Origin of the sequence: Marinitoga hydrogenitolerans DSM 16785 (genome assembly GCF_900129175.1) — a bacterium.
Lineage (GTDB): Bacteria > Thermotogota > Thermotogae > Petrotogales > Petrotogaceae > Marinitoga > Marinitoga hydrogenitolerans.
On sequence record NZ_FQUI01000001.1, the window covers coordinates 115,343 to 173,013 of the forward strand.

A 57,671-nucleotide genomic window follows, 5' to 3' on the forward strand; every position below is an offset into this window, starting at 1 on the left:
TTCTTGCATTTCTAACCATAAATCATTACCTTCTCTTGTTCTCTCTCCAACACCTGCAAATAATGATAACCCTTTATGTTCAATTGCTATATTTCTTATAAGTTCCATAACAAGAACCGTTTTACCAACACCAGCTCCTCCAAAAAATCCAATTTTACCGCCTTTTGGAAAAGGAGCTAATAAATCTATAACTTTAATTCCTGTTTCTAATATTTCAATATCTGTTGATTGGTCCTTAATTGATGGGGGTTCTCTATGTATTGGCCAATAATCCTTAGCCTCAACATCCCCTCTCTCATCAATTGGTTCACCTAATAGATTAAACATTCTTCCTAATGTTATTTCCCCTACAGGTACTTTTATTGGTGCACCTGTGTCCACAACTTCAAGTCCTCTTTTCAATCCATCAGTTGAATCAAGAGCAACACATCTCACTGTATTGTCACCAATTAATTGTTCAACTTCTAATACAAGCTTTTTATCTGTATATGGATTTATTACTTCAAGAGCATTATAAACCTCTGGTAACTTGCCTGTCTCAAATTTAACATCCACAACGGGGCCTATTATACTTATTAATTTTCCAACATTTTTTTCCACTTATTACACCCCCAATATTATTCTTCCTGCAATGCTTGAGCACCATTCACTATTTCTATTAATTCCTGTGTAATTGATGCCTGCCTTGCTTTATTATATGCCAAAGTCAGTTTTTCTATCAATGTTTTTGCATTATCTGTAGCATTACGCATCGCATTTTTTCTTGCGTATAATTCACTGATTTTATTTTCATATATCATTAAATACATCTTTGATAATAAATACAAATATGCAGCTTCTTCAAATAATTCTTTTGAATTTGGTTCATACTCATATCTTGGATCTGCTGATTCTTCAAATTTTATAGGTAGTAAATCTATTACTTCTGCTTTTTGAATTAATACATTTTTAAACGCTCCATAAACAACTTTTACTTTTCCAATATTTTTACTTTCCACTATGTCAATAATATCATCCAAAATATATTCTGCATCTTCTTGTTTTGGAACATCATAAAGTTTTGTTCTTGATAATAATAGATCATTGGTTTGTTTTAATTCAATTTCACCTTTGACTCCTATATTATAAAAGCCTATAAAATCTTCTGTTTGTTTTGATAATTTAATTGCAGTTTTTGATAATTCCATAGGAAATGCTCCACATAAACCCATATCCGGGGTAACAACAACAATTAAAGTACCTTTTTTGTTCGAAGTATATATACTATTCTCAACTGGTGCTATTTTTTTTATTATTCTCTCTGCATAATGTGCATAATCTTTTAAGGCTGTAATCTCCTTAACGATTTTATTCGCTTTTGCTGCTGCAACCATTTCCATAGCTTTTGTGATTTTCATTGTTGACTGGGTGGATACCCGACGTTGTTTTAAAACTCTCAATTTTCCACGACTCATTTAAATGTCACCACCTTAAGCTTGAAAAGCCGCTTTAAAATCTTCAATAGCTTTCCTAAGCTCCTTATCTAAATCATCATCAATTTTTTTCTTTGTCTTTATTGTTTCTAAAATTGATGGCTTATTAGATTTTAAGTATTGTAAGAATTCTTTTTCAAACTTGTTTATACTTGCTGTTGGTATATCATCAAGATAACCATTTACTCCAGCAAACACAACAGCTACTTGATCTTCAACTTCCATAGGAACGTACTGTCCTTGTTTTAATAATTCAGAAAGTTTTTCACCTCTAATTAATTGCTTTCTCGTTGACTCATCTAATTCTGTTGCAAATTGCGCAAATGCTTCTAATTCTCTATATTGAGCCAAGTCAAGTCTCAAACTTCCAGCTACCTGTTTCATAGCTTTTATTTGAGCTGCTCCTCCAACCCTCGAAACAGATAAACCAACGTTAACTGCCGGTCTTTGACCTGCATAGAATAATGAAGGTTCAAGATATATCTGTCCATCTGTTATAGATATAACATTTGTTGGAATATATGCAGAAACGTCATTTGCTTGAGTTTCAATAATAGGTAAAGCAGTTAGAGAACCACCACCATAATTCTCATTAAGTCTTGCAGCTCTTTCTAATAATCTTGAATGTAAATAGAACACATCACCTGGATAGGCTTCACGCCCTGGCGGCCTTCTTAAAAGAAGGGATATTTCCCTATAAGCTGCCGCATGTTTTGATAAATCATCATATATGACTAATGCATCCTTACCATTAAACATAAAATATTCACCCATTGCACAACCTGCATATGGAGCAAGATATAATAATGATGCCGGATCACTTGCACTTGCAACAACAACTGTTGTATATTCCATAGCACCATATTCTTCTAATTTCGCTACTGTTCTAGCAACAGATGATGATTTTTGCCCAATTGCGACATATATACAATGAACACCTTTTCCTTTTTGATTGATTATTGTATCTATTGCAATTGCAGTTTTACCTGTTTGCCTATCACCAATGATCAATTCTCTTTGTCCTCTTCCAATTGGAATCATTGTATCTATAGCTTTTAATCCTGTTTGTAAAGGTGTATCAACAGGCTTTCTTAAAACTACACCTGGAGCTTTAAATTCTATAGGTCTTGTATGTTTTGCATTAATTGGTCCTTTACCATCTAAAGGCTCGCCTAATGGATTAACAACTCTTCCAAATAGTTCTTCACCAGCAGGCACTTCAGCAATCTTTCCTGTTCTAACAACCTTATTTCCTTCTTTTATAAGTCTATAATTCCCTAAGATAATTATACCAACATTATCTTCTTCAAGATTTAATGCCATACCGCTTATTATTTCACCTGTATCTGCATGTATTTCAACTAATTCACTTGCCATAGCATCTTTTAATCCATACGCTCTGGCTATACCATCACCAACTTGGATTATCCATCCAACTTCTTTTATTTCACCTGATTCATAAGCTTTTATACGCTCTTCAATAACTTTTTCAAGTTCATCAGGATTTATTCTCAAAACAAATCACCCCCGCTTGGAAGCGTAATCGCGTCCGATTTTTTCCAATATTGCCTTTATTGAATAATCAAATATTTTATCTTCTAATTGTAATTGTAATCCTCCTATTAATTCTTCATCTATTTCAGAATCTAATATAGCCTTTCTTCCTGTTTTTTTAAGTACTATTTCTTTTAATTCTTCTATGGTTTTTTCTTGAAGTTTATATGGTGTTATCATTTTTACATTTACAATTTTCTTTAATTCTTCATTTTTCTTTTCCAATAACATATATATTATTGGAAGCATTAATTGTCTTTTTTTATAAATCAATACCTCAATAAATTTATTAAAATCTGCATCATCTATTTCAGATACTTTCACTATTTGCATAACAATATAATCCTTTGGTAACAAAGGATTTCCTATTAAATTATAAAACATTTCATCTGATTCAATTTTATCAACTACTCTTTTTATAGCTTCAACATATGATTCTAGCTTATCAAGTTTATTGGATTCTGATAAATATTCATAAAACGCTGCCACATATCTTGAAGCTAAAGAGATTGAGTATTTCATAAGTTTTCACCCTTATTCAATGACTCAAAAGCTTTTTTTACTATCTCTTCATTTACTTTTTCATCAATATTTTTCTTTAATATCATTGAAGCAATTGAAATTGAAAGTGAAACAACTTTACTTTGAATATCTTTATATGCTTCTTCTTTTATTTCTTTTGCTTCTTTTTCTGCTGCTGCAATTATTCTACTTTTTTCCATATTAGCATCTTCTTTTGCATTTGAAATAATGCTTTTTGCTAATTCTTCTGCTTCTTTAATAATATTTTCTTTTTTCATTTTTATTTCATCTAATTCTTTATTAGCTTTTTGTAACTTTTCTTCAGCCTCTTTCCTTAATTTTTCTGATTGATTTAATTCGCTTTCTACAATTTGCCTTCTCTTATCTATTATTTCAAAAAAAGGTTTATATAGCATCACCCATAAAGAATAGGCTAACACTATAAAACCTACTAAATTAACAATTGATGTAAAATTAAAATCTAACACTTTTCACACCCCCTTTAATGGGGATTTTACCCCGAATTTACAAATTATGGTAATACTATTAACATCAATAATGCTATAACCAATGAATACAACCCTGTAGATTCTGTAACTGCCATAGCAAGTAACATTCGTGTTGTTAATGATCCTGCCATCTCTGGTTGTCTTGCCATAGCATCCATAGCATGAGCACCAACCTGACCTTCACCAACACCAGGACCTATAGCACCTATACCCATTGCCAACCCTGCACCAATAAATTTACCTAAATAATATAAACCTGTTCCTAATGCAGCTTCACTCCCTGAACTTACTATTTCTTGTGCAACTTGTTCAACAGCCATTCTAATCTACCTCCTTATAATTTTAATATTTTTTATTCTTCAAGTAATGCTCCCATATATGCTATTGCTAGAAGCGAAAATACAAATGCCTGTATTAACCCAACAAAAATACCAAAGAATCCCCATAAAAATATAGGAAGAACAAAATATTTCAACATATAACTTATTATTAATACCAAAATTCCTCCACCAAAAATATTACCAAAAAGCCTTAAAGAATGCGATACTGGTTTTGCTAATTCGCCGATTAAATTTAATGGCAATAACAATGGTGTAGGTTCAATAAACATTTTTAACCATTTTCCTACCCCCTTTGCCCTCGCTGCAAACACATGACTTATAATAAGAACCATAATTGCAAACGTTGCATTGGTATTTAAATCAGAAGTTGGGGTATACCATGTGTCTGTAAACAATCCTATTTTTAATCCTTCATCTACAGGTGAAACATTAATACCCGGCATACCAGAAATTAAATTTGCAACTAAAACAAATAAGAATAAGGTTGTTGAAATAACATATACGGACTTTCTATATTTTTGATTGGGCACAGCATCTTCAACTAATTCCCAAAAATATTCTAATAATGATTCAACTAACGCTTGTTTTTTATTTGGTATTAGTTCAAATTTTACTCCTGCTGCAAATATAATCAAAATAAATATAATTGTAAAAGACATAATAACTGTCATTGGATTTATAGTATTCCAAAAAGATGCCGTTTCTCCAAATGAATAAGTCCATCTTAATCCGACACCTTCCAAATCAGCAGATGGAAAAACAATGAAATTTATTAAACCCAACACGGCATAAATCGAAAAAAGGATTAATAGAGTTTTTTTCTGTTTTTGATTCATACATATTCCTCCCCATTATTTTGGTGAAATAAATGCTGCAAACTTCATATTCATAAGTCCTAAAAAAGATACAAACAATCCTTCATTAGAAATCAAACCTGCAACCAATAAGATTATACCAAAAAAAGCGTATCGTATAAGATAACCTTTTGAAAATTTATATTTTGTTTTGGTTAACAATATATTAATTTCATCGGCTATCATTAAAATCCCAACAATTGCTCCTAAACTCCCCCAAAAAACAAAAAGAGCTTTTAGTTTTAAAAAAAATACTAAAATTAAAAATTCAATTATCGAAAGAATTATTATCTTTATTATTATCTCTTTTACTTTCTTTTTTAGTTCTAAATTCATTATCTTGTTTCTTAGCCTCCTTTAATAACTCTATTATACCATTATACAAACCTGATATAACTCCTAAAAACAAAAAAATTATCTTCCATATTTCAAAGTGTGTTAAGGAAGACAATAAAGTTCCAATTAAATACCCAATAAAAATGTTTGCTAAAACCGTTAATGCGAAAAAAAGAATCAAATTTAAATTTGCAAAAATTTTAATATCTAATCTATTTTTTTTCATATCGCACTTTTTAATACCACAAAAAATTCTTCGGAAAATTTATTATCAATATTCATTGGAAATCTTAAAGAAATTCCATCTTTTATAAAAATAATATTATTTCCATGCATTATTGAAGGAGGAGTAATATTTATCTTATATCCTAATTTTTCTAAACTTACAGCAATAGCTCCTGAAATCATATTTCCTAATTCTCCTAATGCGCTTAAACTCATTTCATCTAATTTTTCCACAGGCATTCCCATCATCATTTGTGAAACGATTGTTTTTGCGGATTCTACAGATAACCCCATATGAATATTTCCATTTAAATCCCCTATAAATCCAATAGTAACAACCACCTCATATGATCTGTTTTCTCCCTTATCAACAACAGGCTTTTGAATGACAATATCCATATTATTTGTTGCCATTTTGAAAGTCTTTGAAAAAGCATCTAATATAGAATTAATAACTTTTACATTCATGAAAAATCCTCCTTTTTATATTTCATAATTATTATACTATAATTTTAATTAAATTACAACATTATAATAATTTTACTAAAAAATTTTTTTCTGGTATAATGATATTAAAAGAGTACAAGAGCTTTTAATGGGAGGGGTTAGAATGCGTGTTGGTATATTAACTGGAGGGGGAGACTGTCCTGGTTTAAATGCTGTTATTAGAGGTATTGTTCATGCTGCTAATGAAAGATTTGAAACATACGGAATATTAAATGGTTGGAAAGGTATGCTAACAAAAGATATAATGAAATTAACAATGGATGATGTAGAAGGAATACATATTTTAGGTGGAACTATATTAGGAACATCCAGAGTTAACCCATTTAAAGATGAAGAGAGTAAAGAATTACTTGAAAAAAATTATAAAGATATGAATTTAGATGCATTAATCGCTATTGGGGGAGATGATACATTATCTGTAGCTGCTAAACTATCCAGTTTAGGATATCCTGTTGTTGGTGTTCCAAAAACAATAGACAATGACGTTTCTAACACAGATTATACTTTTGGATTTCATACAGCTGTAAATGTTGGAGCAGATGCTATAGACAGACTACATTCAACTGCAAAATCTCATCAAAGAGTTATGATTGTTGAATTAATGGGAAGAGAAGCTGGCTGGATAACAATTGAGGCTGGAATGGCTGCTGGAGCACATTTAATATTAATACCAGAATTTCCAATGACAATAAACGAAATTGTAAACTACGTGAACAAAAGAATGAAAGATAAAAGATATATGATAATTGCTGTAGCAGAAGGATTTAAACCAACTGAATTAGAACAGGTTGTTGCAGATAAATCTTCAATTGATGCTTTTGGTCATATTAAACTTGGTGGAATAGCTCATTATTTGGCTGAAATCATTGAACAAAAAACAGGATTTGAAACAAGATCTGTTGTATTGGGGCATTTGTTAAGAGGTGGAACTCCTACAGCTTTCGATAGAATTTTAGGAACAAGATATGGTGTAGAAGCAATGCGTCTTATAAAAAATAAAGATTTTGGAAGGATGGTTGCTTTAAAAGGAAATAAAATAATTTCTATTCCATTAGAATATGGTGTCGCTACAAAAAAACTTGTTCCTTTTGAATACTACAAATTAGCTCAATTATTTTTTGATTGATAAATTAGCGCTAAAGATTTACGGATTTCAATAAAATAATATAATTAACCATTTAATATTAAATAGAGGTGAGGCAATGAATTATGCTGTAACTATTGGTACTTTTGATGGTGTTCACAAAGGGCATCAGGTTATTATCAAAAAGACACTTGAAATTGCAAAAAGTAACAATTTAATCCCAAAAGCTTATATCATGAAATATCCCGCTTCAAAATATTTTGGAAATTTTAGCGGAGTTATTATTCCATCTTATAAAAGAGAAGAAATATTAATGAATTATGGATTTGAAACAGAAGTTTTTGAGCTTCCTAAGGTTATACATATTTCCCATGAAGAATATTTGAAATTCCTTTTGAAAAATGGTATGAAAGCTATTATATGTGGTGAAGATTTTACTTTTGGAAAAGACAGAAAAGGGGATATTTCTTACCTTTTGGCAAAACAACATAAAAATAATTTTTTCGTCGAAGTACTCAAAGACATTAAAACTTCAGAAACAAGAATTAGTTCAACATTTATTAGAAGAGCTTTACTTGCAGGAAATATAGATGAAGCTAATAATTTATTGGGTAGAATTTGGACAATTGAAGGGCCTGTTTATGAAGATCGGCATGTTGGTTTTAGTTTGGGATTTCCTACTGCTAATATAGATATAAGATATAAAGAAGAGGTTATTTATCCAAAATATGGTGTGTACCTGGTAAAAGGCGGTGTAAAAAATAATCCTCATAAATACTATGGACTTATGAGTGTTGGATTAAGACCTACTTTTAATGAAAATATAAAAGAACCTAAAGTTGAAATTTATTTTTTAGATTATTTTGGTGATTTATATAATAAAATAATAGAAGTTGAGGTATTAAAGTTTCTTAGAGATGAAATAAAATTTAATTCTAAAAAAGACCTTATTAATCAAATGATAAAAGATGAAGATAATGCCAGGAAAATAATAAATAACTGGAGATAGATATCCTATCTCCAGTTATTTATATTTTATTTATTTAGCAAATGCACTCATTATCCATGACCCTTGTGCTTGCATTTGAGAAACAGATTGTTCCATTGCTGAAAACTTTTGCCAATAATAAGCTTCTTTTCTTTGGAGTTGATCTATTAAAGACGTCATCCTTTTGGCTATATCTCTCATTTCAAGCCCTATTGTTCCTGTAGTTCCAGAAATTTGGTCTATTGTTCCTCCAAATTTTGTTGTTTCCCATATATAATCTTTAAATTGTATTGCAATACCTTTATTATTAGAATCTTCATAAGCAAATAATTTCCAGACTTCTTCTGCATTATTTTGAATTGCTTGTTTTAATTTGTCTTCATTAATTTGCAAAACACCTTTCATAGTGTTTTCATAAGTACCTCCGGCATCACCTGAATTTATGCCAATTTCATATAAAGATCTATAAGCCATGTCTACATCAGAAGACCACGATATTACTCCATAAGCCATGTCTCTTAACGAATTAAAAATATCTTCTAAATTATCATCACCTTTTAAAACACCTTTAATTTTATCCTCTTCAGATAACGTTTCACCTTTCTCTGGTTTCACTGCATCTTCATTTAATTTGTCATATATATATCCTATAATCTCATTATATTTGTCAACAAATTCGCTTATCTTATCATATGTTGCATCCACATCTTGAGTTACTTGAACATCTACCCATCCAGTAGATATTGATTTTAAATTTAGTGTGACATTATTATATTCTACAGTATTACCCCATGTTGTTTTGGTTAAATCTGCTGTTCCATCACCATCTAAGTCTATTTCAACATTTGCCGCACTACCAGGAATAATAGTTCCTAAATAATTTCCACCACTATCAACCCACGACAAATCATCAAGAACATTTGTCAAATTATTTCCATTAGAATCCCCATCTTCAATAGTTATTGATTGAGGACCACCCTCTTTATTTCTTATCATGAGTTTGTCTTCATTCTCATCATACCATACTATTACATTAGCATTTGATGCGTTTATTCTTGCAATTAAATCTCCAACTGTATCTGTTGAACTAACTGTTATCTCAGTCCCATTAATTCTTATTATACCAGAAGTGACATCTGGGCTTATATCTGATAACAATTTAGATGTATTTATTGCACCTACATGTACTGTACTCTCTATATAACCAGCTGTTGCTCCACCAGGCACATAATCTGATCCTTCAAGATTAAAAACTTCTACAAAATTACTGGTATCTGATGAATCTCCTAATAATATATTCGCAACAGTTCCTTCCTGCCCAACTTTTTCTTCAATTCTTAATTTCCCATTATTTAAAGATGCTGTAAAATATGTTGAATTTGTATCAATTTGATTTATTATATCTCCTATTGTATCAGTTCCTGAAAAATTAATATTTAAAGTCTCCAATACATTACCAGAAGAATCAAGGGCTTTTAATGTAAATGTCCCAGCCACAGGTGTTGTTCTTCCATTTAATTGATAATATTGTGTTGTTAAGTCCGGAATATTTCCTAATGTATTATTAGGAGTTAAAGATGTTGACGAAGATAAAGAATTAACTTTAACCTTAAAATTTGTATTAGTTGCCGATGTTGACGCTGTTGCTGACAAAACATTTTCATCACTTACTTGAACGGTTTTTGGTATTAAATTACTTTTTAATTTAAAAGTAGCAAGGAAATCCCAGAAGTCACTGAGTTTTGAATCAACTTCTTCCCACGCTTTTTGTTTTAATTGTAATGTTTCAAAATCATTTTGTAACCTTTCCAAAGGTTTCCTTTCTACTGACATTAACTGATCTATAATAGATGATGTATCTAATCCACTTGCTATTCCACCAAATTGAAAAGTTCCAAGATAACTATTTTCACTCATTTTTAATCACCTCTATTTACGCACGTTCATCGAGAAAAATACCTTCTAATTTATCCAGCATTTCTGCCATTTTTACAGCTGTTTCAGGTGGAATTTGCCTAATTACTTTTTTTGAATCTTTATCAATGATTTTAACTATTATCATATTAACATCATCATTCACTTCAAATTTTACTTCACCTTTAAAAATCTCTTTTAATTTATTTAATTTTTCCTCTATAACTCTTGAAAGTTTTTTTGTATCTAAGTTAATTGTATTATTACTTTTAGTATTCTTTTCCAATTCAGAAGGTATTCTTTTATTAGCTATTTTTCTTGAAAAACTTATATCTTTTGTAAGCGAATCTATAAAACTTGAAAAATCTCCATTTATCCTGTTCATTTCACCCATAATTACACCCCCATTAGGACTCCTTTCCTGATTATACTTTCCTAATTATATTATCGGATATAACAGAAAAAAGATTAGCTTTTTTTATAATAATTTGTAACAAAATAGTTAATAGTATCCTGTATAACAAAATTTTCCACATAAACACCTAATGAAACATATGGCTTATTGGAACCATGAAAATCACTTCCCGCTGTCACCAACAATCCATTTTTTCTAGTTAAATCTATAAGAAAATTTGTATAATGCGGATCACTTGAATAATGGAAACATTCAACTCCATCAAGTCCGTAATCTTTTAACTCGTTTATAAGCAATTCTAATTGAATGTTAGATAATCTTAATTTCTTAGGATGGGCTAAAACAGCAATTCCTCCAGCTTTTTTTATTGCTTGAATTGTTTTTTTCGGTGAAAATTTAAATCTCTCTATATAACACTTTTTACCTCTTGTTAAATATGTTTCTATAATTTGACTCACAGATGTACCATAACCCTTTTTTAGTAATATTCTTGCTATATGGGGCCTTCCTATTGTATTCAAGGAAACACCTTCAAGATCCTCTATATCAATTTTAAATCCTTCTTTTTTTAACAAATTTATCATCAATTTATTTCTTTCAATTCGTTTATTATATATTATTTCGAGAATTGTTCTTAAATAATCATTATTTATATCAATATTGTATCCCAGTACATCCATTAAAGTTGGAAATTCAGCATTAATTTCTACTCCTGCTATATATTTCAAGCCTATTTTATTTGCAAATTTAATAGCTTCATCTTGACCATTTATTGTATCATGATCTGTAATTGAAAACATTTTTATACCTAAATTTTTTGCTTTTTTTACAAGTTGTTTAGGAGATAATGTTCCATCAGAAAAAGTGCTGTGGCAATGCAAATCCAATAACATATATTAATCTCCTCTCATATAACTTCAACTTGGTTTTTTCCATTATTTTTTGCTCTATAAAGTGCTTTATCTGCATTTTCTATTAATAATTTAAGTCTTGGTTCTTTAATGATTTCCGAAATCGAAGAAACCCCTATACTACATGTAATATTTAATTTTGTTTTTTCTAACAAATCTTTATTTATATCTTTGAGTAATCTTTTAGCTATTTTTTCTGCATCTTCCAAACTGGTATTTGGCAAAATTAATAAAAATTCTTCTCCACCATACCTACAAACCATATCAAAATCTCTTAAATGCTTTTTTAAAGACTTTACTAATTCAACTAAAACCTCATCTCCTTTTTGATGACCATATTTATCGTTTACCTTTTTAAAATCATCTAAATCTATTAACATTATTGAAAAATCAAATTTATACCTTTCATATAATCCATGTAGCTCTTTTAGTTTATTTTCCATATATCTTCTTGTATATGCATTTGTCAAAGGATCTAAAATGCTATGTTCATAATGTGTTATTTTATCTAAAATAGAATATAATACATCCTCAATTATTATTATATTATCTAAAATATCAACCGCATCTTTTTGACTCAGTTCAATATTAGAATTTGATAAATATATATAGTATTTATAATCTTTATAGTCTGAAATATATGATAATTTTAATGGTTTTATAAAAAACTGATCGTTTTTTAAATCCTTTTCATTTTTAAAATTAAAATTATATTCCACCTCATAATCTTTGGTAATTATTCTTATTAATATTTCATTTATAGGATATTTATCCCTTAAAAATTCCCCTATTTTTTCAACTAAATACTTTGGAGAATCTGATTTCAATAATTCAATAATTAAATTATTTATTTTTTCATATGATTTTATTTTGGATATTAAATTATTATAATTATATTTTTCTATGTTGTATTCCATTGAATAAATTTCTTCGTATATAAACATGGGAAGCCTAAATTCTTTCATTAAAAACTTATTTATTTCTTCAAATCTGTTTTTCATCATCAAATCATCATACGTCTTTTGCGCTTTTCTAAGAAATTTCAATGCTTTAAATTTTTCTTTTTTCGTAGTATAAAAATAACCTAACCCTTCATATAGTAAAGCTATAGACAATTTCTTATTTTTAAATTCTTTTATTAATTCTAACACCCATTTTTCAAACTCTTCAGAAAAAGAATAATGTGAAATTTTTTCTGCTGCAGCACTTACCATTTCTTCCTTAAGATAAATTACAGGATTATTTTTAAAAAATAACCATGCATCATAAACGATTTTCTCATCATTTTCAAAGATAATATTATAAAAATTTTGAAAAAATTCATTTTTAACCACTTTGTCTTTATATTTACGATTAGAAAAAAATGGCCTATCTTTTTCAATAAGTGCTTTTAAAATATGAATATTATCCTTAATACCTTCTATGCTATCTTTGAGAAATGGCTTATTTTTAGAATATTCTGTAATTTTTCTTAAATTACTTTCTAAGTTTGCATAATCTTTTGCATAAAGGAAATAATAATTTTTTATATCATTTGCAAATATATAACTATTAAAATCTTTATTTATTTTGGAATATCTTTCAGCTTTATTTATTAAATCAAAAAACTCCTTTATTTCTCCCTTATATAATTTATTATTAGCAATATTTATCAATATTCTATTATATGTTTGATAATCTCCTATTTCTTTTGATATCTCTAAAACTTTCCTGTTATAATATTCTGAAAGATTAGAATTCAAACTTTCATAGAGGATCGCCAGGTTTGCATATACTATCTGTGTTAGTCGTTTATACCTTACTTCCAATGAAATACTTAAAGCATCATTATAATATTTTACAGCTAATTCTGGCAATTCTGTCTCCATTTTTATACCTAACATATTTAAAAGCATACCTTTAATAGTTTTAAATTTATGAAGATTTCGGTGTTTTAAAAATGTTTTTTCAACCATAAAATAATAATCATATACTTCTTCTTTCTCCAATTTAGAGAAATTTAAATTTAAATAATAATAAATATATAAGACCTTTTTATAATCTGTTGTTTCTTTATCATTTATCCACTCGAGTAACTTTTTATTTAATTTATCTTCATCTGAATATTTTAAAAACAAATATGCAATATATTCGTATACTTTGCTATTTTTTATTTTTTCAATATACTCTTTTAAATCATCACTGAACTCATTGAAAAAATATTTTTTAGATAAATATATTGCAATTGTTGAAAGAGGTATATCATCTGTAATATTTTTTATTTCATTAAACCCATAATCTATAAAATTTAAATTTTTCCATTCAAAGATCGATTTTCTCATCTCTTTTATAATCAAAGCTATTGTGCTTTTAATTTTTCTAGCATTTTTTAAATGAAATATCTTCTTTTCAAGAGAAATACTTTTCTTACATAAGTACATATGAATATTTACTTGTTCTTTTATGGATAAACTATTATGAAATAAATCCTGATATATTAAATTGAAAAACCTATACTCATTTCCTTCTTTCAAAAGAATATCTCTCTCAAGTGCATAAATTATAGTATTATCAAAAGATGTTTTAAAATATGTTTCCAAATCCTTGATTTCATTCACTGTAAATTTAAATCCTAACGTCGATAAGTATTTCAAATCCTGTTTTATCTTATCTGGAATGTTGTCAATCTTTTCTTCTGCTAAATCTATTATTTTTTTTACTTTCAATTTTTCAGGGTAAAAAACATATTTTCCATTTTCAATTTTTATTATTTCAAGCATATTTAAATCTTTTATGGTTTGATAAATATTACCCGGATAACCATCAGATAAATTATATATTATATCCACTATTTCTGGATACTTTTTTAAAAAGTCACTTGAAAGGATTATTTTTAACAAAGTTTCTGTCTTTTTTAAGTTGAATGGTTTTAATTCAATATATTCAATATTTTCAAATTCAACTGTTGGAGCAACATGTGACATTAAAACTAAAGAAAATGGAAAATCAAAGTTTTTATTAATTATATCCTCAATAAAATTTTTAAACTTAATATTTATATCCTGATAATCATCTACTATCATTATTAATTTAAAATCCTTTTTCCCTTGTCTCAACAATTCAATAAAATTTAGAAAATAAAATATATTCATACTTTCTGGAACTTTAATATCTCCAGAAAATATATCTTTAACATTCCGTGCTCTAATTATATTGTAGTTTAATTCTTTAAATTTAAATTCCATAAAATCTATTAATCTTGTTTTTCCAATTCTTTGAGGTCCATATATATAAATATGTTTTTTTCCTAGAACTTCTAAAATCCTGTCTCTTTCGCTCTCTCTATTGATAAAATGCGGAATTCTAATTTTATTTTTTTTTAATCTATAATTAAAAGTTTTTAATAAAAATACATATAAATCATGAACACATTCAAAAGAATTGTTTTTTAATGTTTTTACAAACTCTTTCACCAATTCAGTTTTTTCACTCATCAAATTGTATACTGTTGTTGAAAAATTTATTAATAACTCGATTACACCTTCTTCGCTCTTTTTTTTATTTATAATAATATTATCTGATTTTCGAGGTATGAATACCGATGGCATTAAAGTGACATTATTAGTTTCATCAATAAAAATATCTTCTAGATAAATATATGGAATTATTATATTGGTCGAATGAGTTACTCTATCTGTTAAATCATATACTGTATATAAAATATTATAATATTTTTCCTCATCTATATCTATCTCTGTTATTGGTATTTCATTCCAATACTCTGTAAATATACGATATTCTTCATTATCGTATTCTATTTTTTCTGGTAACATCAATCCAAATTCATTTAAAGGTTCTAATGATTTCAATATTTCTAAATATGACTTATAATGAAAAACCGAACTTTCCGTGACTCTTACACGGAAAGTTCTATCATTAATTATTTTTAAATATTCCTTACCAAATAATGTTTCTCTAAAAAAAACCTGAAATTTTTCCAATATAATCGCTCCTAAAATTTAAAATAAATGATATACCTTAAACATTGAAACAGTAATTAAGGAAGTTACCGCCATTATTTTTATTAATATATCAAGAGAAGGTCCCACTGTATCTTTTAAAGGATCTCCAACAGTATCTCCAACAACCGAAGCCTTATGTGCTTCAGAACCTTTACCTTCACCTTCTAAATTACCATTTTCAATATATTTTTTGGCATTGTCCCATGCTCCTCCTGAATTTGCTGTATAAATTGCTAACATAACTCCACTAAATGTAGTTCCAGCTAATAAACCACCAACAAAGTCAACACCAAAAATAAATCCTGAAATCAAAGGTGTTAATACAGCAATCAAGGCGGGAGTCTTCATTTCCTTTAAAGCTCCATCACTACTAATTTTTATACATCTATTATAATCCGGTTTACTCTTACCTTCCATTAAACCAGGTATTTCTCTAAATTGCCTTCTTATTTCCTCAACCATTTTTTCTGCAGCATTCACAACTGCATCTATTAAATACGCACTGAAGAAATATGGTAATGCCGCTCCGAATAATGCACCAGCTATTGTTTTCGGACTAATTAAATTAATATTCAAAAGACTTTTTAAATCCACTTGCATATCAGGATTTATTTGAGAATAAACAAATGAAGCAAACAAAGATAATGCAGCAAATGCAGCCGAACCTATAGCAAATCCTTTACCAATAGCTGCAGTTGTATTACCAACTGAATCAAGAGTGTCTGTTATTTTTCTAACTTCAGGCTCTAATTTTGCCATTTCACTTATCCCACCAGCATTATCAGCTACAGGACCATATGAATCAACTGACACAGTTGCCGCTACAAACGAAAGCATTCCCATTGCTGCCATTGCTACGCCGTACAATCCTGAAAAATAATTAGATATTAAAATTCCAAACATCAACATAAATACTGGATATAAAACACTTTTCATACCAAGAGCCATCCCTTTTGAAATTACAATTGCTGGCCCACCTTTTGCAAATTCCGCCAATTCCTGAGTAGGTCGATATTTGTCGCTAGTATAATATTCAGCTAATAATCCTATTATTATACCAGAAAAAATACCCACCACTGCAGAAAGCCATGGGGAATATACTCCAAAACGAAATCCCATTAATTTTAATTCATCACTTGGTAAGTCTTTCAAATAATATATGCTAAAAATTAATGTAAATATTATTGTTAATCCCGCGGAAGAAAGCAATGACATATTTAATTCTTTATGTGGATTGTTAGAACTTTTTTTGAATATTACATATAATATTCCTATAATAGCTCCTATAAGTCCTAATACTGTAAAAATAATTGGATATGTCGATAATTTATAAGTTGTAATATAAGAAATTTCCTTTACATCCTTTGAAATTAGAAAACTCGCATATAAAACTAGAACAACAGAAGAGATTATAGCTCCAATATAACTTTCCAGTAAATCAGCACCTAATCCTGCGACGTCTCCAACATTATCCCCTACATTATCTGCAATTGTTGCAGGATTTCTAGGGTCATCTTCGGGTAAAGCTAATTCTGTTTTACCAACCAAATCTGCTCCCATATCTGCTGCTTTTGTATATATACCCCCTCCTACTCTGTCAAACATTGCTATAATAGAACATCCAAGAGCATATCCTGATATAGTCATTGCAAAAGGTATATAACTTATACCTAACCAATTTTTTACCACAACTATGCTTTCTTTATTTAATTGACCCCTCCAAATTCCAAAAATTATATAAACCAATATTAATCCCAACAATGCAAATCCAGCAACAGAAAGTCCCATTACACTTCCACCTTGAAAAGCTACTTTAAGTGTTTTTCCCATATTTTTTGTAATTCGAGCTTCATTAGCAACTCTAACATTTGCAATTGTAGCCATTTTCATTCCTATATAACCAGCACTCCCACTCATTACAGCACCTAAAACAAAAGCTATTCCAACATTGATATCTGTTACAACCATTAAAATAATCGCTATAAAAACAACATATATACCTATAGTTCTATATTCATGATTAATAAATGTTTTAGCTCCTTCACGAATAGCTAACGCCACTTCTTTCATTTCATCTGTTCCTTCATCAAGTTTTAATACAGAAAAATAATTAAACATTGCAACTGCTAATGCTATCAATGGCACAATAATAACGTAATATAACATATTGCCCCCCCTTTTTTCATTAGTATTTAATTACTAATATATATTAAGAATTTTTATGTAAATTTAATTAAAAAATGTAATTTTTTCTATTTCATCAATGAGTTCATATATAAAATCAAATTCAAATTTTTTCAATTCTTTTTTCATACTAAAAAAAGCTTCTCTAAATAATATTTGAGAATTTCCCGCTTTAATCTCAATAGCACATTCCAGCATTGCATTAAATAAATCTGATGTACGTACATATCTTCCATATTCTCCTTCAAACGGATTAATCATATAATGCTTAAATCTATTAAAAATTTCTTCAGTGTCTTCATCGCCAATCAACCATTCGTCAATCATTTCCTCTTCAATATTCGATATTATATTTTCTAATCCTTCAACTTTCTTTTTAGTGGGTGTAATCACATCACCGGTAAATGCTTCTGGAAAATCATGTAAAACACTTGCAATTATTATTTCATCTAATAACTGTTTATCTTTATTATTATTTAAATAATAAAATATAATTGAAGATGAAATTACCATAAAAGTATGCGAAGATACTGAGCTTTTTATATTTCTATAATTTTTATTCCATCTATACATAGTTGTCATTCTTGTTGAAGTCTTTAACACGTAATTTAGTATATTTTCTAAATCATTTATATATGGTAATTTTAACCTTAAATCTCTCAATTTTTTTTCTGTTTCTTGCTTGGGAGCCTCGAAATATTCCGGAAATATTCGACTATTGATTTCAATTTCTTTTAGTGATACCATTAAATCAATAAAATTAGCATACCCCTCAAAATTCCTATCGTAATCAGCTTCAAAAAATTGCATAATCTTATTTTCTTTTAACTCGTTATAGCTCTTTTGAAGTACTTTTTCCCAAATTTTTTCATCCTTTTTCAAAATTCTTTTTTTAGTATCTAAAGAAACATCGGATAATATAATTTTCGGCAATTCTTTAAAAATCTTAGCTTTTATATTATTTGAAATAGATAAGTTTTTACCTTTTTTATTTAGAAATTCTATGGCTATCAATTCTAATAAAAGACTATGAAAAACATTATCCGCTTCAGTAAACCTTAATAAAGCCGGTCTGTTATTCCATCTATAAATTGTAAATAAATTCGTTAAATTATATATACTCTTCCCCAAACCCATATTATCACCTACATATATTTTGTATTAAATTCATTAATATTAAATCTGTTTTCTCTCCTGACTTTGCCATTTTATCATACTCCTCTAATTTAATAATAATATTCATTATATCTTTTTTACTATAAAAAAGTGTATGGTTTGCATAAAAATCTTTTTCATTTTTAAACTTTACGCCTAAAAATTTTTTTACCCTCATTTTCGAGACATTTGTTACTTGAGATATTTTTTGAACTTCAGGCCAGCTAAATTTCTTTTTTTGCTCTACACTAATTATAACACGATATAAATCAAAAAAGTATTTAAAAAGATATCCTAATAGAAAAATAATATTAAAATCCTGAGAAGATAATAAATTTTTTGCTACTTCTAAAACCTCTTCTTTTCTTTTAGAGGATAATAAATATGAAAACTTTTCAAAATCTATATTGACATACGAAAATCCAATTTCTTTCACATCTTCTTTTTTTATAAATCCATTAGAATATATAGACATCTTTCTTATCTCTTCAAATAAATAATTATCATTATTTCCATACATCTCCAAAATATATTGAATCGCATCATCTTGTATCTCACTATTAAAAAAACTTGCAATTTCTTTTACATAATCTTTCCATTTTTTTTCTTCCCATGGTTTTGGAAGATTACATTCTATTTGTTTATTAAAATCCGATTTAACTTTTGTATTACTTAATATGATTAATTTTTCTATACTATCCGAATAAAATTCTTTAATAATTTTAGAAATTTCATTCTGTTCTTTTTTATTAAACTTATCAAAATCTTTTATTATTAAAATTTTTTTATCCCCAAATAACGAATTAGATTGCATATTATTTTTAATCTCATTAATTGGATTTTGAGAGTTTGGAGAAATTTTCACAATATTTAATTCTTTTTCATATAGCTGTTTTAATGCCATTTCTTTTTTTATATTAGAATCACCGAATATTAATATTTTTTCCATCTTTTTCATCTCCTAAATACAATATCACATAATCTATTTTATCTATTTCATAAGAAACATTTGGTTTTTGATTTAAAACATAATTTCCTTTACCAGATAAAATTATCCTTTTTTCATCTATTCCTAAAGATTTCAAAATATATAAAGCCTCCGTTAACTTCATACCTTTAAGATTTGGCAAATAACCATCAAAAAATTTTACTCTCTCTGGATATTTAAATTCTTCTAATCTATAAAATATATTTGTAGCAACAGGTGCTGCTACTTCTCCTCCATAATATTCTTTCTTGGGATCATCTATAATCGATACTATTGTATATTTTGGTTTTGATGCCGGGAAAAAACCTACAAATAATGAATAATACTTATCAGAATATCCTTTGCCAGCAATAGCTTTTTGAGCTGTTCCTGTTTTTCCAGCTATTAAAACTCCAGGTTTATACGCCTTTCTGGCAGTTCCTTTAAGCATAGTATATCTTAACCAATCTCTCATTAAATTTGCTATTTCAGGAGAAAATATTTGATAACCCTGACTATCTTTATTTTCTAAAAATGTCGGTTTTATATATTTCCCTTCATTAGCAAAAATATTAAATATTGAAACTAATTGAATAGGTGTAACTCCAATTCCTTGACCTATTGCAATTTGATAAGGTGTTATCTTATACCAACTTTTAGGTTTTTTAAAAACTCCAGAAATCTCTTTTTTAAACTCTATTCCCGTTTTTTCTCCAAATCCCATTTGTTCCAATTTATTATATAACCAATCATTAGAAAAATTTTCTATGATTTTTTGCATTACTTTTACTGCAGCAACATTCGACGAATATGCAATGGCATCTTTTGCATCTATATTGGTAAAATAATGTCCCTCCACCTCACTTATAGTAAAATTTACATCTGGGACTGGTGTAATATTATAGGACAATTCGAATTTTTGATATGGTGAAATCAATCCTTCCTCAAGAGCAATAGAATAAATTATTGGTTTCATCGTAGATCCTGGTTCTATATACCCCATAAACGCCATATTCCAAGGATAATTTGAAACAGCTGCCCGTATTTTTCCTGTTTTTGTTTCCATTATTATCACAGTTCCGCCTTCTGCATTTTGTTCGCTTATCATATCAGACAATTCTTCATAAGCAATCTTTTGCAATTTCAAATCTAGAGATAATTTGATTCTTTCTTTACTGTCTAATAGTCCCATTTCATATAAAAATGGTTCAATTCCATACTCCGTTTTCCCTTTTTCTCCTACATTTTTCCTCAAATCATAAGATGTATTATATATTCTTTCATACGTTTTATAAATTCTCGAATATCTAAGAATACTATCAGGTATGTACGTTTTCAATTCAAGAATATCACTGTATTTTCCTAATAATACATGTGTTTTTTTATAATCTTCTTTTTTTAAAAAACGGTTTAATTGAGACTCTAACTTTTCTAACTTATCTCTTTTTTTTATAGTTTCTAAATCTAACCATACTTCATATATTGTTTTGTCAACAGCAATAATGCGACCTTTTTCGTCTGTTAAGGTCGCTAATTTTTTACTACTTTCATTTATTTTATAACTCTCATTTACCTCATATGATTTCAAAAACAAAACATAGGAAATTAATACGAGATACAGAATAATAATAGTGATAAGTGTTAATCGTCTGCGTAGCACAAAATTAATCTTCCTCCATCACAATAAGTGCCTGTTTATAAAACTCAAGTTCTGTACTAACTGTTTGAATTTTTGTGTGATAGTCTGAAAGCCTCGAATTTAGAACAGAAACGTTATTTTTCAACGTTTGTATTTTGTTGCCAAAATTCAAGGTTGAAATCACAAATCCGATTATAGTAATAATCAAAAAAGAAAAAATTACAAATGTAGCAGAGATACTTTTAACCTGTTGTATCGTTTTTTGGTTTACACCAGGAAAAAACTTTAATTGTTTTTCCATAGTTCAGCCCCCTTTCAAATCCGTTCGGCCACCCTAATTCGAGCACTCCTTGCTCTGGGGTTTTCTTTAATTTCTTCATCAGAAGGTAATATTGGTTTTTTTGTTAAAAGTTTCAACTCTGAATGATTTCTAAAAAAGTTCTTTACTATCTTATCTTCTAGAGAATGAAAAGAAATCACACATATCCTTCCGCCTGTATTTAAAAATTTCGGAAATTTTTCAAGTGCTGTTTTAATATTATTAAATTCACCATTTACTTCTATTCTAATAGCTTGAAATGTTTTTGTCGCAAAATGTCTTTTTCTTCTATATCGCTCTTTTGGCGGTAAAGCTCTTTTTACTGAATTTACTAATTCAAAAGTTGTATTTAACGGTCTAGAATTAACTATACTACGCGCTATTCTTCTCGCAAACTTAAATTCTTCTCCATACTCAAAAATAATTTTAGACAATTTTTCTTCCGAATATTCATTTACAACATTCCATGCTGTAAAATCCGAATCCGGATCCATTCTCATATCAAGTGGTTCGTCTTTCATAAATGTAAATCCTCTATTTTCACCCTTTAATTGGAATGTTGAGACTCCTAAATCCATTAAAAAACCATCTACTTTCTCTATTCCTAAACCATGTAAAACTATGTCTATATCCGTATAAGAAGCTTTAAAAAAATCTATTTTATCCGTTATTTCCTTTAATCTTTTTTCTGCAATTTCAAGAACTTCATAATCTAAATCAACACCTATAATTTTGGCTTTTCCCTTAGTTTTCTCATAAATAGCCTTTATATGACCACCTTCACCCGTTGTACAATCTACATATATACCATCGTCTTTAGTTATTAAAAACTTTAGCACTTCTTCTACCATTACACTTTTATGAAATTCATCATATTTACGCATTCTACACCTCTCAAATCTTTTTTTATAAATTATAGCATATTACATTAAAAATACAAAAGATTTTATCTTTTGTATTAATTTTTATGAAAAAAGGATCCCTTATATAAAAAGGCATCCTTTTATATTTATTATATTTCTTCCGCAAGTTCAAACTGGGCATTATACAAACTCGCATAAAATCCTTTCTTTTTAAGCAATTCATCATGTGTTCCTTGTTCTATAACATCTCCTTCATTCATAACAATTATTAAATCTGCATTTTTTATAGTAGATAATCTATGTGCTATTACAAAACTCGTTCTGTTTTTCATTAACCTTTCCATAGCCTGTTGCACCTTTAACTCTGTTCTTGTATCAACAGAACTTGTAGCTTCATCTAAAATTAAAATTTTAGGATTGGCTAAAAAAGCTCTAGCAATAGTAATTAACTGCTTTTCTCCTTGAGAAATATTATTTATTTCTTCATTAATAACCATATTATATCCCCCAGGTAAAGCGTGAACAAAACTATCTACATGTGCCATTTTTGCAGCTTCTATAACTTCCTCATCCGTTGCATCCAATTTTCCATATCTAATATTTTCCATTATAGTTCCATTAAATAACCATGTATCCTGTAACACCATTCCAAATAATGATCTTAAATCATATCTTGAAAATTCTCGAATATCATAATCATCTATTAAAATTGCTCCATCATTTACATCATAAAATCGCATTAATAATTTTACTAAAGTTGTTTTTCCTGCACCTGTTGGACCTACTATTGCCACAGTCTGTCCAGGATGAATAATTTCCGAAAAGTTCTTTATTACTATTTTTTTCGGATTATATCCAAATTTCACATTTCTAAACTCTACCTTTCCTTTTATTTTCTTTAAATCTATCGTTGTTTTTTTATCTTCTATTTCTTCTTCTTTATCCAAAAATTCAAAAACACGTTCTGCTGAAGCTGCTGTTTGCTGGAATATATTAGAAATATTTGCAACTTGAGCTATCGGCTGTGTAAATGATCTCATATATTGTATAAAAGCTTGTATATCTCCAACCTCTATTATCCTTTTTACTACAAACCAACCTCCCATTACTGCAACTATTACATATCCAAGATTTCCTACAAAATTCATTATAGGCATCATCATACTTGACAAAAATTGAGACTTCCATTCGGACTTATATAACTCATCATTCATAATATTAAACTTTTTTATACTTTTCTCTTCACCATTAAAAGCTTTTACAATAACATGCCCACCATACATTTCTTCTACATGCCCATTAACATGCCCAAGATATTCTTGTCTTTTTTTAAAATATTTTTGAGAATGTTTTATAATAAACATCATTAACCCAGCAGATATAGGTAAAACTATTAATGCTATTAAAGTCATTTGCCAACTAATAGTTATCATCATTATTACAACACCAATAATCATTGTGATTGAAGTAATAATTTGAGATAAACTTTGATTTAATGTTTGTGTTATTGTATCTACATCATTTGTAATTCTCGACAATATTTCACCATGATTTGTACCATCAAAATATTTCAAAGGCATTTTGTGGATTTTTTCCATAATCTCTTTTCTTAAATTATATGTTACTTTCATAGAAATTCCTGACATAAGCCATCCCTGAATATATCCAAACAAAGCACTTAATACATATATGCCAAGAAGTATTATCATTGTATTTGCTATATATGAAAAATCTATTCCTGCCTTACCCATTATTTTTCCCATAACACCTTCAAATATTTTCGTGGTAACCTTTCCAAGAATTTTAGGTCCTACTATAGAAAAAATCGCACTGGCCATAGCAAAGAGTATTGATATTAACAATGTCCATTTATATTGATTCAAATATGCTATTAATCTTTTCATTGTACCTTTAAAATCCTTTGCCTTTTCAACAGGTCCACGCATCATTGGACCTCCACCTGGTCCTCTATTTCCTCTTTGCTCTTTGCTCATGCTAACTCCTCCTCTGATAACTGAGAATAAGCTATTTCTCTATATGTTGAACATGTTTTCATTAATTCCTCATGTGTTCCTTTACCAACTATTTCACCTTCATCTAATACAATAATTTGTTCAGCATTCATAATTGTAGATATTCTTTGAGCAACTATTATTATAGTACTGTTTTTAGTATATTCTTTCATCTTTTTTCTAACAGATAAATCTGTCTTAAAATCAAGCGCAGAAAAACTATCATCAAAAATTAAAATTTTAGGCTTTTTTGCAAGCGCTCTTGCTATAGATAATCTCTGTTTTTGACCACCAGAAAAATTCTTACCTTCTTGAGAAACTTCTTCTTTAAATCGTTTTGGTAGCTTATTAATAAATTCTAGAGACTCTGATACATCTGCAACTTTTTCCATTTCTTCATCTGTTAAATTTTCATTTCCATATTTTATGTTTGATTCAATAGTTCCACTAAACAAAACAGATTTTTGAGGAACATACCCTATATATTTTCTTAACTCATTTTGAGTTAATTCTCTTACATCTATATCATCTATTAAAACCTGTCCCTTATCAACATCATAAAATCTTGGAATTAAATTAATAAGTGTTGATTTCCCTGAACCAGTAGAGCCAATAATAGCTGTTGTTTGACCTGGCATTGCTGTAAAGGTTATATTTTTTAATGCATAATCTTCTCCGCCTGGATATTTAAAATATACATTTTTAAATTCTATTTTACCATTTGGTTTTTTAATATTTTTAGGTTTTTCAGGATCCACTATTGTCGGTTCTACTTCTAAAACCTCCGCAACACGCGATGCAGAAACCGATGCTCTTGGAAATAAAATGAATATCATTGCCATCATTAAAAATGAAAATATTATTTGCATTGCATATTGTATAAATGCCATCATATCTCCAACCTGTAAGTTAAAATTATCTATCTTATGTGTTCCTACCCATACAATCAATAACATTGTTCCATTCATAACAAATAACATTGCAGGCATCAAAAAAGCCATCAATCTGTTTACAAATAAATTTGTTTTTGTCAACTCTTTATTTACTTCATCGAATCTCTTTTTTTCTCTCTCTTGGGTATTGAATGCTCTTATAACCATCATTCCTGTTAGACTTTCTCTTGAAACAAGGTTAAGCTTATCAACTAATTTTTGTATTAATTTAAATTTAGGCAATGCAAATGCAAATATTATCCCTATAAACACCAATAAAGATATTACTGCAACCCCTATTATCCATGACATAGATGGACTTTTATCAAGTGCTCTAATCAAACCACCAACTGCAAGTATTGGTGCATAAAACACTATTCTAATTAAAATAACCATTAAATTTTGTATTTGAGTAATATCATTTGTGGTTCTTGTAATTAATGAAGCTGTTGAAAATTTATCCATTTCTTCTCCAGAAAAATTCTCCACCTTTGAAAAAATTTTCTTTCTTAAATCCTTCGCTAAACCTGCTGCTGTTTTAGAACCTAACAATCCAACAATTATAGCACTTATGACACCAATTAATGTCACTAATAGCATCCATACCCCTGTTTTTAATATATATTTCTTTTGAGAATTATATAAATCTATTCCTAATTTCTCATATTCTGTTTTCACTGACTGAATAAGGGATTGTTTTACCATCTCATCCCCTAATATATTTATTTTTTCATATATGTTATTTGCAAAATCAATTCTTTGATTTAAAGGCAAAAATATCAATAATTTAAATATATCCAATTTTGAGTTTTTATTTATTTTTAAACCTTCAGTTTCTCCTCTTTCTATTGCATTTACTGCAATAAATGATTTAGCTAATATTTTTTCCAGATTTGAATCATTAGAAAAATTTTTCCTTACATAAATATCCTCTTTTTCTAATAATGGATATTGTGATATATATTCATTACTTCCTTTTTTTATGTATGCATAATTTTTTAAAACAAGTTCTTTTTCTGCTTTATCCATAAACATAAATAATCTTTTCATAGTTGTATTAGAAAGTGCTTTTGGTAAGGTATCTTCTATACCACTTTGTTGAATACCAACATTTACTATATCCGACATATAATCCGGCAATGCAAGATTAGTCATCGCTTGAATATATAATAATGCTATCGCTAATATTAAATATAAAGTATATGGCTTTAAATACTTCATTATCTTTAGCATCTTATCTCTCCTCCAAAATATTATTTAATATTTTTAATCCTTCAATAACTTTATCTAAATCATCTTCTGGTACATTTTTCAACATCTCTTCCATTTGCTTTTCAACATTGATATGGCTTTTTTCAGCAATTTCCTTAAATTTTTCTGTTATCTCAACAAAAACTTTTCTTCTATCTTTTTCATCTCTTACCCTTTTCACAAATCCCTGATTTTCCAACCTATCTATAATTCCTGAAACTGTACTATTAGATAATCCCATTTTTTTACTTAAATCGCTAATTTTCATGTTTCCATTCTTCATTAAAACTCCCAATAACATCCATTGAGAATGCGTAAATTGCATATTGTTAAAATGTTCTGACATAAATTTTTTGAAATTTTCTTTTATCTCTTTTATTAAAACAATAATCTCAAAACTTTTATTCAATTGAACCACCTCTTTATAAGAATATTTTTACATAAGAATATTTTTACTCGAATTCATCATCTTAAAAAATTATTTCGCACACGAATATTTCGTGTGCGAAATAATTATAATCTTTAATTATTTACTTTTTGTTACGTTTTTTTAAAATATCTTCAAATATATATTCTAACATAAAGATAATCAGTTATAATCCTAAATCCTCTTTTACTAAAATTATTTTAAATCTCCCAGGATGTCGAACACCACTTTCCACTATAACCCTGTGAATACAAATTCTCTCTGGGGAATTACAATCATCACATTTTCCTGTATAAGTACATGGTGTATCAAAATTTAATCTCTTTGAATTCATAGGTGATATATTTTCAATTCTTTTATTTGCGCTTTCCAAATCAGGAACCACTTTATTCATACCTGCTATAATTATCACATATTTCGGACCAAAAATCATAGGAGCTACTCTTGTACCATTACCATCAAGTTGAACAATTTTTCCATCTTCTGTTATTGCATTTGCGCTGCACAAAAAATAATCTGCTTTAAACATTTCAAAATATATATTTTCTAACTCATCTTTTGACTTAACATTGTATCTATCCAAAAAATTAAAATTTCCATTTCTCAAAAAATCCAATACTCCACATTCTGATAGCGTCAGGCTTCCACCAACAGCAACCATTGAATTCTCTTTCATAATATCTTTTAACAATGGCACAACATCTGTTTTTTTATTAACAAGATAAGCATCATGTTTTTTTCTCTTTAATCTCTCAACAACCTTTTCTCCAAGCTTTTGATATTTCCACTCCCATAGTTCTTCCCTCATTAATTCCCGCCTCCTATAAATAAACATCTGTTTGTAATTTTATTGTATATTATTAAGTCAATATTGTCAAGAACATACTAATTAAAATACAAAACTTTTTCTTTACAGCATATTGTAACTTTTTTTTAACCTTTATCTATTATTATTATATAGCTTTAAATTAAACAGGGGGTGTCCTATGTTTGACAGAAAAACTTTTGTAGAAATAAACATTAATAACTATTTGCACAACCTTCAATTAATAAAAGATAGAAATAAATCAAATATAATTCCTGTTTTGAAGGCTGATGGATACGGCCATGGTGCAATTCAATTATCAAAAGCTGCTTACGATTTTGGAGTAGATTTAATTGCTGTTGCATTTTTAGGGGAAGGAATAGAAATAAAAAAAAATGGGGTTAATATAGAAACACTGGTATTTAATTATGTTACACCAAAATATATAAAAGAAAATATTGAAAATTTTATATATACTATTGGTTCATTGGATCAGTTAGAAGAATTAATAAATTATTTTGGGAAAGATATTAAAAACATTAAACTCCATATAAATATAAATACAGGAATGAACAGAATGGGATTAAATATCAAAGATTTAGACAAAATGATTAAAATAATTAAAGATTATAATTTAAATATACATGGGATATACTCGCATTTTGCAACTGCTGATAATCTGGATGATTTTGTTAAAGAACAATATGAACTTTATATAAATGCTGTAAATTATATAGAAAACGCTAATATAAATATACCCATAAAACACATATCAAATTCCGCAGCTTCTTTATTTTTTCCTGAATATTCTCTGGATTATGTAAGACCTGGCATAGCCACTTATGGTCTTCAACCTTCAGATATAAAAATTGAAAAAAATTTAAAACCTGTATTAACTTGGAAAAGCATCGTTGCAAGAATCGGTATTTTAAAGAAAAACGAAAGTGTAAGTTATGGTAGAACTTTTTTTGCTGATAAAGATATTCCTATTGCAACTATCCCAGTAGGATATGCAGACGGATATTTCAGACAACTTTCAAATAAAGGTTATGTTTTAATCCAAGGTGAAATATGTAATATAATAGGAAGAGTATGTATGGATCAGTTTGTCGTTGAAACGACTAAAATCCCAGAAATTAAATTGGGTGAAGAAGTTGTTTTAATTGGAAAACAAAAAGAAAAACAGCTATATGCTGAAAATTTAGCCAAATTAGCTGGAACTATAAACTATGATATAACGTCAAAAATAACAAAAAGAGTTCCACGCGTTTATATAGAGGAGGCATAAAATGAATAATAATGGTATGAATTTAGGCGACCTTTTAAAAGAAAAAGGTCAATTAACAAATGATTTATTAAGTGAAACTTATATATCTGAATTAAAACCAAATGATTCAAAAGAAATTGAAGGAAAGGTTGTAAGTAAAAGATTGCAAACTACAAGAGATGGAAAAGAATTTTTACTTTTCACTATAAGCGATAAAACTGGAACTTTAAGAGCTATAGATTGGTTCAACGCAAGAGAAAATTCAAAAAATATTAATATTGGTGATGTTATTCGGCTAAAAGGAAAAATCGTAGTTTTTGAAAATCGCTTACAATTAAATGTAGAAAAAAACTATGAAATCTACAAATTAAAAGAAAATGAAATAAACCAGGAAAAATTCATAAAAACATCTTCTAAAAATATCCATCAATTAAAGGATGAATTACAATCATTTATTGAAGTTATAAAAAATCCATATATTAAAGAACTCTTGACATACATTTTTATAAAAGATAAAAAATTTTATACTGAATTTTCCCATGCTCCTGCTGCAATAAATGTACATCATGCATATAAACATGGATTATTAGAGCATACTATCGATGTTGCAAAACTATGTGACTCTATTGCTAAAAATTATATAAATATTGTAAATAAAGATATTCTTATTGCTGGAGCTTTACTTCATGATATTGGTAAAACTAAAGAATATAAGATAACTCCGTCCGGTATAGAAAAAACAGATGCCGGGGAACTAATAGGGCACATTGCAATTGGAATTCACATGGTTTCAGAATATGCAAAAAAAATACATAATTTCCCAAAAGAATTATTAGATGAGATTTTGCATATGGTTGCATCACACCATGGGGAATTAGAATGGGGTAGCCCAATTGTACCTAAAACAATTGAAGCTTTTATTCTTCATTTTGCGGACAATCTAAGCTCAAAAGTTGAACAGGTAAAAAATCATATAGAAGAATCCAATAATCTCAAATGGACTGATTATCATAAAAATCTCGGAAGAAAATTTAAAATAACAAAAATGGAGGACAAATAATGCAAAAAAAAGCTAAAAATGTTGTAATAGTTGAATCACCAGCAAAAGCTAAAACGATAGAAAAATATTTAGGTGCTGACTATACTGTTGTTGCATCTAAAGGGCATATAAGAGACCTACCTCAAAAAAAATTTGGCGTTGATATAGAAAAAGGATTTAATCCCGACTTTGAATTAATGCCTGGAAAGGAAAAGGTCGTTTCTGAATTAAAAAAGGTCACAAAAGGAAAAAAAGTATATCTTGCACCTGATATGGATAGGGAAGGTGAGGCTATTGCATGGCATCTTAGCCATTTACTCAATTTAGACGAAAATGAAAAAAATAGAATTATTTTCTCTGAAATTACGAAAAATACTATATTAGAAGCTATTAATTCTCCTAAAAAAATAGATGATAATAAAGTTGGAGCACAATTAGCCAGAAGAATATTGGATAGAATTGTTGGGTATAAAATTAGTCCAATACTATGGCGTATATTAAAAAATTATAATACAAGTGCTGGAAGGGTTCAATCAGCTGCATTAAAAATTTTAGTTGATAGAGAAAGAGAAATTTTTAGATTTAAACCAAAAGAATTTTATAAAATCTTTTTGAAATATATGGAACAAGAAATACCTTTAGTCAAAATCAATGGAAAAAAATTTAAAAAAGAAAGTATTACAGAAAAAAAGAAAAATGAAATATTAAAAGACTTAGAAAATACAACATATTCAATAGAAAACGTTATAGAAAAAGAAACAAAAAAGAATCCCCCTCAACCTTTTATAACAAGTACATTACAACAAAGCGCTATATCCAAATATGGATGGTCTTCTAAAAAAACCATGCAAATAGCACAAAAATTATATGAAGGTGTTGAAACAAAAGATGGCCCTACTGCTTTTATAACTTATATGAGAACAGATTCTACAAGGATTTCAGAAGAAGCACAAAAAAAAGCTACAAATTATTTAAATGAAAATTTTGGAAAAGAATATATTGGAAATTTCAAAATTAAAAAAACAAAGAAAAAAATCCAAGATGCTCATGAAGCTATTAGACCAACTGATGTATACATGGATCCACAAAAAGCCAAATCTTTAATTTCTGGCGATTTATTAAAACTATATACTTTAATATGGAACAGATTTATGGCATCTCAATCATCGCCATCAAAATATTTAGAAAAAACATATACAATTACAGATAATTCAAAAAAGTATATCTTTGAAGCTACAGGAAAAAAACGTATTTTTGATGGATTTGAAAAATTTTGGAGTGCATCTTTCGGAGAAAAAAAATACGAATTACCCGAAAAGGGAATCTTAAAGCCCATAACATTAAATGCAGAAAAAGATGAAACAAAACCACCTTCAAGATATACAGAAGCATCACTTGTAAAAGAAATGGAATCAAAAGGAATTGGAAGACCTTCTACATATGCAACAATTATCACCACATTATTGAATAGAAAGTATGTTATTAAACAGAAAAATAATCTTTTACCTACATTAGTTGGATTTGTTGTTTCAGACCTGTTAGAAAAAAATTTCCCAGAAATAGTGGATATTAGCTTTACCGCAAAAATGGAAGAAGAGTTAGATAAAGTAGAATCAGGTGAAGTTTTTTGGAAAGATGTTTTAAAAGATTTTTATAGTGAATTTGAAAAATTTTTAATAGAAACAGAGAAAAAAATGAAAGAGAAAGCTTTAGATTTTTATTATAAATCCAATATAAAATGCGAAAAATGTAAAGCTGATATGGAATTACAATTTGGGAGATATGGGTTATATTTAAAATGTCCTAAATGTGATGAAAATAAAGGACTACCAAAAGATGTTTTAGGAGTTACTATTGATAAGATGGTATATATCCCTGAAAACACAATAATTGCTTCAATTGAAAAAGGTAAAGAAGAAAAAACCGGAGAAAAATGTCCTAAATGCGGAGGAGATTTGATTATAAAAAGTGGAAGATTTGGAAAATTTATCGCCTGTTCAAACTACCCAGAATGCAAATATACCGCTCCATTACCTGCACGAGGAAAATGTCCTAAATGTGGAAATACCGTTGGTAAATTAAAAAGTAAAAAAGGTAAAATATATTATAAATGTAATGATTGTGGAGAAATGTTCTGGGATGAACCATCTAATTATAGATGTCCCTCATGTAATGGTCCATTATTTTATAAAAAGAAAAATAAAGAAGAAATGCTATACTGCCCTGAAGAAAAAACTTTTTATAAAGAGAGTGAGTTGGATGAAATATAATATCGCTTTAATATACGGGGGCAATTCTAATGAGCGAGAAATCTCTAAACTCAGTGCAAAAAATGTAGAAAAAGCTTTAAAAAAGCTAAATTATGCTGTTTTAAAATATGATTTAAAAAATGAATTTGATAAATTCTTAGCAATTTATCAAAAAATAGATCTTGTTTTTAATGTTGTTCACGGATTTGAAGGTGAAGATGGTACATTACAAAAAAAATTAGAAGAATTAAATATTAAATATGTTGGTTCAAATTCTATAGTTTCAAAAAATACTTTTGATAAATTAACTTTCATAAAGAATATTGAAGATAATTTTTATGTCCCAAAATATTATTCAACAACAAAATATATAAATCCGCCTTTTTCGTTTCCACTAATAATAAAACCAAGGAAAAGCGGATCAAGTTTAGGTATTCATATATGCCATAATTTGGATGAGTACAAAAAACATTTGAATGAAGAATTAAAAACATATGGGGAAATAATTATTCAAGAATTTATCAACGGAAGAGAGATTTCTGTGAGTATAATAGAAATAAATAAAAAAATTATCGTTCTTCCTATATTGGAAATAAAACCAAAAAAAGAATTTTATGATTTTGAAGCAAAATACACTGAAGGCATGACAGACTTTGAAGTGCCTGCAAAAATAAACAAAAAACTTGAAAATAAAATTATAATGGATTTTAAAAAAATATTTAAAACTATAGGTTTAAAAGATTTTGCAAGAATAGATGCAATTATTAAAGATAATAAATATTATATACTTGAGGCAAATACAATACCAGGATTAACGAAACTAAGCGATTTACCACAATCTGCAAAAGCATACGGTTTATCCTTTGAAAGATTAATAGATATTTTAATAAAAAACAATCTGGGTTGATGAAACCTGGATTGTTTTTCTTTATTTTATATTTATTCTTCCTTTTGATGTTCTTTTTACTTCATATAGTAACTCATCAACCTTTTTAAAACAATCATATATATTTGAAGAATCCTTACATATTGTGCTTCCACTAGAAAAGGAAAATCCTGTAATTTTTTTAAATAAATAATTTATTCGATTTAATATTCCAAATAGATTTTCTTCATCAATCATTTCAAAAATCAAAACAAATTCATCTCCACCATATCTAAATGCTTTATCTTCTTTTCTTATATTCTTAAATACTATATCTGAAAAAACTTTTATTACCTTATCTCCTTTGCCGTGACCATATGTATCATTAATCTGTTTAAAATCATCGAGGTCAATCATTGCAATTCCTATATTATTTTTCCTAGAAAGTGTTAAAGACTCAATATATTTATCTAAACTTCTTCTATTATAAAAACCTGTTAAAAAATCTTTTTCTGCTTCAAATTTTAGCGCATCTATAAATAACTTATTTTCCCATAAAACAACCATATGTTTCGAAAAATAGTCTAAAGTATATATTTGTTCTCTTGATATTGACTGATGATTATATCTATTGTCAACTAAAACAAATCCAAAATCTTTATTTTCAGTCCTTAAAGGACATATTGCACATTCACCTAATATATCAATTTCATGTATTAATTTATGTGGAAGTATTGAAACTGGAATTTGAACTGCTATTCCTAAATCCAAAAATTCTTTAAATAACTTATAATCCTTCATTTCATCTTCTCTTAATTTAAAATATTTAATTTTCTTTTCTAATGAAGAAAAATATTCTTTTGGTTTATAATCCTTTATAATTTTTTTAAAATCATAATTCGTTTCTTCCAGTCCTTCCCAAACTTCATGAGCTTCCTTCTCATTCACAAAACCAAATGCTCTTGTAACTTCATATGTGTCTCCTTTTTTTTGAAATAATATTGCTCTATTAAAATTCCCTCCGACTTTTACTGTAATTATTGTTAAATATATATATATTAGTTTATCTATATCTGTATCTTTTTTCATCGCTTCTTCTAAAAAATCTTTAGAGTTCAACATTATATGAGATAATTTACTCCCTTTAAATAATGCTGCTAACATTTCTAAAGATAATATTGTATCCGTATTTAAAAGAATGTAATGCAGTATTTCAATATTTGATTGTAATAAAATATCATAATTCAAAGTTAATTTTTTTTCTTTAAAAACAAAAACAACTTTTTGATTTTTCGGATTTCGGATTATAGTAACATTTTTTATATTTAAAATTTTACATTTACCTGAAAGACTTATAATTCTATATATATTGTCTAAAACAAATGCTGGATTTTCTGAAATGTATATATACATTTCTATTGAATCTATAAATCTATTCAAACTTTCAAACAAAAAGAAAAATCCTTCATCAATTCTTGTATTTAATATATACTTTTCATATGGTGATAATATACTCCTTATTTTTTTGTCCATAAAGTCCCCCTAAATGTAATTAAAATTTTAACTTAAAAACCCCATAAAAATATTTTTCTGTTATAATTATTATAGCATAAAAATTGAAATTTGAGAGGTGTTTATATGAAAAAATCAATAATACTTTTTTTCTTAATACTTCAAACTTTTATTTTCTCATATAATTTATTGAATAATTTTGACTTTTTTTTATATTTTAACAATCCAAATTCTTTTTATCAAAAGCTATATACTAATGTATCCTTTTTTCGTTATTTATATTCTAAAGAAGGTGCTGGTCAAGAATCTTTATATGAATATCTATTAAAAAATTTAACTGAAGAAGAAATTAAAGATGTAAAAAAATTTATTTCATCAAATTTTCTCTTAATTTCTAACGATTCTTTTAATATTGAAGACTTTTTTTGGACGAATCCAATCCAAAATATAATTAAATTTCTAGGGAATTTTAATGGTTATATAATAACAGATTACAATAATCAAGAAAAATTAATTAATTTGATAAAAAATCTTTTTAGTTATGATGTAGAATATATTAATGGAGAATATATAATAAAAAATTTAAACCTAAAATTATACTCAATTGGTGGCCATATTTTATTATATAATAAAAATATATCTATAGAAAAAATATTTAAGTTACTGGACGATTTTAATTCTCTAAAATTAAATATTAAAGATAATATATACATATCTTTTAAAAAGCAAAAATTCAATTACTTATTAGAATCATTTCAAAAAAAATATATGTCAAAATACTCTGATAATATTTCAGGTGAAGTAAAGATAAATTATGTAAATAAAGAAATTATTTTTGATATAGAAAGTTCATTAAAAATAATAAACAATTCAAAATTTAACGAAGGCTATAAAATTTTTGGGGATTCTTTAATATTTTTGAACCTAAATTCACATTCCGAAATCTATAATATTGTCTCTAAAGTTTTTATACCTCGAGATAGTTACTCAAATAACGCTTTAAATTTAATTTTAAATTCAATAAAAAGCGATGGTAGTATTTATTTGAGTGAATATTTTTCCAGAAAAGGTGATGGTATCTCTATTATTATTCCGGGTATTGTTAATCTGGAAAAAATAGATGAAAAAATTAAAGTATGGGGAATAGAAAAAAAGACTCTCGGAAATTACTATTATTATTCTATATATTATGACAAGATTGGGGCTCCGGTATATTTATATGTTAATGAAAATAACATGATAATATCGTCCATATCTCCAACATTAATGAAATATTTAATAGTAAATTCAAAAAAATTTTCTAATCTGAAAATCTTTTATTCAAATGATTTACCAAAGAATATATTGTATATATGGTATTCAAATATAAACTCTTTTTTTGAAGAATTTATTGGTAATTCTGTCCCGGGTGAATTTATAATAATAAATGCTTCTGATAATAACAAATTTATTGAAAAAATAATATTAAGGTAGGTGTTTAAATGAGCATATTAGCAAAAATTTTTGATAAGAACAAAAGAACCTTGAACAAATATAAAAAAGTGGTTGATAAAATAAATGCTTTAGAACCGGAAATGGAAAAGTTAAGTGATGACCAATTAAAATCAAAAACCACCGAATTTAAAAAAAGACTTGAAAATGGAGAAGTTTTAGATGACCTATTAGTAGATGCTTTTGCTGTAGTTAGAGAAACTGCAAAAAGAGTTTTAAAAATGAGACATTTTGACGTTCAATTAATGGGTGGAATTGCCTTGCATGAAGGAAATATTGCAGAAATGAAAACTGGTGAAGGTAAAACACTGGTTGCAACATTACCTGTATACCTAAATGCCTTGACTGGAAAAGGAGTTCACTTGGCAACACACAATGATTATCTCGCCAAAAGAGATGCTCAATGGATGGGTCCTGTCTATGAATTTTTAGGATTAAGTGTAGGCTTTATTCAAGCTGGAATGGAAAATGAAGATAGAAAAAAAGCTTATAGGTGTGATATAACCTATGGAACTGCAAATGAGTTTGGATTTGATTATTTAAGAGATAATCTTGTATATGATTTAAATGATAAAGTACAAAGAGGTCATTATTATACTATAGTTGATGAAGCTGATAGTATTTTAATTGACGAAGCCAGAACACCTTTAATAATTTCAGGTCCATCCGATACACCATCACATTTATATACAAAATTTGCAACAATAGCAAGAAAGTTGAAAAAAGACGATGACTTTACATTGGACGAAAAAAGTAAAGCTGTAATTCTTACAGATGAAGGTATTGCAAAGCTTGAAAAAATGTTAGGAATAGAAAATCTATATGATCCAAAAAATATTCACTTTTTATTCCACACTTTAAATGCTTTAAAGGCTTTACATTACTTTAAAAAAGATAAAGATTATATAATTCAAGACGGTGAAATTATTATTGTAGATGAATTTACAGGAAGATTAATGCATGGAAGAAGATACTCAGAGGGTTTACACCAAGCTATTGAAGCAAAAGAAGGCGTTAAAGTAAAGGAAGAATCCTTAACATATGCAACTATAACATTCCAGAATTATTTCAGAATGTATGAAAAATTGGCCGGAATGACTGGAACCGCTAAAACTGAAGAAGATGAATTCAAACAAATATATAACTGTGAGGTTGTTGTAATCCCAACAAATAAACCTGTAATTAGAAAAGATAAAAATGACTTAATATATAAAACTCAAAAAGAAAAATGGACTGCTGTTGTTAAAGAAATAAAAGAAAGATATAAAAATGGGCAACCTATGTTAGTTGGTACTACTTCTATAGAAACCAGTGAATTATTAAGTCATATGTTAAAAAAAGAGAAAATACCTCATAATGTATTAAATGCGAAATACCATGAAAAAGAAGCTGAAATTATTGCACAAGCAGGACAAAAAGGTATGATAACAATAGCAACTAATATGGCTGGAAGAGGTACAGATATCAAACTAGGAGAAGGCGTTGTTGAATTAGGCGGACTTTATGTTATAGGCACGGAAAGACATGAAAGTAGAAGAATCGATAATCAATTAATAGGTCGTTCAGGAAGACAGGGAGATCCTGGAGAATCAAGATTTTTCCTTTCATTTGAAGATGATCTCTTAAGATTGTTTGGTGGAGATAAATTAAAGAATATAATGAATACATTAAAAATTGAAGATGATCAGCCCATTGAACATGCCTTATTAAGTAAAATAATAAGAGATGCTCAAAAAAGAGTTGAAGGTATCCATTTCTCCATAAGAAAAAGATTATTTGAACTAGATTCCATTATGGATTATCAAAGATCATCTATTTATAGTCACAGGGATTGGATTTTAAGCCAAACGGATTATGATGAACATTTAAGAGAAATTTTTGAAGATGTCGTTGACAGATTAGTTGAATCTTCTATAAACGAAGAAGAATTAGTAGATAAAGAAGAATTAAGTAAAAAATTACTTGCTTTTGGAATAATTGAAAAAATCGATTTTGACAATGTTGAAGAATGCAAAGATAAAGTATTTAAATTATTATGGGATAAATATCATTCTAAAAAAAGTGAATTTGGTGAAGAGTTTCAGAGAATATCCAAATTTATAATGCTTAGAATTATTGATGAAAGATGGAGAAAACATCTTGAAGCTATTGAACATTTAAAGGAAGCTGTTAGTTTGAGAGCATATGGACAAAAAGATCCTGCAATGGAATTCAAAAAAGAATCTTATATTCTATTTGAAGAATTAATAAATAACATTTATGATGATACTGTTTCTTATCTATTGAGAATAATAAAAGTTGATACATCAAAAGAAGAAGAAGAAACAAAGAAAAAGATTCATCAATTAAATTTCGTTCATAATGACGGAAGTGTAATTAATAGAGCTGAAAAAAGAAAAGAAAAAAAGAAAACACATAAAAGAATCAAAATAAAGAGGTGAAAAAATGCTTGACTATGAAATAAAAGTAAAAATAGATGAACTAAAAGAAAAATTTAAAAACCTTAGAAGTCTTTTTGATATAGAAAAAACAAATAAACGGATAAATAAACTGGAAAATGAAATGACTAACCCTGAATTCTGGAATGATCAAAAAAGAGCTGAAAAAATTTCTCGTGAATTACAACATTTAAAACATGAAAAGGAAGAATTTATAAATCTTCAAGGTTTATTTGAAGATCTTGAAGTAGCCATAGAATTCAGCGAAGAAGATCCTACTATGGATGATCAAGCTCTAGAAATATTACATAAAATAGAAAAAAAAGTAAAAGAATTCGAACTAGCAATGTTATTATCAGGAAAATATGATTCAAACAATGTATTTTTAACTATACACCCTGGTGCTGGCGGAACAGAATCTCACGATTGGGCAGATATGTTATTAAGAATGTATACAAGATGGGCAGAAAAAAATTCATATAAAATAGAAATCATAGATTATTTGCCTGGTGATGAAGCTGGAATAAAAAGCGTTACAATAAAAATAAATGGTTCATTTGCATATGGAAAATTAAAATACGAATCTGGTGTTCATAGATTAGTTAGAGTTTCTCCTTTTGATGCCGCAAATAGGAGACACACTTCCTTTGCATCCGTTTCAGTAACCCCAGAATTAGATGAAGATATCGATATAGAAATAAGACCTGATGATTTAAAAATAGATACATATAGAGCTGGCGGAGCCGGAGGGCAACACGTTAATAAAACAGATTCAGCAGTTAGAATAACTCATTTACCTACAGGTATTGTGGTCGCCTGCCAAAATGAACGATCTCAACATCAAAATAAAGCTACAGCAATGCAAATATTAAAAGCCAGACTTTTTGAACTTGAAATGAAAAAGAAAATGGAAGAAAAATTAAAGTTAATGGGTGATATGAAAGATATATCTTGGGGAAATCAAATTAGATCTTATGTATTATATCCATATAAAATGGTTAAAGATCACAGAACAAGTTACGAATCGTCTAATGCTGATGCTGTACTAGATGGTGATTTAGATGGATTTATAGAAGCTGAACTTCTGTATTTTGCTAAATTAAATAAAGAATAATTATAAAATATGGCCGTGGTTCACGGCCATATTTTATTTATGAAAATTAAATCAATCTCTTTTATATAAAAACTTCCCGACTCTATCTATATGCTCTTTTAATTCTTTGTTATCTATTTTATTATAAATTATTAAATCTATTCCATATGGAATTTCAAGTTTTTCAATTTCAACCTGAATTGAAATAATATCATTTATATTTAGATCCTCTCCATACAATGCTATATCTATATCAGATCCATTTTTAAAATTCCCCTTTGCTCTTGAACCAAATAAAATAACCCTTTTTATTTTTTTGTTGTTGGAAAATATTTTAATAAGATTGTCCAAAAGCTCTTCCTTTAACCCAAATTTCATTAATCCTCATTCCTTTTTAAACTTTCTAATTTTTGAATTAATTTTTTAAATTCGTCATAATAAAAATTAATGATTAAATCAACTATTTCATCTGCTGTACTTTCGTCATATGTATGGCTCGTTAAGTTTCTACTTAATATCATTTTCATCCATATATCCCCATTAATTATAATCCCATTTTTAAAAGCTTCTCTTATTGCATCTCTTGAACCATATATATTAAAGTTTCCTTTATTCTCAAAAAAATCTTTCAAGGTTTTCCAGGCTAATTCATGTGTATATTCAAAACTTTGAATTAATCCTTGCTTTTCCAATATAGAAAGTTCTCTTTCTTTCGAAAGCTCAACTGCATTGCTTAATTGATTAAAAGCTTTTTTTTAATTTTGAAATCTTTGAATCCATCTAATATCTTTCATTTTTCTCACCTACATACTTAAAATCTATATTCCACCCCAATATTAAAGTTATAATAAAATTCATCCTTATTTGATGGTTTAAACATTTTCATATCGTAATTATCACTTGCTGCTGTATCAACGAGTTCTAATTTGTTTTTCGTATATCTCAAATTCATACCATTAAATATTTTTAATCCATAAAAAGTATAATCAACTTTTAAATTAAAATCATATTTATGTTCCAATATTTCATCATCTAAAAAATGCGTGCCTTGTCCTCCCTCTGTCCATGTTGCATATTCGCCCCATGGATTTGCTGGTGACTTGCTCCCGGAAATAACATATTCAAAACTTCCTCTGATATTCGTATTTTTAATATTATTTTCATATGTTGTCATAAATGCTATGTTGTTTTCGCCATTATAATATCCTATGTAATTTTCTTCATTAGGTATTGTTTTATCATTAATATCAACATTTGGATAATATGTATATCCATAATATCTATTTGTTCCATCGCCAGATGGTTGAAAAGTATATTTTGTAGCTCCTGCATTGTATAAACCAAATGCACCATACTTCATATTTATTTTACCTCCAACACTCCAGGCTACTTTATCAGGATTTTGATACGCATCTGGATTTAAAATCCTATTTGCATTTATATCATCAACTAATATTTGTGCATAATAGTAATGTCCTTCATCTTTATAATCGAGCATAAATCCCATTATTGAATTTGCGTTATATCCATGATACCATGGTTTTCCACTTGAAATATTTACATATTGAACAAAAAAATTAGGTATTACATTTAGAAAATACTCTATGTCAAATGCTGTATTTACATAAACGGCTGACTCTTCATATGCAAATCTAAAGTTCCCAATTTTTAATCCATATGTTTTAAAGTTTGCTCCTCTATCTTTATAACCCAGTTGAGACTGCCTGTTTAATTCAATATATCTTGTTTCATAAAAAAACGATTCATCTTCATAATTGAAATCTATAATAACAGATGATAATCCTTTAGAGGAAATGTACAATGAATATGGTGAATCTACAATATCATAATGTTGCAATCGTCCAAATCTTAATTTATAATTGTCAAAATCAATAGAAACTCCACCATTTTTCATATAGAAATAATATCCTTCATAAAAAGCATTTTCTAACCCGCTTAAATTATATTTATCATCATTATAAGCATTTAATTCAGCTAAAAAGTTGAACCCTTTAAAAGTATGTGTGACTTTAAAGGTAAATCCTTGATATGGCTTTATACTGTTTATATTCTCATCAATTCTCAATGAAAAATCTACACCGAAAATATTTAAGGCGAATATTATTAAAAATAAAGATGTGTATATTTTTCTCATCTACACCCTCACCTTCCAACAAATATATTTCTTTCAAATTTTTTTAATTCAATTAATGCATTATCTCCCAATCTTCTATTTACTAAATAAAATAAATTAGATATTAATTTATGTAATGTCATGTCATTTATTCTATTTCCTTTTTCCACAAGATTCCACTTTGGTGAAATTCTATATACTTTATCAAACACATCTGGATATTCAAAATTCCCCTCGAAAGCTATATCAAATACTATTGAATTTTCTGGTATATATTTTGTAGGAATTTTAAATTTTTCTGATGGAACTGCTGAGATAATAATATCGGAAATAGACACGAATTTCATTATGTCATCATAATCTGTATATTTCTGACATACCCTAACACTAGCATTTTCATTTAACATCATTAAAGCTAAAGATCTTCCCACTGCCAAAGAATCATTAATTACCACAATTTTTTTTCCTTCTAATTTAAAAGGGTTTTCTTTTAAATTAGAAGGATATTTGCCATTATCTTTAAAATAATTTTCATAGAGTATATAATTTCTTTTCAAAACATATAATATTCCTTTTGCTGTTGGGGGAATAATCAATTTTCGTAAATTTTCATTATCGCTGTAAAATTCATGTTGAACCAAATATCCCATATACTCATGATTTAAACCTTCCACATCTTTCTCTATTGATACAAGATTCATAAAATATGTATCTTTAATATCAAATGGTGTTGGATACATAACAATTATTCCGTGTGTACTTTTGTCATTATTATAATACTTTATTTTTTCTTCTAATAACTCTTTGTTAAATGCTTTATCAAGAATAAAATTTATTCCATATTTTTTACAAATACCTTTTATACCTTTAGCATACGAAACACTACCTGCATCCTTTGATGTAAGAATACAGATTAATTGTGGTTGTATATTATTTTCTTTTAATAATTTAATATTTTTCTCAAAAATTGGTTTATCAAATTTTTCTATTAAATATTTTATATTAAATAATTTTTCCGTTTTTAAATCCTCCACCTCCCGACAAAATTATTTTTCTTCTTTTCCATTTTCTTTTATAATATCATCTTCAGAATCAATCATGACAAATTCTTCATTTTCATCTATATCCACTTTATCCATAATCTTTTTCCATTCTTCTTCCACTTTTTCCAATTCTTCATCTTCTTCTACAGCATCTAAGAATAACTCTCCTTTTTCTTCGTTTACCTTAAAGGCTACAGTATCTCCTAAAATAATATCCTCACTGTCTTCTTCTTTAAAAGCTTCGTAACATATCCAATACTTTTTCCCTTTAATCTTTAATTCTTCAACAAACATGAAATTATATTCATTGCCATCCTCACCAGTAATTGTAAAAAATTCTAATCTTTCCATATTTATCCCTCCAGATAGTCAATATTATTAAATTTTTTATTTTACTAAATATTATACATCTATATTGTAAATTATAAATATGAAATTATAGTGTCCAAAAAGTATAAATATGATATAATAGAAAAGAATAAGGGGGTTGTAACTTTGAATCTATTAGAAATGAGAATTAAAGGCTTTAAAAGTTTTGCTAAAAATACTACATTAAATCTAAATGCAAATATTGTTAGTATAGTCGGACCAAATGGTTCAGGAAAATCGAATATAGTAGACGCATTACGATGGTTATTAGGAGAACAATCATCAAAACAAATAAGAATTTCTGAAAAATACGACGTTATATTTGGCGGTTCAGAAAAATTCCCACCTGCAAAAAAAGCCGAGGTATATATAAAAATTAAAGATGATAATGGTAAAATCAGAACTATTGGTAAAACTCTTTCTGCTGATGGAAAAATTCAATATAAAATCGATAATAAAAATGCACGATTAAAAGATATATATGATGTAATAGGTGGTGCAGGTGTTGGAAAATCCTTTTATTCAATTATATCACAGGATCAGGTAAGAGAATTGGTATCCGCCTCATCAGATCAATTAAGAATTATCATCGAAGATGCTGCAGGAATTAAAACATACCTAGAAAAAAAAGAAATTGCTTTAAAAATGCTTAATCAAACAAAAGAGAATTTAGATCGACTAAATGACGTACTATACGAAGTTGAAAAAAGGGTTAGATCCTTGTCAAACCGTGCATCAAGAGCAAGAAAATATATGGAATATAATAACGAATTGAAAACCATTGGAATTAAATACTTTGGTGCTAAAAGCCTTGATATTGATAAAAAAATAAAAAACATTGAAACAGCTATTCAAGAAAACAAAGATAAAATTAAATCTTACTTATCTAAAAGTTTTGAGGTTGAACGCTTATATAAAGAATTAAAAAAAGAAATTGAAGAAAAAGAAGAACAATTATCCATATATGGTGAAAAAATTGAAAATTTCAGACAACGATTAAAATCCTATGAAGAAATGAAAATCATACTCGAAAAAGAAATAAACGATTTGAATTCAAAAATAGTAGAAAAGGATTGGGAGAGAAAAAAATTCGAAGAAGATCTTCAAAAGAACACAAAAAGGCATGAAGAAGTGAAAGATTTACTTAATAAATATGAAAGTGAAAATGAAAAATATATTGAAGAAATAAAAATCGTTGAAAATGAAAAAAGAAAAATTGAAAGTTCTATTTCTGAAGAAATAAACAAATTAACCGAACTAAAAGAAGATATTAAAAAAACAAATAATCTTCTAAAAGAGTTGGAAAACAGCAAAAATAAGTTAATTAACGAATTAGCAGATAAAGAAGAAAGATTAAAATTCTTAACAACTGAAAAAGAAACGTTAGAGAAAACCATTGATAGATTGGAAAATGAATTAATAAAATTAGAATCAGAATTAAACTCTATTAATAAAAAAGAAGAAAAATTGAATAACGAAATTTTTGATAAGAAAAAAATAGTAGATGAGCAACATACACAATTAGCTAATGCATATAACTATTTACAAAAATTAAAACATGATAAAGATTTAACCGAAAGAAAAATCCAAAACCTATCATTACAAATAACTGAATATGAAGGCTTTTCTTTCGCTATAAAAAAGCTATTTGAAGCTTTTCACAAAGATGAAAATTTAATAGATGTGGTATTAAATTTAATAGAGGTTCCTGAAGAATTAGAAACTGCTATAACAATGGTTGCAGGATATAGATTACAAAATATTGTTGTAAAAGACTCAAAACACATTTCATCCTATATAAATTATCTAAAGGCTGAAAAAGCTGGAAGAGTTACATTTTTACCATTAGATTTAATCAACCCCAAAATCAGGAAATTCAAAGAATTAGAGACAGAACCGGGATTTTATGGATATATCATAGATTTAATTAACTATAAAAATGAGTTTAAAAATGCAATTCAATATGTTTTTGGAAATGCGATTGTTGTAGATTCTTTAAACACTGCATTAACTATTAAAAATAGATATAAAAATATATCCTTAACCATATCTACTACAGATGGAGAAATAATAAATACCTCTGGAGCAATAACTGGTGGATTTTCTAAAGGAAATAACTCTACACTTCTCTTAACAAGAAAAAGGGAATTGCAAACATTAAAGTATTCTTTAGATGAACTAAACAACGAAATAAAAATTCAAGAAGAATTATTAAAAAAATTAGAATATGAATACAAAAAAAACTCATTAGAGTTGAGAAAGTTAGAAGACAAGCTAAATGAGATAAAATACAACAGATTAAATGGATCTAACTCATATAAAGATTTTAAAAACAATTACGATTCGGCTAAAAAACGCTATAATGAAATTATTAAAAGAATAGATTCATATAAAATAAGAGAAGAAGAAATACATTTTGAATTAAAAAACATAAACAATGAAATTGAAGAAAACAAAGAAAAAATTATTTTACTGGAAAAAAATGTTTCAGAAATAGAAAAAATTAACAAATCAACCCATAATGAATTGCGTTTAAAAATTGCAAAATTAGATGAATTAAATCTTTATAAAAATTCAATTACAGAAAAAATTAATAATTACAAAACAGAATATTCTAAAATAAAAAATGATATAAAAACCATAGAAAACACAATAGAATCAATAAATACATTATTAAAAGAATTAAAATCAAGTATCAATAGAAAAAAAGATGACCTCATTGAATATGAAAAAGAAATAAAAAATATGAACACAGAAATAGAAGATGCTTTTAAAATGATGAGAATGAGCAGAGAAGGAAAATCGGAAAAATTTGACGAACTTGAAAGATTAGAAATGAAAAAAAATGAACTAAAAGACAAAATCGATGAATTAAAAAATCTTTCACATGAATTAGACCTTGAAATACAAAATCTAAATCATGAAAAGGTTTTTTTAATTGAAAAAGCTAAAAATATTGGCATTGATAAAGAAAACTTTTTATATGAAGAGTTAAACGAACAGGAAATCTTAGCTCTAGAAAGAAGAATAGAAGATATAAAAAGAACTTTAAAACATATTGGTAGCGTTGATTTGGCTGTATTAGATGAATATGAAATGGTAAAAAAAGAATTAGATGATAGAAAAAAACAAAAAGAGGATATTCTTCAATCAATAAAAACACTTCAAGAAGGTATAGAAAAAATTGATAACGAAGCAGAAGAAAAATATTTAAACACCTTTAAGCTGGTAAATGAAAAATTTGGGTTCTATATAAAAGAATTATTTGTTGGTGGCGATGGAATATTAAAAATGATTGGGGATGGAAAAGCATTTGAAAAAGGTGTTGAAATTTCTGTAAAAAAACCTGGTAGAAATTTTCAAAAATTACAACTTTTTTCAGGTGGAGAAAAAGCTTTGATAACTTCCGCATTCTTATTTGCTTTAATGAATGTAAATCCAAGTCCTTTTTATTTATTAGATGAAATAGATGCTCCGCTTGATGATATTAATGCTGGAAAACTGGCAAAATTAATAAAAAATAATATAGAAAAAACACAATTTATAATCATTACACACAATAAATTAATGATGGAAATTGGCGAAATATTTCACGGTATTACAATGCGATATGGAGTCTCTCAAGTTGTACCTGTTGATTTCAAATTCCTTGAAGAATTGGATAAGTCTCCGTTATAAACGGAGACTTATTTTTATTTTTAAGCAAAGATTACGGTTAATTAAATATAATTATACTTAATTATTGTTCATAGTTTAAATATTCCTTGACGTTATGTTACTTGTAATATTTGGAAAATAAGCATATAATATAACTATAACAACTAAATAATTATACTCAAAAAAACTTGCATAAAGTTTTTTTGATTTTATTTTAAAAGGAGGGGAATTATGATTACTTTCAACTACGATTACGTTAAACCCAAAACGCTAGATGAAGCTTTAGAAGCGTTACAGGAAGAAAATTCCTTCCCAATACTTGGGGGAACCGATTTAATTGTAAAAATGAGAGCGGATAGAATCAAACCAAAATTAGTAGTTGATCTAAAAGGTATTGATGAATTATTTCATGTTGACTTTTCAAAAGAAGAAGGTTTAGTCTTTGGTGCTGGTTTAAAATTAAATGTTTTAGCAGAAGAATTCGGCTATATCAAAGAATATTTTCCTACATTATATCAAGGTATTAGAGTTGTAGGTGGATATCAAACAAGAAATAGAGCTACTGTAGTTGGAAATATTTGTAATGCTTCACCTGCTTCAGATACTGCTCCTGCATTGCTTACATATAATGCAAAAGTAAACATTGTATCTTCTAAAGGCGGAAGAACTGTTGAATTAAAAAATTTCTTTAAAGGTCCTGGTAAAACTGTATTAGAAAAAGGCGAAATAGTTAAATCTATATTCATTCCATACGAAGGCGATAGTATAGGTAGATACTATAAAGTCTCAAGAATTAAGGCTGTGGATCTTTCAACTATAGGTGTAGCTTTAACTGTAATTGATCCAGAAGGAAAGAGAGATATTAGAGTTGCTTTAGCTTCAGTAGCACCAACACCTGTAAGAGTATTCAAAGCTGAAGAATTTATAAAAGATAAAGAATTAACTCCTGAAAATGTAGAAGAATTTGCTCAAATAATCCAAGATAGTGTAAATCCAATCACAGACGCAAGAGGAACTGCAGAATACAGGAAAAGAATGGCTAAAATATTACCTATTAAATTATTAAGAGAAATGAAAATGATAAAGGAGGGATTATAATGAAAATAACTTTTACTGTTAATAATGAAAGCGTAGAGGTTGAAGTAAAACCAAATGAAACCCTCCTGGACGTATTGAGAGAAAAACTATATTTAACTGGTGCAAAAGAAGGCTGTGGAAACGGGGAGTGCGGCGCATGTACTGTTATATATAACGGAAGACCTGTGAATTCATGTTTAGTACTTGCTCCTGAAGCTGATGGTGCTGTAATAGAAACTGTTGAAGGACTAGCTAAAGATAATAAATTACACCCTATCCAGGAAGCTTTTGTAGAAGCAAATGCCTTTCAATGTGGATATTGTACTCCAGGTTTTATAATGTCAACAAAAGCCATGCTTGAAAAAGTTCCAAACCCCACAAAGGAAGTTGTTGTTGAAAGATTAGCAGGAAACCTATGTAGATGTACTGGTTATACAGTTATTTTAGATGCAGTAAAATTAGCTGCCCAGAAAATGGGAGGTGCAGAATAATGAAATATAAATTTCAACCACCTATAAAATTTGAACATGTTGGAAAGCCTATGAACAGAGTAGACGGTGTCGAAAAAGTTACCGGTAATGCTAAATATGTAACTGATATGTTTTTCCCAAATATGCTTTATGCAGCAGTTAAAAGAAGTCCTATTCCTCATGGAATAATTAAAAACATAGATACTTCAAAGGCTGAATCTCTTCCTGGTGTAAGAGCTATAGTAACAGGAAAGGATGTTCCATATAGACAGGGTATATATTTAGTAGATAGACCTATTATAACGCCAGATAGGGTAAGGTATGTTGGAGAACCTGTTGCAGCCGTTGCTGCAGATTCATTGGAAATTGCAAGAAGAGCTGTTGAACTAATAGAAGTAGAATATGAAGAATTACCAACTGTCCAGGATCCAAGAGAATCTATGAAAGGTGAAGTTTTAATTCATCCAGATTTAGCTAATTATGACAGATTACCTATATATAATATAGAACCAGAAAAAAATGTATTTCATCATCATAAAACAATAAAAGGCGATGTTGAAAAAGGTTTTAAAGAAGCCGATGTCATAGTTGAAGGCGAATATAGTCTTCCACAAATGTACCATGCACCACTTGAACCACATGCTGCAATTTCCTTCTGGGATTATAATGAAAAATTAACTGTATGGTCAAGTGCTCAATCACCATTTACATTAAGAAACTTAATTGCTGTTGCCTTTAAAATCCCAAGACATAAGGTTAGAGTAGTTGCTCCATATGTTGGTGGTGGTTTTGGCGGTAAGGCTGGTATAAATATGGAAGGTATAGTGATTGCTTTATCTGAAAAAGTAAAAGGAAGACATATAAAATTAGTATACACAAGAGAAGAGGACATTTCTTCAGTTGTTAGACAGGGAATGTTTGCTTATATAAAAACCGGTGTTACAAAAGATGGGAAAATTGTTGCTATGGAAGCAAAATTAATTTTTGATGGTGGAGCATATGCAGAATATGGTACTAATGTTGTTAGAGCTGCAGGTTATACATTACCAGGTGGTTATTACGTTCCTAACTTAAAAACAGATTCATATGGTGTATATACAAATCATTTCCTCGGTGGTGCTTTTAGAGGGTTTGGACATGGTGAGTTGCACTGGGCAACAGAAAGGAATTTAGATGAAGTTGCTCAAAAATTAGGAATGGATCCATTAGAATTAAGGATCAAAAATGTATTAAAACCAGGATTAACTAATTCAATGGGCCAGACTATACATCATGACACAGGAGATATGGAAGCATGTTTCAAAAAAGCTGCTGAGTTAATAGAATACGATAAAAAGTCAAAGCAACCTGAAAATCCAAGAAAGGTTAGAGGAAAAGGTATTGCTGGATTGGTAAAAGCACCAGCTATGCCTACAAATGCTGGTTCTGCAGTAATAATAAAATTCCACGAAGATGCTACTGTTACATTACAGGCAAGTATTCAAGAAATTGGTCAAGGTTTCAACACTGCAGTTACTCAAATGGCAGCAGATGCTTTACACATTTCACCTGATAAAATACACTTCGTAATGCCTGTTGATACAGATGTTAATCCATATGAATGGCAAACTGTGGCTTCAAGAGCCTTATGGACAGTAGGAAATGCATTGTATAGAGCGGCTGAAGATGCTTTAAATCAAATAAAAGATATAGCATCTAAAGTATTAGGTGTTGCACCACATAATTTAGAAGTTGAAGATGATAGAGTATACGTTAAATATAGACCTGAAAAATATCTATTGTTAAAGGATGTTGTGATGGGGTATACTTATCCTGATGGTCATGCTATTGGTGGTCCTGTAATTGGAAGGGGTAGTTTTGTACCTGAAATGTTAACAAATCTCGATTTAGAAACCGGACAGGGTAATGCCGCTGCAGAATGGACTTTTGGCGCAGAAGCTGCTGAAGTAGAAATTGATTTAGATACTGGCGAACTTAAAATGCTTCAATTAGTAGGTGTTTTTGATGCTGGAACAATTATTAACCCTATTACCGCGGGAGGACAAGTTGTTGGTGGAATGATTCAAGGTATGGGACCTGCATTATTTGAAGGAGTTAAATACAATGATAAAGGTTATCCTTTAACAATTTCATTTACTGATTACAAAATACCTACAATCGCCGATATACCTGAAGAAATAAAATATGATTTTGTTCAAACATTTGAAGAATCTTCACCATTTGGCGCAAAAGGTGTTGGAGAACATCCTATGATTTCCATACCTCCAGCAATTGCTGCTGCAATTTATGATGCTATTGGTGTTAATATCCATGAATTACCTTTAAGTGCAGATAAAATCCTTAATGCTATTGAAAATAAAAATAAATAATGTCTATCCAAATCTTTTTTAGGAGGGGAGAAACATGAGCGAAAGCGAATATTTGAATGTTGTTCCACAAGAGGACAGAAGTGCGGGTATGAGCACTGGGGGATTGATTTTATTAGGATTACAACACACCTTTACTATGTTTGGCGCAACAGTTTTGGTTCCTTATTTAACAGGAATTCCCGTTAATGTTGCATTACTTACAGCTGGGCTTGGAACATTATTATTCCATTGGATTACAAAATGGAAAGTTCCTGTATTTTTAGGTTCAAGTTTTGCTTATATTGCTCCAATTATTGCAGTTACTATGTATTATATGAAAGAAGCTGGATTAGATTACGGAAACATAAATGACGCTGTAAACGCTGGGGTGGATTTACGTCCATATCTCGCATATGCTACTGGAGGTATCTTTTTAGCTGGATTAGTTAAATTTGGTTTCGGTTGGCTTATAAAACTGATCGGTATTAGACGTTTCGAAAAGCTATTCCCACCTGTAATATCAGGAACAATGATTATTTTAATTGGTTTAATCTTAAGTCCTGTTGCTATAAATATGGCAAGTGGTAATTGGTGGATAGCATTAGTATCATTATTTACAGCTATCATAGTCAGATTATATACAAGAGGATTTAGTAGGTTGGTTCCTGTTATTTGGGGAATCGTTGTTGGATATATAGTTGCAGCTATTACTGGAAATGTAACTTTTGCAGAAGTTGGAACTGCTAGCTGGGTAGGATTTCCAGAAGTTTTCTTACCAAAATTTTCATGGTATGCTGCTGCTGCAATAATCCCAGTAGCTATAGCTCCTTCTGTTGAACATTTTGGTGATGTTTTTGCAATATCAGCTGTTGTTGGAAAAAAATTCTATGAAGATCCTGGAATGCATAGAACATTAATGGGTGACGGGCTTGCTACATCATTAGGCGGATTCCTCGGAGGACCTGCAAATACGACATACAGTGAAAATACTGGTGTATTAGCATTTACAAAAGCTTTCAATCCATGGATTATGAGAATTGCTGCATTCTTTGCTATATTGATGGCTATGGTTCCAAAAGTTGGTGCAATTGTTAGATCAATACCTGTTCCTGTAATGGGTGGAATAGAAATATTATTATTCGGTATGATTGCAAGTATTGGTGCAAAAACTTTAATCAATAACCAGGTAAAGGTTGAAGGAAAAAATTTAGTAACAATGTCATTAATGTTAGTTACAGGTTTAGGTGGCGCCGTATTCCAAGCTGGAAACTTTGCATTACAAGGGTTAGGTCTTGCAGCTATTGTTGGTATAGTTGTTAACGGAATACTTTCTTTAACAGGAGCTGCTGAAGAATAATTTTAGTGAGGTTTAAAATGGTTGAAATAGCGAATACAGTTTTTGATAAAAAAGGATATGCAAAAAGTTTTTTTAAAACAAAACATACAAAATATTTTATTTTTAATGATGATGATATTTTCACTATTTCTACTTATAATAATCGGGTCGGGGCACTTGGAATGTCCGCCCCCTCCCATTTCTTAGATTTTTCTACCTTAAAAATTGAAAATAATTATTTAGTATTTGATGATAAATTTATTTTAAATGATTTTATTATTTATAATCCTAAAATTGATAAAATTAACTTCCATGAATCATATGACAAAATAAAAAATCGTTTAAAGGATAAATTAGATTATAGAATCTACAATAAGATTATTGATTATTTAAGAATTTCTGATTTCATTACTTTAATAGGTTTTGGCCCGGGGTTAACTCCTTTATTTGATGATATTTTATCTGGAATACTATTATTAAACTATTTTTATAATAAAGATTTAGATTATAATGCTATATTAAAGGCCGCAAAAACAAAAACAAATAACCTATCTTACTTCCAGATGAAATATGCTGCAAATGGATATGTCCCAAAACCTGTAAAGTTATATTTAGAAAATTTCGACAAGGCTGCTTTGTTGAACATGGGGAATACTTCAGGATTAGGTTGGATGTTAGGAATTTCATTTTTCTTTGATTTGGAGGGATAAACGTGGTTTATAAAATGATTAAACCCAATGCATATTATGATTCAGTTACGTTAATGCTCATTACTGAAGATATTAAGGAGAGAGAAAACATTGAAGAGGCTCTTGTTGGAATGGGAACAGAAACCAACAAAGAATTTCTAAGAGAGCTCGGCATGATAGATGAAGAATTAGAAAAAACGTCACCTAATGATTTACTTATAGTCATAAAAGGCGAAAATATTAATATGGATGAAATTGAAAAAGAAATTGAAAAAATGTTAAAAGCTGAAACAGAGGAAGAAGAAGGAGAAAGATTTTATCCATCACTTGAAAGTGCTGTAAAGAAATTAGATGGCGCTAACATGGCTGTTATTTCCATTGCTGGAGAATATGCAGGATTAGAAACAAGAAAAGCTCTTGATTTTGGTTTAAATGTTATGCTCTTTAGTGATAATGTCCCTATTGAAACTGAAATTGAATTAAAAAAATATGCTCTTGAAAAAGGCTTATTAGTAATGGGACCTGATTGTGGAACTGCCATTATAAATGGTGTTCCAATGGCATTTTCAAATGTTGTAAAAAAAGGAAAAATAGGTATGGTTGCTGCATCAGGTACTGGAGCACAAGAAGTGTCTTCTATAATTTCTAATTTAGGTTGTGGAATTTCACAATTAATTGGAACTGGCGGAAGAGATGTTAAAAAAGATGTTGGAGGATTAATGTTCTTAGAAGGTATTAAACGATTAATAGACGATGATGAAACAGAAATTATTGTATTAGTTTCAAAACCTCCTTATCCAGAAGTTGTAGAAAAAGCTGTAGATTTATTGAAAAAAACAAATAAAAAACATGTTGTTCATTTTGTTAATGGAAAGGTTGAAGATCCTTCAATAGTTGTTGGAACTACCTTAGAAGACACTGCTATTAAAGCTGCTTTACTGTGCCAGGGTAAGGAAATCGAAAAAAATGAATATACCTATTTTGACTTTTTAGAATCATTTGACTTTGATAAAAAGGTTAAAGAAGAATCAGAAAAAATAACAGAAGGGAAATATATAAGAGGGTTATATTCAGGAGGAACTCTTGCCGATGAAACAATGGTATTGTTAGCAAAAGAATTAAATGTACCTATATATTCTCCAAAACCATTAAAACCTGAATTTTTATTAGAAAATATAAATGAAAGTAAAGAAAATACAATTGTTGATATGGGTGAAGATGAATTTACTGTTGGAAGACCACACCCTATGATTGACTTCACTATGAGAAAATCAAGATTAATAAAAGAATATCTAGATAAAGATACTGCTATTATTATGATTGATGTTGTCTTAGGTTGGGGATCTCATATGGATCCTGCAGGCGAAATTGCAGAAGCTGTGAAGACTGCAAGAGAAACATCTGATAAATATAAATGTATAATAGCAAATATTTGTGGCACATATGAAGATCCACAAAATTATTATGATCAAAAGAAAAAGCTGGAAGATGTTGGGGTCATTGTCTTCCCAAGCAATGCAAGCGCAGTCAAATTTGCAGTTAATGTTTGGAAGGAGTTGGGAAGATGAGTTTATTTAAAGAAGATTTGAAAATAGTTAACATTGGACTAAAATCCTTTTATGAAGATTTAAAAAAACAAGGTGCAAATGTTGTTCACGTTGATTGGAAACCTCCTCTTGGCGGTTCAAAAGCTGTACAAATATTAAATGATTTTTCAAAATTAAACATTGATATTGAAAAAGCCAATGCTGAAGCTGTTGAAAGAATCATGAATTCTCAACCAACATTAGTGGGTATGGGTATTGCAAAAGATGTTGTTCCTGGAATGAAGGACAATATGATATTACATGCTGGTCCACCTATTACTTGGGATAGAATGTGCGGGCCATTAAAAGGAGCTATTATCGGTGGATTGATTTATGAAGGAAAAGCCAAAGATGAAAAAGAAGCTATTGAATTAATTAAATCCGGAGAAATTGAATTTGATCCATGGCATCATCACGATGGTGTAGGGCCAATGGCTGGAGTAGCAACTCCATCAATGCCTGTATTTATTATTGAAAATAAAACATACGGAATTAAATCCTATTGTACAATGAATGAAGGTTTAGGTAAGGTTTTAAGGTATGGAGCAAATGGTCCAGACGTTATAAAAAAATTAAAATGGATGGAAGAAGTTTTATATCCCGTGCTAAAAGAAGCTATCAAAATTAAAGGTGAAATAAATTTAAAAAACTTAATAGCTCAAGCTGTACAAATGGGTGACGAATGTCATAATAGAAATAAAGCAGCAACATCTTTATTCATTAGAGAAATTGCTCCTGCTATTTTAGATACAAATTTTTCAAATGAAGAGAAAAAAGCTGTTATAGAATTCATAAATGCTAATGATCACTTTTTCTTGAATCTTTCAATGCCAGCTGCAAAATCTGCAACTTTAGCAGCTGAAGGCATAAAAGGAAGTACTGTTGTTACTGTCATGGCAAGAAATGGTACAGATTTTGGAATAAGAGTAGCTGGATTACCTGGAAAATGGTTTGTTGGTCCAGCCCAAGAAGTTGAGGGATTATACTTCCCTGGCTTCACAAAAGAAGATGCTAATCCAGATATTGGTGATAGTACTATTACAGAAACTGGTGGATTTGGTGGATTTGCAATGGCTGGAGCACCTGCAATAGTAAAATTTGTTGGAGGAAGTGTTCAAGAAGCCATTGATACTACCTTAAAAATGTACGAAATCACCAATGCTGAAAATAATACATATAAAATTCCTTTCTTGAATTTCAGAGGAACTCCTACAGGATTGGATATAAAGAAAGTTGTGGAAAAAGGAATACTACCAAGAATTAATACAGGTATAGCTCATAAAGAGCCAGGTATAGGTCAAGTTGGTGCAGGATTGACCTATCCACCTATGAACATATTTATAGATGCATTGGAAGCATTTGTAAAAGAATATCTTTGAAAAGGGGGAAAAAAAGATGGCAGGTATTAAAGTGTATGACTTAACTCAAAAGATAGGTATTACAACACCACCATGGCCAGGTTATGAGCCAATGAAATTATGGTATTTCAAAAGAATGATGCTTCAAAAAGTTAATGGACAAATAGTTCAAACAAGTATGCATAACGGAACTCATTTAGACGGGCAAAGACATTTCATGACAGGTGGAAGAGATATTGCATCATTACCATTAGATGGATATTTATTTAGTGAAGGTGTAATTTTAGATATTTCTAAAGAAGTTGGTGATTTTGATATTTATACACCTGAAACATTATTAAAAGTTGCAAAAGAGAACAATTTAGAAATCAAAAAAGGCGACATTATAATCATTAATACTGGTTATCACAAATACGCATGGGATCAACCAGAAGCAAATGAAAACAAATATTATTACTTCCATCCAGGACCAGATCAAAGATTCGCCGATTGGTTAAAGGAAATGGAAATTAAATGGGTTGGTGTTGATTGCGGTTCTGCTGATCATCCAATGAATACCATATTAAGAGATTATAGACCTGAATTTGCCGCTATGGCTGATAAACATTTCAGAGAAAAATATGGAAAACCTTTAGATGAATACTTTACAGATGAAACATATCAATTAATGCATATTGATTTATTCCCACATTTAATATTACATGCAGAAAATATTGGTGGGGACATTGATAAAGTATTAAACAGAAGAATGTACATTGGTATATTCCCATGGAAATTAGTAGATGGTGAATCAAGTATTTCTCGTGTTGCAGCATTTGAAATTGAAGAATAATCCAAATTATAAAATAAACAAAAAAAGTAATGGAGGGATAAATTATGTGGAAAGAAATACCGGAAAAAGTTTCACAAGAAAAATTAACCTTTGATGCAAGAGAAATTGAACCAATTTTAGCAGGTCCATCATTAAAATTACCACCATATGAACCAGAAATGGCAAAATTAAAAGATGGTAGTTATTTATACATTAGACCATTGAAAAAAGATGAAGTTCCAAAATTATTACCTTTTATAAAAAAATTATTAGATGTTGATCATGATTTTTATGATATTGTTGGTGTTAGAGTTTATGGAGAATTATTAGGATGGTATAGAGACAGACTAAAAGATCCATATTTCATGATTGGAACAATTAATGGTAAATTAGCAGGTTTTGCAAATGCTAGAGTTATGAATAATGGTATTCATATTAGTCTTCACTCAATGGCTTATATTAGAGGATTAAGAGTTGGAGCTATTATGTATTATGCCAAAGCAAAATATGCATTTGAAAAATTAGGTGCAAAAGAATGGTGGTCAACATTTGAAAGTTATAATGGTTGGAAAAGATGGGGTTTAGGTATGGCTCAACCATCATATCCATGGCCTGATGTACAACACGAATTAGGTGGTGCAAAAGTATATTA

General features: G+C 28.6%; 48 protein-coding genes and 1 pseudogene (2 of these 49 running past the window's edge). 19 read left to right on the top strand and 30 right to left on the bottom strand.

Annotation, left to right across the window (positions count from 1 at the left end; translation table 11 throughout):
- The 10 genes in view from atpD to BUA62_RS00585 are tightly spaced (at most 44 nt apart) and all read right to left on the bottom strand, a layout consistent with a single transcriptional unit that may run on beyond the window.
- Positions 1-600 carry the start of a F0F1 ATP synthase subunit beta gene (gene atpD, locus BUA62_RS00540; protein WP_072862308.1) on the bottom strand. It extends 810 nt beyond the left edge of the window, so 600 of the gene's 1,410 nt are visible here — the first part of the coding sequence; the start codon lies at positions 598-600; its stop codon lies off the left edge, out of view.
- A gap of 17 nt (positions 601-617) precedes the next feature.
- Positions 618-1,454: an ATP synthase F1 subunit gamma gene (gene atpG, locus BUA62_RS00545; RefSeq protein ID WP_072862310.1), complete on the bottom strand. Its 837-nt coding sequence runs from the start codon at positions 1,452-1,454 to the stop codon at positions 618-620.
- Between the two features lie 15 nt (positions 1,455-1,469).
- On the bottom strand, positions 1,470-2,987 hold the full coding sequence (gene atpA / locus BUA62_RS00550; RefSeq protein ID WP_072862314.1) for a F0F1 ATP synthase subunit alpha: 1,518 nt from the start codon (positions 2,985-2,987) through the stop codon (positions 1,470-1,472).
- 6 nt (positions 2,988-2,993) lie between these two features.
- Positions 2,994-3,548, bottom strand: coding sequence for an ATP synthase F1 subunit delta (gene atpH, locus BUA62_RS00555; protein WP_072862316.1), 555 nt, complete (start codon positions 3,546-3,548; stop codon positions 2,994-2,996).
- Positions 3,545-4,036 (bottom strand): F0F1 ATP synthase subunit B, encoded by a 492-nt coding sequence (atpF, locus tag BUA62_RS00560; protein WP_072862319.1) that lies wholly within the window; start codon positions 4,034-4,036, stop codon positions 3,545-3,547. Before atpF ends, atpH begins: the two co-directional genes overlap by 4 nt.
- 44 nt (positions 4,037-4,080) lie before the next feature.
- The gene (locus tag BUA62_RS00565; RefSeq protein ID WP_072862321.1) at positions 4,081-4,377 is read right to left on the bottom strand and encodes a F0F1 ATP synthase subunit C; all 297 of its coding nucleotides are present in this window, start codon (positions 4,375-4,377) and stop codon (positions 4,081-4,083) included.
- Between the two features lie 32 nt (positions 4,378-4,409).
- Complete coding sequence (gene atpB / locus BUA62_RS00570) at positions 4,410-5,234, bottom strand: F0F1 ATP synthase subunit A (RefSeq protein ID WP_072862323.1); 825 nt, start codon at positions 5,232-5,234, stop codon at positions 4,410-4,412.
- Positions 5,235-5,249: 15 nt separating this feature from the next.
- The gene (locus BUA62_RS00575) at positions 5,250-5,588 is read right to left on the bottom strand and encodes a hypothetical protein (RefSeq protein WP_072862325.1); all 339 of its coding nucleotides are present in this window, start codon (positions 5,586-5,588) and stop codon (positions 5,250-5,252) included.
- The gene (locus BUA62_RS11415; protein WP_072862327.1) at positions 5,521-5,814 is read right to left on the bottom strand and encodes an AtpZ/AtpI family protein; all 294 of its coding nucleotides are present in this window, start codon (positions 5,812-5,814) and stop codon (positions 5,521-5,523) included. Before BUA62_RS11415 ends, BUA62_RS00575 begins: the two co-directional genes overlap by 68 nt.
- Positions 5,811-6,281: a chemotaxis protein CheX gene (locus BUA62_RS00585; protein ID WP_072862329.1), complete on the bottom strand. Its 471-nt coding sequence runs from the start codon at positions 6,279-6,281 to the stop codon at positions 5,811-5,813. Before BUA62_RS00585 ends, BUA62_RS11415 begins: the two co-directional genes overlap by 4 nt.
- A gap of 142 nt (positions 6,282-6,423) precedes the next feature.
- On the opposite strand from BUA62_RS00585, the gene BUA62_RS00590 reads away from it, so the two are divergent.
- On the top strand, positions 6,424-7,446 hold the full coding sequence (locus BUA62_RS00590) for a 6-phosphofructokinase (RefSeq protein WP_072862331.1): 1,023 nt from the start codon (positions 6,424-6,426) through the stop codon (positions 7,444-7,446).
- Positions 7,447-7,522: 76 nt separating this feature from the next.
- The gene (ribF, locus tag BUA62_RS00595; RefSeq protein ID WP_072862334.1) at positions 7,523-8,413 is read left to right on the top strand and encodes a riboflavin biosynthesis protein RibF; all 891 of its coding nucleotides are present in this window, start codon (positions 7,523-7,525) and stop codon (positions 8,411-8,413) included.
- A 30-nt stretch (positions 8,414-8,443) separates the two neighbouring features.
- On the opposite strand, the gene fliD is transcribed toward ribF, so the two are convergent.
- From fliD to BUA62_RS00665, 14 genes are all read right to left on the bottom strand, one after another.
- A complete protein-coding gene (gene fliD, locus BUA62_RS00600) occupies positions 8,444-10,309 on the bottom strand; it encodes a flagellar filament capping protein FliD (RefSeq protein WP_072862336.1) in 1,866 nt (621 codons plus the stop codon).
- A gap of 16 nt (positions 10,310-10,325) precedes the next feature.
- Entirely contained in the window at positions 10,326-10,700 is a 375-nt protein-coding gene (locus BUA62_RS00605; protein ID WP_072862338.1) for a flagellar protein FlaG, read from the bottom strand.
- 74 nt (positions 10,701-10,774) lie between these two features.
- Entirely contained in the window at positions 10,775-11,614 is an 840-nt protein-coding gene (locus BUA62_RS00610) for a PHP domain-containing protein (protein WP_072862340.1), read from the bottom strand.
- A gap of 14 nt (positions 11,615-11,628) precedes the next feature.
- Positions 11,629-15,612: a GGDEF domain-containing protein gene (locus tag BUA62_RS00615; protein ID WP_072862341.1), complete on the bottom strand. Its 3,984-nt coding sequence runs from the start codon at positions 15,610-15,612 to the stop codon at positions 11,629-11,631.
- Positions 15,613-15,630: 18 nt separating this feature from the next.
- Complete coding sequence (locus tag BUA62_RS00620; protein ID WP_072862343.1) at positions 15,631-17,799, bottom strand: sodium-translocating pyrophosphatase; 2,169 nt, start codon at positions 17,797-17,799, stop codon at positions 15,631-15,633.
- A 63-nt stretch (positions 17,800-17,862) separates the two neighbouring features.
- Entirely contained in the window at positions 17,863-18,954 is a 1,092-nt protein-coding gene (locus tag BUA62_RS00625; protein WP_072862345.1) for an HD domain-containing protein, read from the bottom strand.
- A 4-nt stretch (positions 18,955-18,958) separates the two neighbouring features.
- Positions 18,959-19,921, bottom strand: coding sequence for a DNA polymerase III subunit delta (gene holA / locus BUA62_RS00630; RefSeq protein WP_072862347.1), 963 nt, complete (start codon positions 19,919-19,921; stop codon positions 18,959-18,961).
- A complete protein-coding gene (locus BUA62_RS00635) occupies positions 19,896-21,599 on the bottom strand; it encodes a penicillin-binding transpeptidase domain-containing protein (RefSeq protein ID WP_143148295.1) in 1,704 nt (567 codons plus the stop codon). The genes holA and BUA62_RS00635 overlap by 26 nt, the downstream gene beginning before the upstream one ends.
- A gap of 4 nt (positions 21,600-21,603) precedes the next feature.
- A complete protein-coding gene (locus tag BUA62_RS00640; RefSeq protein WP_072862351.1) occupies positions 21,604-21,879 on the bottom strand; it encodes a hypothetical protein in 276 nt (91 codons plus the stop codon).
- A 14-nt stretch (positions 21,880-21,893) separates the two neighbouring features.
- Positions 21,894-22,781: a 16S rRNA (cytosine(1402)-N(4))-methyltransferase RsmH gene (gene rsmH / locus BUA62_RS00645; protein ID WP_072862353.1), complete on the bottom strand. Its 888-nt coding sequence runs from the start codon at positions 22,779-22,781 to the stop codon at positions 21,894-21,896.
- Between the two features lie 128 nt (positions 22,782-22,909).
- The gene (locus BUA62_RS00650) at positions 22,910-24,754 is read right to left on the bottom strand and encodes an ABC transporter ATP-binding protein (RefSeq protein WP_072862355.1); all 1,845 of its coding nucleotides are present in this window, start codon (positions 24,752-24,754) and stop codon (positions 22,910-22,912) included.
- Complete coding sequence (locus tag BUA62_RS00655) at positions 24,751-26,937, bottom strand: ABC transporter ATP-binding protein (protein ID WP_072862357.1); 2,187 nt, start codon at positions 26,935-26,937, stop codon at positions 24,751-24,753. The genes BUA62_RS00650 and BUA62_RS00655 overlap by 4 nt, the downstream gene beginning before the upstream one ends.
- A 1-nt stretch (position 26,938) precedes the next feature.
- Positions 26,939-27,364 carry a MarR family winged helix-turn-helix transcriptional regulator gene (locus BUA62_RS00660; RefSeq protein ID WP_084670628.1) on the bottom strand — a complete coding sequence of 142 codons (426 nt, stop codon included), beginning with the start codon at positions 27,362-27,364 and terminating at the stop codon, positions 26,939-26,941.
- Between the two features lie 184 nt (positions 27,365-27,548).
- Positions 27,549-28,190, bottom strand: a complete 642-nt coding sequence (locus BUA62_RS00665; RefSeq protein ID WP_072862361.1) for a lactate utilization protein — start codon at positions 28,188-28,190, stop codon at positions 27,549-27,551.
- A gap of 178 nt (positions 28,191-28,368) precedes the next feature.
- On the opposite strand from BUA62_RS00665, the gene alr reads away from it, so the two are divergent.
- The 4 genes from alr to BUA62_RS00685 are packed head-to-tail and all read left to right on the top strand — an operon-like array spanning position 28,369 to position 33,649.
- Positions 28,369-29,475 carry an alanine racemase gene (gene alr / locus BUA62_RS00670; RefSeq protein WP_072862363.1) on the top strand — a complete coding sequence of 369 codons (1,107 nt, stop codon included), beginning with the start codon at positions 28,369-28,371 and terminating at the stop codon, positions 29,473-29,475.
- Between the two features lies 1 nt (position 29,476).
- Positions 29,477-30,514: a 3'-5' exoribonuclease YhaM family protein gene (locus BUA62_RS00675; protein ID WP_084670629.1), complete on the top strand. Its 1,038-nt coding sequence runs from the start codon at positions 29,477-29,479 to the stop codon at positions 30,512-30,514.
- On the top strand, positions 30,514-32,763 hold the full coding sequence (gene topA / locus BUA62_RS00680) for a type I DNA topoisomerase (RefSeq protein WP_072862365.1): 2,250 nt from the start codon (positions 30,514-30,516) through the stop codon (positions 32,761-32,763). The genes BUA62_RS00675 and topA overlap by 1 nt, the downstream gene beginning before the upstream one ends.
- Positions 32,753-33,649: a D-alanine--D-alanine ligase family protein gene (locus tag BUA62_RS00685; RefSeq protein ID WP_072862367.1), complete on the top strand. Its 897-nt coding sequence runs from the start codon at positions 32,753-32,755 to the stop codon at positions 33,647-33,649. Before topA ends, BUA62_RS00685 begins: the two co-directional genes overlap by 11 nt.
- Positions 33,650-33,670: 21 nt before the next feature.
- Here the strand turns inward: BUA62_RS00685 and BUA62_RS00690 are convergent, their stop codons facing one another.
- Positions 33,671-35,140, bottom strand: coding sequence for a GGDEF domain-containing protein (locus tag BUA62_RS00690; RefSeq protein WP_072862369.1), 1,470 nt, complete (start codon positions 35,138-35,140; stop codon positions 33,671-33,673).
- Positions 35,141-35,245: 105 nt separating this feature from the next.
- Between BUA62_RS00690 and BUA62_RS00695 the strand changes: the two genes are divergently transcribed.
- The 3 genes from BUA62_RS00695 to prfB are packed head-to-tail and all read left to right on the top strand — an operon-like array spanning position 35,246 to position 40,162.
- Complete coding sequence (locus tag BUA62_RS00695) at positions 35,246-36,592, top strand: hypothetical protein (protein WP_072862371.1); 1,347 nt, start codon at positions 35,246-35,248, stop codon at positions 36,590-36,592.
- Between the two features lie 8 nt (positions 36,593-36,600).
- Positions 36,601-39,051 (top strand): preprotein translocase subunit SecA, encoded by a 2,451-nt coding sequence (gene secA, locus BUA62_RS00700; RefSeq protein ID WP_072862372.1) that lies wholly within the window; start codon positions 36,601-36,603, stop codon positions 39,049-39,051.
- Positions 39,052-39,055: 4 nt separating this feature from the next.
- Entirely contained in the window at positions 39,056-40,162 is a 1,107-nt protein-coding gene (gene prfB / locus BUA62_RS00705) for a peptide chain release factor 2 (protein WP_072862374.1), read from the top strand.
- Between the two features lie 51 nt (positions 40,163-40,213).
- Here the strand turns inward: prfB and BUA62_RS00710 are convergent, their stop codons facing one another.
- The 5 genes and pseudogenes from BUA62_RS00710 to BUA62_RS00730 form a co-directional block, all read right to left on the bottom strand.
- The gene (locus tag BUA62_RS00710) at positions 40,214-40,519 is read right to left on the bottom strand and encodes a nucleotidyltransferase domain-containing protein (RefSeq protein WP_072862377.1); all 306 of its coding nucleotides are present in this window, start codon (positions 40,517-40,519) and stop codon (positions 40,214-40,216) included.
- A pseudogene (locus BUA62_RS00715) lies at positions 40,519-40,935 on the bottom strand (nucleotidyltransferase substrate binding protein). The gene BUA62_RS00710 and the pseudogene BUA62_RS00715 overlap by 1 nt, the downstream one beginning before the upstream one ends.
- Before the next feature lie 17 nt (positions 40,936-40,952).
- Positions 40,953-42,296 carry a hypothetical protein gene (locus BUA62_RS00720; RefSeq protein WP_072862382.1) on the bottom strand — a complete coding sequence of 448 codons (1,344 nt, stop codon included), beginning with the start codon at positions 42,294-42,296 and terminating at the stop codon, positions 40,953-40,955.
- A gap of 8 nt (positions 42,297-42,304) precedes the next feature.
- Positions 42,305-43,309, bottom strand: coding sequence for a bifunctional 5,10-methylenetetrahydrofolate dehydrogenase/5,10-methenyltetrahydrofolate cyclohydrolase (locus BUA62_RS00725; RefSeq protein ID WP_072862385.1), 1,005 nt, complete (start codon positions 43,307-43,309; stop codon positions 42,305-42,307).
- Positions 43,310-43,321: 12 nt separating this feature from the next.
- Positions 43,322-43,669, bottom strand: coding sequence for a DUF1292 domain-containing protein (locus tag BUA62_RS00730; RefSeq protein WP_072862387.1), 348 nt, complete (start codon positions 43,667-43,669; stop codon positions 43,322-43,324).
- A 144-nt stretch (positions 43,670-43,813) separates the two neighbouring features.
- Between BUA62_RS00730 and smc the strand changes: the two genes are divergently transcribed.
- The 10 genes from smc to BUA62_RS00780 all read left to right on the top strand — a co-directional run.
- On the top strand, positions 43,814-47,365 hold the full coding sequence (smc, locus tag BUA62_RS00735) for a chromosome segregation protein SMC (protein WP_072862389.1): 3,552 nt from the start codon (positions 43,814-43,816) through the stop codon (positions 47,363-47,365).
- 210 nt (positions 47,366-47,575) lie between these two features.
- Positions 47,576-48,442, top strand: coding sequence for an FAD binding domain-containing protein (locus tag BUA62_RS00740; protein ID WP_072862391.1), 867 nt, complete (start codon positions 47,576-47,578; stop codon positions 48,440-48,442).
- The gene (locus tag BUA62_RS00745; RefSeq protein ID WP_072862393.1) at positions 48,442-48,912 is read left to right on the top strand and encodes a (2Fe-2S)-binding protein; all 471 of its coding nucleotides are present in this window, start codon (positions 48,442-48,444) and stop codon (positions 48,910-48,912) included. The genes BUA62_RS00740 and BUA62_RS00745 overlap by 1 nt, the downstream gene beginning before the upstream one ends.
- Entirely contained in the window at positions 48,912-51,260 is a 2,349-nt protein-coding gene (locus BUA62_RS00750; RefSeq protein ID WP_072862395.1) for a xanthine dehydrogenase family protein molybdopterin-binding subunit, read from the top strand. The genes BUA62_RS00745 and BUA62_RS00750 overlap by 1 nt, the downstream gene beginning before the upstream one ends.
- A 34-nt stretch (positions 51,261-51,294) precedes the next feature.
- Positions 51,295-52,596: a uracil-xanthine permease family protein gene (locus tag BUA62_RS00755; RefSeq protein ID WP_084670632.1), complete on the top strand. Its 1,302-nt coding sequence runs from the start codon at positions 51,295-51,297 to the stop codon at positions 52,594-52,596.
- Positions 52,597-52,613: 17 nt separating this feature from the next.
- Complete coding sequence (locus tag BUA62_RS00760) at positions 52,614-53,285, top strand: oxamate carbamoyltransferase subunit AllH family protein (protein ID WP_072862397.1); 672 nt, start codon at positions 52,614-52,616, stop codon at positions 53,283-53,285.
- 2 nt (positions 53,286-53,287) lie between these two features.
- Positions 53,288-54,832 carry an acyl-CoA synthetase FdrA gene (fdrA, locus tag BUA62_RS00765; protein ID WP_200782259.1) on the top strand — a complete coding sequence of 515 codons (1,545 nt, stop codon included), beginning with the start codon at positions 53,288-53,290 and terminating at the stop codon, positions 54,830-54,832.
- Entirely contained in the window at positions 54,829-56,229 is a 1,401-nt protein-coding gene (locus BUA62_RS00770) for a YlbE family protein (protein ID WP_072862399.1), read from the top strand. Before fdrA ends, BUA62_RS00770 begins: the two co-directional genes overlap by 4 nt.
- Positions 56,230-56,245: 16 nt before the next feature.
- Positions 56,246-57,040, top strand: a complete 795-nt coding sequence (locus BUA62_RS00775) for a cyclase family protein (RefSeq protein ID WP_072862401.1) — start codon at positions 56,246-56,248, stop codon at positions 57,038-57,040.
- A gap of 44 nt (positions 57,041-57,084) precedes the next feature.
- Positions 57,085-57,671: the 5' portion of an N-acetyltransferase gene (locus BUA62_RS00780; protein WP_072862403.1), read on the top strand. 136 nt of this gene lie beyond the right edge of the window; only the first 587 of its 723 coding nucleotides appear in the window; its start codon is at positions 57,085-57,087; its stop codon lies off the right edge, out of view.

Coding starts and splice junctions, on each gene's coding strand:
- BUA62_RS00760 (WP_072862397.1), top strand. CDS start 52,614: ATGGTTGAAATAGCGAATACAGTTTTTGATAAAAAAGGATATGCAAAA.
- BUA62_RS00775 (WP_072862401.1), top strand. CDS start 56,246: ATGGCAGGTATTAAAGTGTATGACTTAACTCAAAAGATAGGTATTACA.
- BUA62_RS00625 (WP_072862345.1), bottom strand. CDS start 18,954: ATGGGTTTGGGGAAGAGTATATATAATTTAACGAATTTATTTACAATT.
- BUA62_RS00730 (WP_072862387.1), bottom strand. CDS start 43,669: ATGGAAAGATTAGAATTTTTTACAATTACTGGTGAGGATGGCAATGAA.
- prfB (WP_072862374.1), top strand. CDS start 39,056: ATGCTTGACTATGAAATAAAAGTAAAAATAGATGAACTAAAAGAAAAA.
- atpB (WP_072862323.1), bottom strand. CDS start 5,234: ATGAATCAAAAACAGAAAAAAACTCTATTAATCCTTTTTTCGATTTAT.
- BUA62_RS00605 (WP_072862338.1), bottom strand. CDS start 10,700: ATGGGTGAAATGAACAGGATAAATGGAGATTTTTCAAGTTTTATAGAT.
- alr (WP_072862363.1), top strand. CDS start 28,369: ATGTTTGACAGAAAAACTTTTGTAGAAATAAACATTAATAACTATTTG.
- topA (WP_072862365.1), top strand. CDS start 30,514: ATGCAAAAAAAAGCTAAAAATGTTGTAATAGTTGAATCACCAGCAAAA.
- BUA62_RS00655 (WP_072862357.1), bottom strand. CDS start 26,937: ATGCTAAAGATAATGAAGTATTTAAAGCCATATACTTTATATTTAATA.
- fliD (WP_072862336.1), bottom strand. CDS start 10,309: ATGAGTGAAAATAGTTATCTTGGAACTTTTCAATTTGGTGGAATAGCA.
- BUA62_RS00675 (WP_084670629.1), top strand. CDS start 29,477: ATGAATAATAATGGTATGAATTTAGGCGACCTTTTAAAAGAAAAAGGT.
- atpH (WP_072862316.1), bottom strand. CDS start 3,548: ATGAAATACTCAATCTCTTTAGCTTCAAGATATGTGGCAGCGTTTTAT.
- BUA62_RS00690 (WP_072862369.1), bottom strand. CDS start 35,140: ATGGACAAAAAAATAAGGAGTATATTATCACCATATGAAAAGTATATA.
- BUA62_RS00650 (WP_072862355.1), bottom strand. CDS start 24,754: ATGAGCAAAGAGCAAAGAGGAAATAGAGGACCAGGTGGAGGTCCAATG.
- BUA62_RS00665 (WP_072862361.1), bottom strand. CDS start 28,190: ATGAGGGAAGAACTATGGGAGTGGAAATATCAAAAGCTTGGAGAAAAG.
- secA (WP_072862372.1), top strand. CDS start 36,601: ATGAGCATATTAGCAAAAATTTTTGATAAGAACAAAAGAACCTTGAAC.
- rsmH (WP_072862353.1), bottom strand. CDS start 22,781: ATGCGTAAATATGATGAATTTCATAAAAGTGTAATGGTAGAAGAAGTG.
- BUA62_RS00755 (WP_084670632.1), top strand. CDS start 51,295: ATGAGCGAAAGCGAATATTTGAATGTTGTTCCACAAGAGGACAGAAGT.
- BUA62_RS00750 (WP_072862395.1), top strand. CDS start 48,912: ATGAAATATAAATTTCAACCACCTATAAAATTTGAACATGTTGGAAAG.
- BUA62_RS00610 (WP_072862340.1), bottom strand. CDS start 11,614: ATGTTATTGGATTTGCATTGCCACAGCACTTTTTCTGATGGAACATTA.
- BUA62_RS00685 (WP_072862367.1), top strand. CDS start 32,753: ATGAAATATAATATCGCTTTAATATACGGGGGCAATTCTAATGAGCGA.
- BUA62_RS00640 (WP_072862351.1), bottom strand. CDS start 21,879: ATGGAAAAACAATTAAAGTTTTTTCCTGGTGTAAACCAAAAAACGATA.
- BUA62_RS00590 (WP_072862331.1), top strand. CDS start 6,424: ATGCGTGTTGGTATATTAACTGGAGGGGGAGACTGTCCTGGTTTAAAT.
- atpG (WP_072862310.1), bottom strand. CDS start 1,454: ATGAGTCGTGGAAAATTGAGAGTTTTAAAACAACGTCGGGTATCCACC.
- holA (WP_072862347.1), bottom strand. CDS start 19,921: ATGGAAAAAATATTAATATTCGGTGATTCTAATATAAAAAAAGAAATG.
- BUA62_RS00710 (WP_072862377.1), bottom strand. CDS start 40,519: ATGAAATTTGGGTTAAAGGAAGAGCTTTTGGACAATCTTATTAAAATA.
- ribF (WP_072862334.1), top strand. CDS start 7,523: ATGAATTATGCTGTAACTATTGGTACTTTTGATGGTGTTCACAAAGGG.
- BUA62_RS00740 (WP_072862391.1), top strand. CDS start 47,576: ATGATTACTTTCAACTACGATTACGTTAAACCCAAAACGCTAGATGAA.
- BUA62_RS11415 (WP_072862327.1), bottom strand. CDS start 5,814: ATGAAAAAAAATAGATTAGATATTAAAATTTTTGCAAATTTAAATTTG.
- BUA62_RS00565 (WP_072862321.1), bottom strand. CDS start 4,377: ATGGCTGTTGAACAAGTTGCACAAGAAATAGTAAGTTCAGGGAGTGAA.
- BUA62_RS00575 (WP_072862325.1), bottom strand. CDS start 5,588: ATGAATTTAGAACTAAAAAAGAAAGTAAAAGAGATAATAATAAAGATA.
- BUA62_RS00720 (WP_072862382.1), bottom strand. CDS start 42,296: ATGAGAAAAATATACACATCTTTATTTTTAATAATATTCGCCTTAAAT.
- BUA62_RS00620 (WP_072862343.1), bottom strand. CDS start 17,799: ATGTTATATTACGTTATTATTGTGCCATTGATAGCATTAGCAGTTGCA.
- BUA62_RS00770 (WP_072862399.1), top strand. CDS start 54,829: ATGAGTTTATTTAAAGAAGATTTGAAAATAGTTAACATTGGACTAAAA.
- BUA62_RS00695 (WP_072862371.1), top strand. CDS start 35,246: ATGAAAAAATCAATAATACTTTTTTTCTTAATACTTCAAACTTTTATT.
- BUA62_RS00585 (WP_072862329.1), bottom strand. CDS start 6,281: ATGAATGTAAAAGTTATTAATTCTATATTAGATGCTTTTTCAAAGACT.
- BUA62_RS00745 (WP_072862393.1), top strand. CDS start 48,442: ATGAAAATAACTTTTACTGTTAATAATGAAAGCGTAGAGGTTGAAGTA.